Source organism: Kitasatospora sp. NPDC088160 (genome assembly GCF_044741445.1).
In the GTDB taxonomy this organism is placed as follows: Bacteria; Actinomycetota; Actinomycetes; order Streptomycetales; family Streptomycetaceae; genus Kitasatospora.
Genome location: NZ_JBIUSS010000028.1, coordinates 1 through 56850, shown reverse-complemented (window position 1 = coordinate 56850; position 56850 = coordinate 1). Strand labels below are relative to the sequence as shown.

At 72.7% G+C, this 56850-nt stretch carries 48 protein-coding genes and 5 tRNA genes; 16 read left to right on the top strand and 37 right to left on the bottom strand.

The window, feature by feature from the left end:
- Positions 1–96: 96 nt before the first annotated feature.
- The gene (locus ACIOGZ_RS34705) at positions 97–1455 is read right to left on the bottom strand and encodes a hypothetical protein (RefSeq protein ID WP_400806224.1); all 1359 of its coding nucleotides are present in this window, start codon (positions 1453–1455) and stop codon (positions 97–99) included.
- Positions 1456–1748: 293 nt separating this feature from the next.
- On the opposite strand from ACIOGZ_RS34705, the gene ACIOGZ_RS34700 reads away from it, so the two are divergent.
- Entirely contained in the window at positions 1749–2669 is a 921-nt protein-coding gene (locus tag ACIOGZ_RS34700) for a hypothetical protein (RefSeq protein ID WP_363585728.1), read from the top strand.
- Positions 2670–2700: 31 nt separating this feature from the next.
- On the opposite strand, the gene mutM is transcribed toward ACIOGZ_RS34700, so the two are convergent.
- The 10 genes from mutM to ACIOGZ_RS34650 form a co-directional block, all read right to left on the bottom strand.
- Complete coding sequence (gene mutM / locus ACIOGZ_RS34695) at positions 2701–3579, bottom strand: bifunctional DNA-formamidopyrimidine glycosylase/DNA-(apurinic or apyrimidinic site) lyase (RefSeq protein ID WP_400988871.1); 879 nt, start codon at positions 3577–3579, stop codon at positions 2701–2703.
- Positions 3580–3630: 51 nt separating this feature from the next.
- Positions 3631–4422, bottom strand: a complete 792-nt coding sequence (gene rnc / locus ACIOGZ_RS34690) for a ribonuclease III (protein WP_350882931.1) — start codon at positions 4420–4422, stop codon at positions 3631–3633.
- A gap of 20 nt (positions 4423–4442) precedes the next feature.
- Entirely contained in the window at positions 4443–4616 is a 174-nt protein-coding gene (gene rpmF / locus ACIOGZ_RS34685) for a 50S ribosomal protein L32 (protein ID WP_030056747.1), read from the bottom strand.
- 2 nt (positions 4617–4618) lie between these two features.
- Positions 4619–5263, bottom strand: a complete 645-nt coding sequence (locus ACIOGZ_RS34680; protein WP_063347695.1) for a DUF177 domain-containing protein — start codon at positions 5261–5263, stop codon at positions 4619–4621.
- A 172-nt stretch (positions 5264–5435) separates the two neighbouring features.
- Positions 5436–6644 (bottom strand): cell division initiation protein, encoded by a 1209-nt coding sequence (locus ACIOGZ_RS34675; protein WP_400988869.1) that lies wholly within the window; start codon positions 6642–6644, stop codon positions 5436–5438.
- A gap of 206 nt (positions 6645–6850) precedes the next feature.
- Positions 6851–7342, bottom strand: coding sequence for a pantetheine-phosphate adenylyltransferase (coaD, locus tag ACIOGZ_RS34670; RefSeq protein ID WP_363585725.1), 492 nt, complete (start codon positions 7340–7342; stop codon positions 6851–6853).
- 49 nt (positions 7343–7391) lie between these two features.
- A complete protein-coding gene (gene rsmD / locus ACIOGZ_RS34665) occupies positions 7392–7976 on the bottom strand; it encodes a 16S rRNA (guanine(966)-N(2))-methyltransferase RsmD (RefSeq protein WP_400988867.1) in 585 nt (194 codons plus the stop codon).
- Positions 7977–8108: 132 nt separating this feature from the next.
- On the bottom strand, positions 8109–8642 hold the full coding sequence (locus ACIOGZ_RS34660; protein ID WP_363585723.1) for a hypothetical protein: 534 nt from the start codon (positions 8640–8642) through the stop codon (positions 8109–8111).
- A gap of 105 nt (positions 8643–8747) precedes the next feature.
- On the bottom strand, positions 8748–10964 hold the full coding sequence (gene recG / locus ACIOGZ_RS34655; RefSeq protein ID WP_363585722.1) for an ATP-dependent DNA helicase RecG: 2217 nt from the start codon (positions 10962–10964) through the stop codon (positions 8748–8750).
- A 51-nt stretch (positions 10965–11015) separates the two neighbouring features.
- On the bottom strand, positions 11016–12647 hold the full coding sequence (locus tag ACIOGZ_RS34650) for a DAK2 domain-containing protein (RefSeq protein WP_363624916.1): 1632 nt from the start codon (positions 12645–12647) through the stop codon (positions 11016–11018).
- Positions 12648–12946: 299 nt separating this feature from the next.
- Here ACIOGZ_RS34650 and rpmB point away from each other — a divergent pair, with 299 nt between their 5' ends.
- Positions 12947–13132 carry a 50S ribosomal protein L28 gene (gene rpmB / locus ACIOGZ_RS34645; RefSeq protein ID WP_014138233.1) on the top strand — a complete coding sequence of 62 codons (186 nt, stop codon included), beginning with the start codon at positions 12947–12949 and terminating at the stop codon, positions 13130–13132.
- 177 nt (positions 13133–13309) lie between these two features.
- Here rpmB and thiD read toward each other — a convergent pair whose 3' ends face one another.
- The 3 genes from thiD to ACIOGZ_RS34630 form a co-directional block, all read right to left on the bottom strand.
- On the bottom strand, positions 13310–14155 hold the full coding sequence (gene thiD / locus ACIOGZ_RS34640; protein ID WP_400988865.1) for a bifunctional hydroxymethylpyrimidine kinase/phosphomethylpyrimidine kinase: 846 nt from the start codon (positions 14153–14155) through the stop codon (positions 13310–13312).
- 65 nt (positions 14156–14220) lie between these two features.
- On the bottom strand, positions 14221–15246 hold the full coding sequence (locus tag ACIOGZ_RS34635) for an ATP-dependent 6-phosphofructokinase (RefSeq protein WP_363585719.1): 1026 nt from the start codon (positions 15244–15246) through the stop codon (positions 14221–14223).
- 196 nt (positions 15247–15442) lie between these two features.
- Positions 15443–16408, bottom strand: a complete 966-nt coding sequence (locus tag ACIOGZ_RS34630) for a thiamine-phosphate kinase (RefSeq protein ID WP_400988864.1) — start codon at positions 16406–16408, stop codon at positions 15443–15445.
- Positions 16409–16613: 205 nt separating this feature from the next.
- Between ACIOGZ_RS34630 and ACIOGZ_RS34625 the strand changes: the two genes are divergently transcribed.
- Together ACIOGZ_RS34625 and ACIOGZ_RS34620 are read left to right on the top strand one after the other, a co-directional pair.
- Positions 16614–16847: an Lrp/AsnC ligand binding domain-containing protein gene (locus tag ACIOGZ_RS34625; RefSeq protein ID WP_363375953.1), complete on the top strand. Its 234-nt coding sequence runs from the start codon at positions 16614–16616 to the stop codon at positions 16845–16847.
- A gap of 20 nt (positions 16848–16867) precedes the next feature.
- Positions 16868–17386: a DUF3515 domain-containing protein gene (locus ACIOGZ_RS34620; RefSeq protein ID WP_400988862.1), complete on the top strand. Its 519-nt coding sequence runs from the start codon at positions 16868–16870 to the stop codon at positions 17384–17386.
- A gap of 67 nt (positions 17387–17453) precedes the next feature.
- Here the strand turns inward: ACIOGZ_RS34620 and ACIOGZ_RS34615 are convergent, their stop codons facing one another.
- The 3 genes from ACIOGZ_RS34615 to ACIOGZ_RS34605 all read right to left on the bottom strand — a co-directional run bounded on the left by ACIOGZ_RS34615 (position 17454) and on the right by ACIOGZ_RS34605 (position 20552).
- Positions 17454–18599 (bottom strand): D-alanine--D-alanine ligase family protein, encoded by a 1146-nt coding sequence (locus tag ACIOGZ_RS34615; RefSeq protein WP_400988860.1) that lies wholly within the window; start codon positions 18597–18599, stop codon positions 17454–17456.
- A gap of 130 nt (positions 18600–18729) precedes the next feature.
- Positions 18730–19713, bottom strand: coding sequence for an NAD(P)H-dependent glycerol-3-phosphate dehydrogenase (locus ACIOGZ_RS34610; RefSeq protein WP_079135606.1), 984 nt, complete (start codon positions 19711–19713; stop codon positions 18730–18732).
- A gap of 14 nt (positions 19714–19727) precedes the next feature.
- The gene (locus ACIOGZ_RS34605) at positions 19728–20552 is read right to left on the bottom strand and encodes a lysophospholipid acyltransferase family protein (protein ID WP_350882958.1); all 825 of its coding nucleotides are present in this window, start codon (positions 20550–20552) and stop codon (positions 19728–19730) included.
- A gap of 232 nt (positions 20553–20784) precedes the next feature.
- Here ACIOGZ_RS34605 and cofC point away from each other — a divergent pair, with 232 nt between their 5' ends.
- A complete protein-coding gene (cofC, locus tag ACIOGZ_RS34600; RefSeq protein ID WP_363585717.1) occupies positions 20785–21468 on the top strand; it encodes a 2-phospho-L-lactate guanylyltransferase in 684 nt (227 codons plus the stop codon).
- Positions 21469–21524: 56 nt separating this feature from the next.
- Positions 21525–21746, top strand: coding sequence for a hypothetical protein (locus tag ACIOGZ_RS34595; protein ID WP_063347710.1), 222 nt, complete (start codon positions 21525–21527; stop codon positions 21744–21746).
- Between the two features lie 207 nt (positions 21747–21953).
- Here ACIOGZ_RS34595 and ACIOGZ_RS34590 read toward each other — a convergent pair whose 3' ends face one another.
- From ACIOGZ_RS34590 to leuC, 4 genes are all read right to left on the bottom strand, one after another.
- A complete protein-coding gene (locus ACIOGZ_RS34590; protein ID WP_350882962.1) occupies positions 21954–22667 on the bottom strand; it encodes an HU family DNA-binding protein in 714 nt (237 codons plus the stop codon).
- Between the two features lie 133 nt (positions 22668–22800).
- Positions 22801–23148, bottom strand: coding sequence for a hypothetical protein (locus tag ACIOGZ_RS34585; protein WP_371517045.1), 348 nt, complete (start codon positions 23146–23148; stop codon positions 22801–22803).
- Positions 23149–23329: 181 nt separating this feature from the next.
- Positions 23330–23926: a 3-isopropylmalate dehydratase small subunit gene (gene leuD, locus ACIOGZ_RS34580; protein ID WP_363585716.1), complete on the bottom strand. Its 597-nt coding sequence runs from the start codon at positions 23924–23926 to the stop codon at positions 23330–23332.
- A 5-nt stretch (positions 23927–23931) separates the two neighbouring features.
- Complete coding sequence (gene leuC, locus ACIOGZ_RS34575; protein ID WP_363585715.1) at positions 23932–25368, bottom strand: 3-isopropylmalate dehydratase large subunit; 1437 nt, start codon at positions 25366–25368, stop codon at positions 23932–23934.
- A gap of 232 nt (positions 25369–25600) precedes the next feature.
- On the opposite strand from leuC, the gene ACIOGZ_RS34570 reads away from it, so the two are divergent.
- Entirely contained in the window at positions 25601–26314 is a 714-nt protein-coding gene (locus tag ACIOGZ_RS34570) for an IclR family transcriptional regulator (protein WP_063347714.1), read from the top strand.
- A gap of 104 nt (positions 26315–26418) precedes the next feature.
- Here the strand turns inward: ACIOGZ_RS34570 and ACIOGZ_RS34565 are convergent.
- The 8 genes from ACIOGZ_RS34565 to ACIOGZ_RS34530 form a co-directional block, all read right to left on the bottom strand.
- Positions 26419–26493: transfer RNA gene (locus ACIOGZ_RS34565), tRNA-Gln, on the bottom strand.
- 49 nt (positions 26494–26542) lie between these two features.
- Positions 26543–26615 (bottom strand) — tRNA-Glu (locus ACIOGZ_RS34560).
- Between the two features lie 26 nt (positions 26616–26641).
- A tRNA-Glu gene (locus ACIOGZ_RS34555) sits at positions 26642–26714 on the bottom strand.
- A 27-nt stretch (positions 26715–26741) separates the two neighbouring features.
- Positions 26742–26814, bottom strand: a tRNA-Glu gene (locus tag ACIOGZ_RS34550).
- 37 nt (positions 26815–26851) lie between these two features.
- Positions 26852–26923 (bottom strand) — tRNA-Gln (locus tag ACIOGZ_RS34545).
- A 252-nt stretch (positions 26924–27175) separates the two neighbouring features.
- Positions 27176–28699 (bottom strand): glutamate--tRNA ligase, encoded by a 1524-nt coding sequence (gene gltX / locus ACIOGZ_RS34540; protein WP_363633727.1) that lies wholly within the window; start codon positions 28697–28699, stop codon positions 27176–27178.
- The gene (locus tag ACIOGZ_RS34535) at positions 28692–29492 is read right to left on the bottom strand and encodes a fumarylacetoacetate hydrolase family protein (protein ID WP_063347716.1); all 801 of its coding nucleotides are present in this window, start codon (positions 29490–29492) and stop codon (positions 28692–28694) included. Before ACIOGZ_RS34535 ends, gltX begins: the two co-directional genes overlap by 8 nt.
- A 245-nt stretch (positions 29493–29737) precedes the next feature.
- A complete protein-coding gene (locus ACIOGZ_RS34530; protein ID WP_363585713.1) occupies positions 29738–30007 on the bottom strand; it encodes a hypothetical protein in 270 nt (89 codons plus the stop codon).
- Positions 30008–30597: 590 nt separating this feature from the next.
- Between ACIOGZ_RS34530 and ACIOGZ_RS34525 the strand changes: the two genes are divergently transcribed.
- The 8 genes from ACIOGZ_RS34525 (at position 30598) to ACIOGZ_RS34490 (ending at position 41622) form a co-directional block, all read left to right on the top strand.
- Positions 30598–34458 carry a nitrate- and nitrite sensing domain-containing protein gene (locus ACIOGZ_RS34525; RefSeq protein ID WP_400988857.1) on the top strand — a complete coding sequence of 1287 codons (3861 nt, stop codon included), beginning with the start codon at positions 30598–30600 and terminating at the stop codon, positions 34456–34458.
- A 10-nt stretch (positions 34459–34468) separates the two neighbouring features.
- Positions 34469–34882: a roadblock/LC7 domain-containing protein gene (locus tag ACIOGZ_RS34520; RefSeq protein ID WP_030057391.1), complete on the top strand. Its 414-nt coding sequence runs from the start codon at positions 34469–34471 to the stop codon at positions 34880–34882.
- 165 nt (positions 34883–35047) lie between these two features.
- The gene (locus ACIOGZ_RS34515; RefSeq protein WP_063347718.1) at positions 35048–35473 is read left to right on the top strand and encodes a DUF742 domain-containing protein; all 426 of its coding nucleotides are present in this window, start codon (positions 35048–35050) and stop codon (positions 35471–35473) included.
- Entirely contained in the window at positions 35454–36038 is a 585-nt protein-coding gene (locus tag ACIOGZ_RS34510) for an ATP/GTP-binding protein (protein WP_371517050.1), read from the top strand. The genes ACIOGZ_RS34515 and ACIOGZ_RS34510 overlap by 20 nt, the downstream gene beginning before the upstream one ends.
- Positions 36039–36431: 393 nt before the next feature.
- Positions 36432–39788, top strand: coding sequence for a nitrate- and nitrite sensing domain-containing protein (locus ACIOGZ_RS34505; protein ID WP_363589695.1), 3357 nt, complete (start codon positions 36432–36434; stop codon positions 39786–39788).
- 10 nt (positions 39789–39798) lie between these two features.
- Positions 39799–40212 carry a roadblock/LC7 domain-containing protein gene (locus tag ACIOGZ_RS34500; protein WP_030057391.1) on the top strand — a complete coding sequence of 138 codons (414 nt, stop codon included), beginning with the start codon at positions 39799–39801 and terminating at the stop codon, positions 40210–40212.
- 161 nt (positions 40213–40373) lie between these two features.
- Entirely contained in the window at positions 40374–41057 is a 684-nt protein-coding gene (locus tag ACIOGZ_RS34495) for a DUF742 domain-containing protein (protein ID WP_363589768.1), read from the top strand.
- Positions 41038–41622, top strand: a complete 585-nt coding sequence (locus tag ACIOGZ_RS34490; RefSeq protein ID WP_371517053.1) for an ATP/GTP-binding protein — start codon at positions 41038–41040, stop codon at positions 41620–41622. Before ACIOGZ_RS34495 ends, ACIOGZ_RS34490 begins: the two co-directional genes overlap by 20 nt.
- A gap of 85 nt (positions 41623–41707) precedes the next feature.
- Here the strand turns inward: ACIOGZ_RS34490 and cimA are convergent, their stop codons facing one another.
- The 3 genes from cimA to ACIOGZ_RS34475 all read right to left on the bottom strand — a co-directional run bounded on the left by cimA (position 41708) and on the right by ACIOGZ_RS34475 (position 46114).
- Entirely contained in the window at positions 41708–43312 is a 1605-nt protein-coding gene (cimA, locus tag ACIOGZ_RS34485; protein WP_400988855.1) for a citramalate synthase, read from the bottom strand.
- Between the two features lie 378 nt (positions 43313–43690).
- The gene (locus tag ACIOGZ_RS34480) at positions 43691–44803 is read right to left on the bottom strand and encodes a branched-chain amino acid aminotransferase (RefSeq protein ID WP_363589460.1); all 1113 of its coding nucleotides are present in this window, start codon (positions 44801–44803) and stop codon (positions 43691–43693) included.
- 246 nt (positions 44804–45049) lie between these two features.
- A complete protein-coding gene (locus ACIOGZ_RS34475; protein WP_363589462.1) occupies positions 45050–46114 on the bottom strand; it encodes a 3-isopropylmalate dehydrogenase in 1065 nt (354 codons plus the stop codon).
- A gap of 359 nt (positions 46115–46473) precedes the next feature.
- Here ACIOGZ_RS34475 and ACIOGZ_RS34470 point away from each other — a divergent pair, with 359 nt between their 5' ends.
- On the top strand, positions 46474–48966 hold the full coding sequence (locus ACIOGZ_RS34470; RefSeq protein ID WP_400988853.1) for a YfhO family protein: 2493 nt from the start codon (positions 46474–46476) through the stop codon (positions 48964–48966).
- A 144-nt stretch (positions 48967–49110) separates the two neighbouring features.
- Here ACIOGZ_RS34470 and ACIOGZ_RS34465 read toward each other — a convergent pair whose 3' ends face one another.
- From ACIOGZ_RS34465 to ilvN, 5 genes are all read right to left on the bottom strand, one after another.
- Positions 49111–52446 (bottom strand): S8 family serine peptidase, encoded by a 3336-nt coding sequence (locus ACIOGZ_RS34465; protein ID WP_400988851.1) that lies wholly within the window; start codon positions 52444–52446, stop codon positions 49111–49113.
- A gap of 295 nt (positions 52447–52741) precedes the next feature.
- Positions 52742–52903: a hypothetical protein gene (locus ACIOGZ_RS34460; protein ID WP_350887612.1), complete on the bottom strand. Its 162-nt coding sequence runs from the start codon at positions 52901–52903 to the stop codon at positions 52742–52744.
- A 282-nt stretch (positions 52904–53185) separates the two neighbouring features.
- On the bottom strand, positions 53186–54775 hold the full coding sequence (gene serA / locus ACIOGZ_RS34455) for a phosphoglycerate dehydrogenase (protein WP_363378782.1): 1590 nt from the start codon (positions 54773–54775) through the stop codon (positions 53186–53188).
- A 237-nt stretch (positions 54776–55012) separates the two neighbouring features.
- Positions 55013–56011 (bottom strand): ketol-acid reductoisomerase, encoded by a 999-nt coding sequence (gene ilvC, locus ACIOGZ_RS34450; protein WP_063347727.1) that lies wholly within the window; start codon positions 56009–56011, stop codon positions 55013–55015.
- A 115-nt stretch (positions 56012–56126) separates the two neighbouring features.
- Entirely contained in the window at positions 56127–56651 is a 525-nt protein-coding gene (gene ilvN / locus ACIOGZ_RS34445; RefSeq protein ID WP_030302941.1) for an acetolactate synthase small subunit, read from the bottom strand.
- Positions 56652–56850: the final 199 nt, after the last annotated feature.

Genomic DNA, 56850 nt, shown 5'->3' with positions numbered 1-56850 from the left:
ACGGTCACAGGTCCACGGGGCCGTCGACCACGCGGAGCGGCCCCGCCGGAGGAAGTCCGGCGGGGCCGCAGGGGTGTCGCGGTGGGGCTCAGCGGGTCACCAGTCGCCGCCGCCGAAGTCCCCGCCACCACCGAAGTCCCCGCCACCGAATCCGCCGCCGTCGCCGAAGCCGCCGCTGAAGTCGGAGGAGTTGAAGTCGGCGCCGGTGAAGTCGCCGCCCTCGTGCTGGTCCTGGTAGCCCTGGTCCATCATCGGCGCCGCGGCGTAGGCCGGGCTGCTGATCATCGAGCCGAGCATGGTGCCGACCAGCAGGCCCGGCAGCAGGCCGCCGCCGAATCCGCCGAAGTAGCCGCCCGCCCAGGGGGCGTAGGCCGGGCCGGCGTTCCAGTACGGCTGCGGGCCGTGCTCGGTCTCGACGGTGCGGATGGCCGGGTCGAGGCCGGAGGCCAGCCGGTCCGCGTCGGACCGGCAGACCGGGACGGTGCGGGCGGCGCCGTCGGCCGGGGCCCAGTCGACGTCCTTGACCGACGGGCCGTGGCGCGGGTCGAAGAAGCACGGGGGACGGCGCTCGGGCACCGGGCGCTTCTCCCGCCGGGCGGCCAGGGTGGCCAGCGCGAACCGGCCGTCCTCCAGCGCCTCGGTGACCGGCTTGACGTCGTCCGGCCGCTTGGCCTCGTCCATCAGCCGCTTGGCCTTCTCGTACGAGTCCAGGGCGTGGGTGTAGTCGGTGCGCTGGGTGTCGTCGGCGCCGGTCGCGGCCGGGTTGAAGTCGAGCCGGTCCAGTTCCTCGCCGAAGGCGGTGATGTCCTCGTCGACCACCCGGCGCAGCTGCTCCAGCTCGGCCCGGGCCTGCTCCTCCTTGCGCGTCTTGGCGCGGCGGAAGAGGAGGAAGACGCCGGCACCGGCCAGCGCGAGCAGCACGACCGGGATGACCACCCAGGCGATCGAGGTGCTGTGGTTCACCCCGGTGCCCTTGGCCTGCGGGGCGGCGCTGTCGACGAACTCGTTCAGGGTGGCGTCGATGTCGCCGTTGTGGGAGCGGAAGGCGGCGCCGGCGATCCGCTCGGCACTGCCCTGCGACATCGCGCCGCGGTCTGCCTTGGCCGCGAACTGGTCACCGCGCCAGATCGCGTAGGCCCCGTCGATGCCGACCTTGGTGCGCAGGTCGTTGAAGACGGTCCGCTCGCCGTAGGGGGCGCTGGCCGGGACGACCGCGACGAAGATCGGCTTGTCGGCCTTCTTGATCTTCTCGGTCAGGGCGTCGGCCTGGCTCTGGCTGAATCGGCTGGTCATCGCCGGGTCGACGTAGACCCGACCCTGCTTCAGGGTGGAGGCCGCGTCGTCCAGCCCGCCCGCGGCCGAGGCCGTCGGTGCGAGCAGGAGCAGCAGCCCCAGCAGCGCCGCCACCAGGGCAAGCGGCCCGGCGCCCCGGGAACGTCGTGCAAGGGTTCTCATGCCCTCGACGCTACCCCGACGGGCGTCGAGGCACGGCATACCCTTCGCATACTGGTAGTGACAAGATTCCCCGCCGACCGCCGGGGCCGCACCCCTCCTCGGGGATGATGTTTCCCCCACTCACCCCTGACGCGGGTGGTGCGCGGGAACTGCGACCGGCGCCCGGACGTACGTCCCGGCGGGCCCAGGGTGTTCCGGGCGGTGCGCCGACCGTACCGCGCGGACGGGCATAGTGGTCCCGGACCACTGGTCCCATTACCTGTTCTTGACCCATCTCCCGATCGGAGCACCCGGTGATCATCGGCCTCGTCACCGCCGTGGCGGCATCCGCCTGCTACGGCACCGGCTCAGTCCTCCAGGCCGTCGGATCCCGTCGTTCCGCGCGCGAGGAGGCCGCCAAGGGCGCCGCCGGCGCCACCACCGAGCACGGCGGGCCGAGCCTGTCCTCCACCGCGAAGGCTGCCGTCACCTGGGAGTTCATCGTCGGCACGGTGCTCGACCTGATCGGCTTCGGGCTGGGCGCGCTGGCCGCGCGGCTGCTGCCGCTGTTCCTCTCGCAGACCATCATCAGTGCCAACCTGGTGATCACCGCGGTGCTGAGCATCAAGCTGCTCGGCATCCGGCTCAAGCAGCTGGAGTGGGCCTCGATCGGCGTGCTCTGCTCGGCGCTGGTGCTGCTGGCCGTCTCGGCCGGCCCGGAGGGCGGTCACCACGCGTCGATGTCCTTCCACTGGGGCCTGCTGCTGGTCACCACCGTGCTGCTGGTCGGCGGCGGCCTGCTGGTGCGGCGGATGGGCTCCAAGGGCGCGATCGTCGCCGGCCTGCTCTCCGGCCTGGGCTTCGGCGCGCTGGGCGTCGGCGTGCGCATCCTGAACGGCATCGACCCGTTCGACGTCGCCAAGCTGCTCTCCGACCCGGCGCTGTATGCGATCCTGGTCGGCGGCCTCGGCGGCATGTACGTGCACACCGTGGCGCTGCAGATCGGCTCGGTGAACGGCGCGACGGCGGCGCTGGTGGTCGGCGAGACGGTGCTGCCCGGCGCGATCGGCGTGCTCTGGCTCGGCGACTCCTCCAAGTCCGGCCTGGGCTGGCTCGGCGTGGTCGGCTTCCTGCTCGCGGTGGTGTCCGCGGTCGGGGTCGCCTACTTCGGCCAGGACACCCACGGCTCCCCCGGCGAGGCGGCCGCCGACCAGCCGGAACTCGCCAAGCACTGAGCTCCCCTGCCCCCGCTTCCAGCCCTCGCTGTCAGCCCCCGCTGCGGGCCCGCGGCACCCGCTGGCAGCGGGGGCAGAAGTAGCTGGAGCGGTTCATCCAGGCGGCCCGCCGGATCGGGGTGCCGCAGCGGCGGCAGGGCTCGTGCTCGCGGCCGTACGCGTCGAGGTCGCGGGAGAAGTAGCCGCTCTCGCCGTTCACGTTGACGTACAGGCTGTCGAAGCTGGTGCCGCCGACGGCGAGCGCCGCCGTCATCACCTCGCAGGCGTTCGCCAGCAGTTCGGCGGCCTGCGGGCGGGTGAGCGTCGCGGTCGGGCGGTCGTAGTGCAGCCGGGAGCGCCAGAGCGCCTCGTCGGCGTAGATGTTGCCGACCCCGCTGATCAGCGTCTGGTCGAGCAGCGCCCGCTTCACGGTGGTGCGCTTGGCCCGCAGCGCGGCCGCGAAGGCGGTGTCGTCGAAGCGCGGGTCGAGCGGGTCGCGGGCGATGTGCGCGATGGAGAGCGGCGTGCCCTCCGGGTCGCCGTCCTCGGCCTCCTCGACCGCGAGGCCGCCGAAGGTCCGCTGGTCGACGAAACGCAGTTCGCGCCCGCCGTCGGTGAACCGCAGCCGCACCCGCAGGTGCGTCTCGTCGGGTACGGACGGGTCCTGGACGAGGAGTTGGCCGCTCATGCCGAGGTGGCCGATCAGCGAGAAGCCCGTGCCGGACCCCGCCAGCGGCACCCACAGGTACTTGCCGCGCCGCTGCGCGGTGCCGAGGGTGGTGCCGGTCAGCCGGGCGGCGAAGTCGGCGGCGCCGGCGGGCTGGCGGCGCACCGCGCGCGGGTGCAGCACCTGGACGTCGGCGACGGTCCGCCCGGCGACCCAGTTCGCCAGACCGCGGCGGACGACCTCGACCTCGGGAAGTTCGGGCACGGGAACAGGCCTCCTGCGGAAGGGATCAGCAGGAGGAAGGCTACTGCTCCCTCACGCCCCGGCGGGCAGCCGGTCGGCGTACTTCTCCTTGATCGCCCGCCAGGCGCTCTCGGCGGCCTTCTGCTCGGCCTCCTTCTTCGAGCGGCCGACGCCGCTGCCGAAGTCCTCGCCGGCCACCCGGGCCGCCGCGGTGAAGGTCTTCTCGTGGTCCGGACCGGATTCCATGACCACGTACTCGGGCACCCCGATGCCCACCGAGGCGGTGAGCTCCTGGAGGCTGGTCTTCCAGTCCAGGCCGGCGCCCAGCTGGGAGGACTCCTCGATCAGCGGGTCGAACAGCCGGTGGACGAACTCGGTGGCCGCGTCCAGACCCTGGTCCAGGTAGACGGCCCCGATCACGGCCTCGACCGTGTCGGCGAGGATCGACGACTTGTCGCGGCCGCCGGTGCCCTCCTCGCCCTTGCCGAGCCGGATGAACGTGCCGAGTTCCAAGCCCCGGCCGACGTCCGCGAGCGCGCGGGAGTTCACCACCGCGGCGCGCAGCTTGGCGAGCGTGCCCTCCGGCACATCCGGGTGGACGCGGTAGAGGGTGTCGGTCACCACGAGGCCCAGCACCGAGTCGCCGAGGAACTCCAGGCGCTCGTTGGTGGGCAGACCCCCGTTCTCGTACGCGTACGATCGGTGGGTCAGGGCGCGCACCAGAAGGGCGCGCTCGAGCGTGTACCCGAGGCGCCCTTCCAGGACGTCGTATTCGGTCGAAGCCGGCCCACCGGCCTTGCCACCGCCCGAAGAGGAACCCTTCGGGGCGGAGGACGCCTTGCGGGTGGAGTTACCGTCCGACATCGATCCGTGCACCCCGCCGATCAGACCGAGAGGACCTGGCGACGGTTGTACGTGCCGCAGCTCGGGCACGCGATGTGACCCAGCTTCGGCTCGTGGCAGCGGTCGCACGCCACGAGGGCCGGAACAACGGCCTTCCAGTTGGACCGACGGTGGCGCGTGTTGCTGCGCGACATCTTCCGCTTCGGAACAGCCACGGCTACTTCTCCTGGTTCTCGGCGAGACCCTCACGGGTGTCGCTGTTCTTGATCCCGTCACCCTCGTCGCCGGGGGCGGCGGAGAGTCCCTGCAGAGCCGCCCACCGGGGGTCGGCGGCGTCGTGGTGGTGCGTCGGGTCGTCGCTCAGGCGCGCTCCGCACTCGGAGCACAGACCCAGGCAGTCTTCCTGGCACACCGGCTGCAGCGGCAGTGCGAGCACCACCGCGTCACGCAGCACCGGCTGGAGGTCGAAGAAGTCGCCCTCCAGGCGGTAAGTATCTTCTTCCGAGTCCTCGTCGAGGTCCTCGGCCCCGGCGGTCCGGGCGCGGTGACGCTCGTCGGACTCCGGGTAGTAGTACAGCTCCTGGAAGTCGACGTCGAGGTCGTCCTCGACGGGCTCCAGGCACCGGGCGCACTCGCCCTCGACCTGGGCCTCGGCGGTGCCGGTGACCAGCACGCCCTCGACCACGGACTCCAGGCGGAGCTCCAGCCGGAGCTCGCTCTTCTCGGGGACGCCGATCACGTCGATGATCCCCAGGCCCGCGGGGGCCTCCAGAGTGCGGGACACCTTGCGCAGCGAGCCCGGGCGACGTCCCAGCTCGTGCGTGTCGAACACGAGGGGGTCGCGGTGGTCGAGGCGGTTCAAGGTGTCCTGACTTCCATGGGGAATCTTCGATCGCGGTGCCACCGCACCAACGGTGCGCGGGCAAGCCGACAGTCCGACACGAAAAGGCCGGAGTGGTCAGCCTACCGGAGTCTCCCGCCAGGCCCAACTTCGCTCCCGTCAGGAGCTTCCGCCGGGCCCGCGCGGGGCCGGCTCAGCGACCGCCCAGCTCCCGGAGCCGGGTCATGTCGATCATGCTGGTGTCGAAGAAGCTGGTCTCGTCCAGACCCGGCTGCTGCTGTTGCGGCACCGCCGGCGGGGCGGCGGGCTGCTGCGGGTAGGTGTAGGCGTCGTACTGCTGCGCGCCGTAACCCGGCTGCTGCTGTTGCGGATAGCCGTAGTCCCCGTGCTGCTGCTGGGCCGCGTAGTCCGGGTGCTGCTGCTGTGGGTAGCCGTCCGCGGCGCCCTGCTGCTGGTGCCCCCACTGGGCACCGTACGGGTCGCCCTGGCCGGCCGGGTCGTAGCCGCCGGCGTACACCTCGGCGTACTGCCCCTGCTGCTGCCCGCCCTGCTGCTGGGCGGCCGCGTACTGGTCGACGCCGGGGGCCTGCCAGCCCGCCGCGGCCGGAGTCTGCTCCGGCCAGGTCTGCTGCTGCGGGACGTCCTCGCGGTACCAGGCGATGTCGTCGCCGTTGGCTTCGGCGTCGGTGGCGAAGCCGGCGGCCACCGCCTCGGCGCGCTCCTTGGCCTGCTGCGCCTCGTCGGCGGCGGCCAGGTAGGCGCCCAGCTCGTCGATCGGCCGCTTGCCGAGCAGCTTGTCGCGGCCCTTGCCGACGGCCTCCAGGGTGGCGCTGAGGACGTTCTCCAGCGTGGCGAGCTTCACATCGACGTACTCGTCGACCTCGGGGCTGGGGGTGATCCGCTGCGGCTGGAACTCCTCGCCGTCCGTCTCGCCGTCGAACTCGGTCTCGAAGACGCTGGAGTCACCGCGCAGCTTGGTCCGGCCGCGGCCGACGGCGCCGAGCGTCTTGGTCAGCACGACCTCGAAGTTGGCGAGCTTGCTGTCCACGTAGTCGTCGGCCTCGGCACGCTTGGCCTCGGTCTCGCCACGGGCCTCGGCGAGGATCCGGTCGGCCTCGGCCTGGGCCCGGCGGACCACCTCGGTGTCCGAGATCAGCGAGCCGCGCTCGGCGTGCGCACCCTGGATGATCCGGTCGGCCTCGGCCTGGGCCCCGGCCACCACCTGCTCGTGGTCGGCCATCATCGACTGGGCCTGGGCGAGTTCGGCGGGCAGCTCCGCCTTGAGGGCGTTGAGCAGGCCGATCAGTTCGGCCCGGTTCACCACGCAGGAGGCCGACATCGGCATCGAGCGGGCGTTCTCGACCGCCGCGACGATCTCGTCGACCTTGTTCTGCACGTCCACGGGGCTTCGTCTTTCCGTGTGCCGCCGACGGTCCGGCGGAGGCAGGCCCGACGCGGTGAACCTCACCGCAGGGGCAGGAATACAGACTGTACGGCCACCGCGCGGCGTGGTCACAACGCCCGAGCCGAACCGGTCGACCGGGCATCGGACAAGTCATGACGAACCAGCAGAAACGGACGCCCGCCCCGCGATGCCGACGCTCCCGCCTACTGCTGGGCCCTGCGCTCCGCGATCCGCTCGACCAGCCGCCGGTGCACCGTCTCCGGCAGCAGGTGGGAGACGTCCCCGCCGTACGAGGCGACCTCCTTGACCAGCGTCGAGGAGAGGAAGCTGTACGTCGGGGAGGTCGGCACGAACAGCGTCTCCACCCCGGACAGGCCGTGGTTCATCTGGGCCATCTGCAACTCGTAGTCGAAGTCGCTGACCGCGCGCAGGCCCTTGATGATCGCGGGGATCCCGCGCTCCCGGCAGAAGTCCACCAGCAGGCCGTGGTACGACTCGACCACCACGTTGCCGAAGTCCGCGGTGACCTCCTCGATCAGGCCCATCCGCTCCTCGACGCTGAACATGCCCTGCTTGTTGCGGTTGATCAGGACCGTGACGTGCACGACGTCGTACAGCTTCGAGGCCCGCCCGATGATGTCGAGATGACCGTTGGTGATCGGGTCGAACGAACCGGGACAGACGGCGCGGCGCATGGCGTGGGTGCTCCCTCGTGGGGTGACGGCTGCTGCGGGCCTCGGCCCGCTACTCGTGCTGGCTGGTCTCGGCGGCGGCGCGACCGTACCAGAGCGTGCCCTCGCCGTAGCGGCGCGAGCGCAGCACCTCGAAGCCCTCGGGCCAGCCGAACTCGCCGCCACGGGTGCTGCGCTCCACGGTGACGAGTGCGTCCTCCGCGAGCCAGCCCCCGGCCAGGAGTGTGATCAGCATCTCGCGCAGCTCGTCGTCCGTCACGGCGTACGGCGGGTCGAGGAAGACCAGGTCGTAAGGGGCCTGCGGGGGCGGGCCCGCGATCACCTGCTCGGCCCTGGCGGCCTTCACCTCCACGCCCGGCAGGCCGATCGTGCGGACGTTCTCCCGGATCACCCGGGCCGCCTGGCCGTCCGCCTCGACCAGCAGGACGTGCTCGGCGCCGCGCGACAGCGCCTCCAGGCCGACCGCGCCCGATCCACCGAACAGGTCGAGCATCCGAGTCCCGTGCAGGGTGCCGCGCAGCGCCTCCAGGGTGGAGAACATCGCCTCACGGGCCTTGTCGGAGGTCGGGCGGGTGCCCCGGCCTGGCGGTACGGCCAGCCGGCGGCCGCCGGCCAGCCCGGCGATCACGCGGGTCATGGTGGGGGAAGGTCCTTTCGTCGCTGCCCGACCACGCTATACGGGTCGAGGCCCCACCGACGGATCGGTGGGGCCCCCGGGTCACGGCTCAGCCCGCCCCGGAGCCCGCCTCAGCCGGCCCCGGGGCGCGTCTCAGCTCGCCTCGGAGCCCGCCGGCGGGGTCGGGACGGCCGCGCCGAGCAGCGCCGGCGAGGCGTAGCGGGACCAGGACAGGCAGCCGTCGGGCGGGCAGAACTCGGGGCGACGCGGGTCGTGCCCGAGCTCGCGCAGCTTGGTGCGGACGGAGTCGGGGGTGCGGCCGAAGCGGGCGGCGATCCGGGCGACGGTCTCGCCGTCGTGGAAGCGCCGGACCAGCTCCTCCTCGTGCTGCGGGACCCAGGGGGCGCCGTGGCCGGGGTACAGCTCGCGCAGCACGTCACGGTCGGGGATGGGCTCGGAGACGTCGGCGACGATCGCCAGCGCCCGCAGCGCGCGGTTGAGCGCGATCCGCAGCGAGGCGACGTCCTCGACCGGCAGGCGGAGCTTGCCCGAGGCGAGCGGCTGGGCGGCCGCCCCCTCGCGCCAGCCGGTCAGGGTGAGGGTGACCTCGCGGTCGTCGTCGCTGGCGAGTTCGATCCGGAAGACCTTGTCGCCCAGCGGGAGCTCGTTGAGATGACGGAATGCCATGGCAGGACCCCCAAATGTCGTGCCAGGTACGCACCTTGGGGGTGCGCCCTGAACACCTTCATTCTCTCGCGGGGGTCTGACAATTCCGGGGCCGGCGGCGGCCGCTCAGCCCTTCTCCATGTAGGCCGCGCGGTCCTCGTCGAGCAGGCTCTCCAGCGCGGTGCGCAGCTCCGGGTGGGCGGTCAGCTCGCGGTCCTCGGCGACCAGCCGGGTGGCCTCCGTCCTGGCGGTGAGGATGACCTCCTCGTCCTCCAGCACCGAGAGCACCTTGAGCGAGGACTTCACCCCGGACTGCGCCTGGCCCAGCACGTCGCCCTCGCGGCGCTGTTCGAGGTCGATCCGGGACAGCTCGAAGCCGTCCAGGGTGCCGGCCACCGCGTCCAGCCGGGCCCGGGCGGCGCTGCCCGCGGGCATGTCGCTGACCAGCAGGCACAGGCCCGCGGCGCTGCCGCGGCCGACCCGGCCGCGCAGCTGGTGGAGCTGGGAGACACCGAAGCGGTCGGCGTCCATGATGACCATCGCGGTGGAGTTGGGGACGTTGACGCCGACCTCGATGACGGTGGTGGCGACCAGCACGTCCACCTCGCCGGCCGTGAAGCGGCGCATCACCTCGTCCTTGGCCTCCGGGGCCAGCCGGCCGTGCAGGATCTCCACCCGCAGGCCCTGCAACGGCCCCCCGACCAGCTTCCCGGCGGTCTCCACCACCGAGAGCGGGGGCCGCCGTTCGTCGCTCCCGGCACCGGCGTCGGCGACGTCCTCCAGGTCCTCCTCGGCCGCCTTCCGCTTCTTCTTCGGCTCGGCGGCGGGCTCCTCGTCCCCGATCCGGGGGCAGACCACGTACGCCTGGTGGCCCTTGGCGACCTCCTCGCGCACGCGCTCCCAGGCCCGGGCGAGGAAGTTGGGCTTCTCCAGCGCGGGGACGACGTGGGTGGAGATCGGCGAGCGGCCGGCCGGCAGCTGGTCGAGGACGGAGGTCTCCAAGTCCCCGAAGACGGTCATCGCGACGGTGCGCGGGATCGGGGTGGCGGTCATCACCAGCAGGTGCGGCGGCTGTTCGCCCTTGGCGCGTAGGGCGTCCCGCTGTTCGACGCCGAAGCGGTGCTGCTCGTCGACCACGACCAGGCCGAGGTCCTGGAACTGGACCTTGTCCTCGATCAGCGCGTGGGTGCCGATGGCGATGCCCGCGTCTCCGCAGGCCATGTCGAGCAGCGCCTGGCGGCGGGCCGGGACGCCCATGGAGCCGGTCAGCAGCACCACCCGGGTGCCGAGGTCGGAGCCGCCGAGCATGCCGCCCTCCGCCAGGTCTCCCATCATCTCGACGATCGAGCGGTGGTGCTGCTGGGCCAGCACCTCGGTGGGCGCGAGCAGCACGGCCTGGCCGCCCGCGTCGACCACGGCGAGCATGGCGCGCAGCGCGACCAGGGTCTTGCCGGAGCCGACCTCGCCCTGGAGCAGCCGGTGCATCGGGTGCTCGCTCGCGAGATCGGCGGCGATCTCGGCGGACACCTTCTGCTGGCCCTCGGTGAGGGTGAACGGCAGCCGGGCGTCGAAGGCGTCCAGCAGGCCGCCCGCGCGGGCCCTGCGCGGGACGGCGGGCAGCGCGGACTCGGCGGCCCGGCGCTGGGCCAGGGCGACCTGGAGGACGAAGGCCTCGTCCCAGCGCAGCCGGCTCTGGGCGAGCTCGCGGTCGGCCTGGCCGCGCGGGCGGTGGATCAGCTCCAGCGCCTCGGGCAGCGGGATCAGCCCGTGCCGCTCGCGCAGTTCGGCGGGCAGTGGCTCGCCGACGTCGCCCAGGTGCTTGGTGAGGGCCGTCTCGACGCAGATCGACAGCTTCCAGCTGGGCATCTGCGCGCTGGCGCCGTAGACCGGGATCAGCCGGCCGGCGAACTGCCGGGCGGCGTCCGACCCGGCCTCCTCGTCGAGCAGCTGGTAGTCCGGCGAGACCAGCTGGCGGCTGCGGTTGAAGACGCCGACCTTGCCCGCGAACAGGCCCTGGGCGCCGGACTTGAGCTCCTTCTGCCGCCAGCCCTGGTTGAAGAAGACCAGCGAGAGCCGGCTGCGGCCGTCGGTGACGACGACCTCCAGCCGGTCGCCCTTGCGGCCGCGGAACGGGATCAGGGTGACCTTCTCGATCCGGGCCAGCACGGTGACGTGCTCGTCGATCTCCAGCTCGTCCAGGCTGGTGAGCTGGCCGCGTTCGACGTAGCGGCGCGGATAGTGGTGCAGCAGGTCCCCGACCGTGCGCAGCTTGAGGCTGTCGGCGAGCACCTTCGCGGTGCGGTCGCCGACGAGTTTGGTCAGTGGTTCATCGAGAGCGCCCATCAGGCCCCTGTTTACACCACGGGGCCGACATTCCGGGCTCCGCGGCGTGCCCTACTCCACCCCGATGAGCAGCGGCGCGGACTCCTGGCCGCCGTGGAAGACCACCGCGTCGACCTCGGGCCGCCGGTGCCGGGCGTGTGCCACCAGGCGGTCGGCGAGCGCCTCGTCGGCGCCCTCGCCGAGGACCAGGGTGACGAGTTCGCCGCCCGCGCCGAGCATCCGGTCCAGCACGCTCGCCCCGACCTCGGCCAGCCCGGTGCCGATCACCGCGACGTCGCCGTCGATCAGGCCGAGCACGTCCCCGGCCTGGCAGACCCCGGCCATCGTCCAGGACTCCCCCTCGGCCACGGCGAGTTCGGCGTACCGGGTGGCGCCGGCCGCGGAGGTCATGGCGACCACGTCCTCGTCGAAGCGGCGCCCGCCCTCGTGCACCGCGAGCGCCGCCAGGCCCTGCACCGGCGAGCGGGTCGGCAGCACGGCGATCCGCACGCCCTCCTCGCGCAGCTGGTCGGCGGCGGCCCCGGCGGCGGCGCGCAGTTCGGGGTCGTTGAGCAGCAGGACGACCTCGCGGGCGGCCGAGCGGCGCACGGCGGCGGCGAGTTCGGCACTGGCCGGCGGGCGGTCCGGGTCGGCGTGCAGGGCGACGGCGCCGGCCTGCTCGCACAACTCGGCCAGTCCCCCGCCGGACACCACGCAGAGCACCGCGCGGGCCCGGTCCCGGCGTTCGCCGCGCTCGGCGGCGCTGCCGGCCCGGGCGGCGGCCTCGGCGAAGTGCGTGATCCGGATCTGGTGCGGCCGCCCGGCCTCGACCCCGGCCTCGACGGCGGCGCCCGCGTCGTCCACGTGGACGTGCACGTTCCACAGGCCGTCGCCGCCGCCGACCACCAGGGAGTCACCGAGCGCGCCGAGCCGCTCGCGCAGCGCGGGCAGGGCCTCGTCGGGCGCGTCGAGCAGGTAGATCACCTCGAACGCGGGGTGGCCGGGGCCCGGCGGCCTCAGGTGCACCGCGCAGCTGTCGACCTCCCGGACGTCCCCGCGCAGCGCGACCGGGCCCATCGGCTGCTGCCCGGCGACGGCGTCGGCGAGCGCGCCGAGCACGGCGACCAGGCCGCGTCCGCCGGCGTCCACGACCCCGTTCTCGGCCAGCACGGCGAGCTGTTCGGGGGTGTGCCGCAGCGCGTCCCGGGCGGCCCGGTAGGCGGTGTCGGCGACCTGCGCGAGCCCGTCCCCGGCCCGGACGGCCTCCCGGGCGGCGACCCGGGCGACGGTCAGCAGGGTGCCCTCGACGGGCTCCGCGACGGCCTGGTAGGCGGAGTCGGCGGCCCGTTGCAGGGCGGCCCGCAGCTGGTCGGCGCCGCCGCCCTCGGCGAGCGTCTCGGCGGTGCCGCGCAGCCATTGGGCGAGGATCACCCCGGAGTTGCCGCGGGCGCCGACCAGCGCGCCGCGGGCCATCGCCCGTGCGGTGTCGGCCAGGCCGGGGGCCGGGTCGGCGGCGGGGTCGGCGAAGCGGCTCTCCACCTCGGCGGCGGCGGACTCGACGGTCAGGTAGAGGTTGGTGCCGGTGTCACCGTCCGGGACGGGATAGACGTTGAGCGCGTCGATCTCCTCGCGGGCCTGGCCGAGCGCACGCAGGGCGAGCTGGCACCAGGTGCGCACGGCCGGGGCGTCGAGCGTGTGCAGCACCAGGTCTCCTCCGGGTGGGACGCCGCGACGGCCTGCGGGGCAGCAGCACGGCCAAGGCCGCGGCGAGGGGTGATACCGGCAGGTTATCGGGGGCCGGGGAGGGTCGCCCGGACCGGCGACCGGAGCGATCACCCTGCCGGACATGGTAGTTTCGTTGAACCGGAACAGGCGTTGTATGCTCTTCCGGTTGCCTGGAACAATCCAGGCTCACCCCTCGGTCCGGTCAGGTTCACGCGAGTGCTCCGCTGGTCCAGCGGGGTTGTCGAACGTAAATGATCTGAAGTCTTGGAGTGACTCCTGTGGCTGCCAACTGCGACGTCTGCGGCAAGGGGCCGGGCTTCGGCAACAGCATCTCCCACTCGCACCGCCGTACCCCCCGTCGTTGGAACCCCAACATTCAGACGGTGCGCGCTGTGATTGGGCGGACGCCGAAGCGGCTCAACGTCTGCACCTCGTGCATCAAGGCCGGTAAGGTCTCGCGCTGACGCGCAGACCGGCATGCCGGTCCTCCAGTGAAGCCGGTTCATCCTCGGATGAACCGGCTTCACTGTTTTTCCGCCGCGCTTTCCGGCCGCTGATTTCCCGCCGGCTTCCCGCCGCACCCGTGTTCCCCGCCACATCCGTGGTGGTGGGCGGGCCCGGGGGCCCGCCCCCCGGCCGGGTCAGCGCCAGCGCCAGGCGTGGTCGACCGGGCCGATCCCGGCACCGAGCGCGAAGCCGCCGGCGATCGCGCCGGTGATGTAGGCCTTGGCCGAGCCGACCGCCTCCGGCAGCGACTCGCCCTTGGCCAGCCCGGCCGCGATCGCGCTGGCCAGGGTGCAACCGGTGCCGTGGGTGTGCCGGTTGTCGTAGCGCGGCGCCCGGTACCAGTGCACCTCGCCGGGCCCGCCGTAGAGCAGGTCCGCGGCCTCACCCTCCAGGTGGCCGCCCTTGACCAGCGCCCAGCGCGGCCCGAGGTCGAGCAACGCCTTGGCGGCGTCCAGCATCTGCCCCTCGCCCTCGACCGTCCGGCCGGTGAGCTGGGTCACTTCGTGCAGGTTGGGGGTGGCCAGGGTGGCGACCGGCAGCAGCCGCTCGCGGACGGTGGCGACGGCCTCGGCGGCCAGCAGGGCGTCCCCGTGCTTGGAGACGCCGACCGGGTCGACGACCACCGGGGCGTCCACCCCGGCCAGCAGTTCGGAGACGGTCTCGACCAGTTCGATCGAGGCGAGCATGCCGGTCTTCACGGCCTGCACCCCGATGTCGTCGACCACGCTGCGGAACTGCGCCCGGACGGCCTCGGCGGGCAGCTCCCAGTAGCCCTGGACGCCGAGCGAGTTCTGCGCGGTGACGGCGGTGATCACGCTCATGCCGTGGACGCCGAGAGCGAGCATCGCCTTGAGGTCGGCCTGGATGCCGGCGCCACCGCCGGAGTCGGAGCCGGCGACGGTGAGCACGCGGGGAGGGGCGGTGGCGGGGCCGCGCGCAGCGCGTCGGCCAGGGGCGGGGGTGGGAGACGGGTGGGCCATGAGGTCAACCTACCTGCGCGCGTTCGGAGCGCGGCACCCTACCTGCGCGCGACCAGAGCACGGCCTCAGAGCACGGCCTCGGACTCCACCCAGCGGTCCTCCGGCACCGTCTTCAGCCTGGTCACCGCGTCGGCGATCGGCACCAGCTCGATCCCGGTCCGGCGCAGCGCGGTGAAGTGGCCGAACGCGCCCTGGTGGACGGCCTCGACGGCGTGCCAGCCGAAGCGGGTGGCGAGCACGCGGTCCCGGGCGGTCGGGGTGCCGCCGCGCTGGGTGTGCCCGAGGATGACCGGGCGGGCCTCCTTGCCGAGCAGGTTCTCCAGTTCGTGGGCGAGCCGGTTGCCGATCCCGCCGAAGGTCCGGTGGCCGTACTGGTCGACCTCGCCGTGGTCGAAGCGCATGGTGCCGGGCAGCGGGGCGGCGCCCTCCGCGACGGCGATGATGGCGAACTTCTTGCCGCGGTCGAAGCGGTCGTCGACCATCCGGGCCACCGCCTCGATGTCGAAGGGCTTCTCCGGGATGAGGATGCCGTGCGCGCCGCCGGCCATGCCCGCGGTGAGGGTGATCCAGCCGGTGTGACGTCCCATCAACTCGACCACCATGACGCGCTGGTGGGATTCCGCGGTGGTCTTGAGCCGGTCGATCGCCTCGGTCGCGACGTGCACCGCGGTGTCGAAGCCGAAGGTGGCGTCGGTGGCGTTGATGTCGTTGTCGATGGTCTTGGGCACCCCGACGACCGGCAGTCCGGCGTCGCTGAACAGCCTGGCGGCGGTCAGCGTGCCCTCGCCGCCGATCGCGATGAGCGCGTCGATGCCGATGTCCCGGGCCAGCGTCCTCGCGTTCTCCACCGCCCAGGAGATCCGCTCGCGCTGCACCCGGGCGGAGCCCAGGACGGTGCCGCCGAGGGTGAGCAGGCCGGTGACGTCGTCGTGCGAGACCGGCCGGGTGCGGCCTTCGATCAGGCCGAGGAAGCCGTCCAGGATGCCGACGATCTCGTCGCCGTGCACGTCCGTGCCCCGGTGCACGACGGAGCGGATCACCGCGTTGAGGCCGGGGCAGTCGCCGCCGCTGGTCAGTACACCGATACGCATGACTGGGTGCGCTCCCGCTCGCAGTGGTTCAGACCACCCACACCAGACGGCGGGCGGGCTCGGTTGTCGCCAGCCTACGCAAAACGGACCCGCGAAGCCCGTGCGCCGCGAGTCCGGGGGTCACGCGCCGCCCGCCGCGCGCCGGTGTCCGGGGGTCACCCGCCGTGTGCCGTACGACAATCGGCGCGGCCGCCCGTCACTCGGCGAAGTGGTCCCAGCCGCCGACCCGGTCCCAGGGCGCGCCGTCCACCGTCACCCGGCCGCTGCGGCTGCCCCGGGGGCGGCCGGTCACCTCGCCCACCACCCGCCAGCGGGCCGGGAGTTGGACCCCGCGCGGGAAGGTCGCCACGATCGCGTGGTCCTCGCCGCCGGACAGCACCCAGACCAGCGGGTCCACCCCGACCGCCTGTCCGATGTCGGCCATCTGCGCCGGGACGTCGAAGTCGGCGGCCTTCAGGTCGATGTCCACCGCGCTGGCCCGGGCCACGTGGCCGAGGTCGGCGACCAGTCCGTCGCTCACGTCGATCATCGAGGTCGCGCCCAACTCGGCGCCGCCCGGGCCCGCGTGGTACGGCGGCTCGGGCCGGCGGTGCGCCTCGACGAAGGCGCGCGGGGAGCGGAAGCCGCGTTGCAGCACGGTGAGTCCGGCGGCCGACCAGCCGAGCCAGCCGGTCACCGCGACCACGTCGCCGACCTGCGCGCCGGCGCGCGTCACCGGCGCGCGCCCCTGGAGGTCCCCGAGCGCCGTGATGGCCAGCGTGACGGTGTCGCCGCGCACCACGTCGCCGCCGACCACCGTCGCCCCGGCCACCTGGCACTCGTCGCGCAGCCCGTCCATCAGCTCGGTGGCCCAGGTGGTGGGCAGGTCGGCGGGGGCGACCAGGCCGAGCAGTATCGCGGTGGGCACCGCTCCCATGGCGGCCACGTCGGCGAGGTTCTGGGCGGCGGCCTTGCGGCCCACGTCGTAGGCGGTGGACCAGTCCCGGCGGAAGTGCCGGTTCTCGATCAGGACGTCCGTGGTGGCCACCACCCGGCCGTCCGGGGCCTTCACCACCGCGGCGTCGTCACCGGGGCCGAGGTCCACCGCGTCGGTGAGCGACACCCGGGCGGTCAGCTCCCTGATGAGACCGAACTCGCCGAGCTCGCCCACGGTCCCCTGCATCTGCCGTCCTCTCGCATGTCCATCTGAACTCGTCCCCGTCGCGCCCCCGCGCGCAGCGTACGCCCTTCCGGGGTGTCGGGGTCTCCCCTCCCCGGCCCACCGCGCGGTAGCGTGGTGATCAGACTGCCGGTGAGCCCGTTCCCACCCCGACGACCGTCCGGGCGATCACGGCGGCGATCCCCGTAACCGGCCGCCGGAGGTCCCCGTGGTACAGGCATACATCCTGATCCAGACCGAGGTCGGCAAGGCCACCGCCGTGGCCCAGTCGATCTCCGAGATTCCCGGCGTCCTCCAGGCCGAGGACGTCACCGGCCCGTACGACGTCATCGTCCGGGCCGAGGCCGACACCGTGGACGACCTGGGCCGCCTGGTGGTGGCCAAGGTCCAGCAGGTCGAGGGCATCACCCGCACCCTCACCTGTCCGGTGGTGCACCTGTAAGACCCGGCTACCATCGGCGGGTGGCCAGAGAACTCCGAATCCCACGGGCGCTGACGGCACTGCCGGCGCCCGTCCGCTGGCTGGCCCTGCCGCTCGCCCTGACCTGCACGGTCGTCGTGCTGCTCGGCAGTTGGGGCTCCGCCGACGAATCGGTGGCGGCCCCCCGGCCGGGCGGCAAGGCGGCCGAGTACTGCCGCGCGCTGGCCGCGGCCCTGCCGCAGGAGCTGCTCGGCCACGCCCGCAAGGACCCGTCGCCCGCCTCGCCGTACGTGGCCGCGTGGGCCAGCTCGCCCCGCACGGTGCTGCGTTGCGGCATCGACCGTCCGGAGGAACTGGACGGCGAGCACGCCAAGGACTGGTCGCCGACCGTGGACGACGTCACCTGGTGGTCGCAGAAGCTCACCGACGGCGGCTACCGCTTCGTGACGACCATGCGCGCCGCCTACGTCGAGGTGACCGTCCCGGCCGGTGCCTCGGCCAACCCCTTCGACCCGGCCGCCGCCCTCACCGGCGCGGTGAAGGCCACCGTCCCGGGCTGAGCCCGCGAGCGCGCCGAGGAGGGCGGGCCGGGAGCTTCCCGGCCCGCCCTCCGTCGTTCGCGCGCGGCTACCGCAGGCCGGTCGAGCGGCGCAGCGCCGCCTGGAGCAGCCGGTCGATCAGCTCCGGGTAGGACAGCCCGGTGGCCTCCCACATCTTCGGGTAGGCCGAGATCGGGGTGAAGCCGGGCATGGTGTTGATCTCGTTGACCATCCAGGTGCCGTCCTCCAGCAGGAAGAAGTCCACCCGGGCCAGGCCCTCGCAGCCGAGCGCGTCGAACGCGGCCACCGCCTGGCGGCGGATCTCGGCGGTCTGCTCGTCGTCGAGCTTCGCCGGGATCTGCACCTCGGACGAGTCGATGTACTTGGCCTCGAAGTCGTAGAAGTCGAAGCCGTCGCCGACCAGCACCTCGGCCGGGAGGCTGGCCTTCGGGCCGTCCTCGGTCTCCAGCACGCCGCACTCGATCTCGCGGCCGCTCACGCCGGCCTCGATGATCAGCTTGGGGTCGTGCCGGCGGGCCTCCTCGATCGCGGCGTCGAGGTCGGCGAGGTCCTTGACCTTGGTGATGCCCATGCTGGAGCCGGCCCGGCAGGGCTTCACGAACAGCGGCAGGCCGAGCTCGGCGGCCAGCTCGCGCACCGCGGCGCGGCCGGCCTCGCTCTCCCAGTCGCGCGGCCGCACGATGGTGTACCGGCCGACGCCCAGGCCGTGCGAGGCCAGGATCCGCTTGGTGAACTCCTTGTCCATGCCGACCGCGCTGGACAGTACGCCGTTGCCGACGTAGGGCACGCCGGACAGCTCCAGCAGGCCTTGCAGGGTGCCGTCCTCTCCCCAGGGGCCGTGCAGCAGCGGGAACACCACGTCGACCTCGCCGAGGGCCTTGGGGGTGCTCCCCGGCTCGCTCAGGACGACCTCCCGGTCGCCCGGGGCGATCGGCAGCGCGACCTGCCCGTCCACGGACTCGGCGACGCCCGGGACGTCCGGCATCCGGCCGTCGGTGATCGCCATCCGGGCGGGCTCGTCGCTGACCAGCGCCCAGCGGCCCTCGGGGGTGATCCCGATCGGGAGCACCTCGTACTTCTCGCGGTCGATCGCCTTGAGCACGCTGCCGGCGGTGACCACCGAGACGCCGTGCTCGGAGCTGCGTCCGCCGAAGACCAGCGCGACGCGCGGCTTCGCAGCGGACGGGTTCGGGGAGGACTGTTCGATGCTCATATCGGGTTTGAGACTACCGTGCGAAGGGTTTCCGGGGCGTCAGCCGCCCCCGACCACCGCCCCGGACCACCGCCTCGCCGTCAGCGCCGCTCGGCACCGCTCGGCACCGCTCGGCACCGCTCGGCACCGCTCAGCGCCGCTCGGCCTTCGCCGAACGGGACATCAGGGCCTGGAGCGCCTCCTGGGTGGGCCGCCCGTTGTGCACGACATCCACCACCGCCTCGACGATCGGCATGTCGACGCCGTTGCGCCGGGCCAGGTCGAGCACCGACTCGCAGGACTTGACGCCCTCCGCGGTCTGCCGGGTCGCCGCGATGGTCTCCGCGAGCGACATGCCCCGGCCCAGGTTCATGCCGAAGGTGTTGTTGCGCGACAGCGGCGAGGAGCAGGTGGCGACCAGGTCGCCCATCCCGGCGAGCCCGGCGAAGGTGTGCGGGTCGGCGCCGAGCACCTCGCCGAGCCGGGTGGTCTCGGCCAGCCCGCGGGTGATCAGCGTCGCCTTGGTGTTGTCGCCGAGCCCCATGCCGGCCGCCATGCCGACCGCCAGGCCGATCACGTTCTTGACCGCCCCGCCGAGCTCGCAGCCCAGCACGTCGGTGTTGGTGTACGGGCGGAAGTACGGCGTGTGGCAGGCCGCCTGGAGCCGCTTGGCGACCGCCTCGTCCGCGCAGGCGACGACGCTGGCGGCGGGCTGCCGGTTGGCGATCTCCCGGGCCAGGTTGGGCCCGCTGACCACCGCGACGCGCTCCGGGCCGACCTTGGTGACCTCGTCGATCACCTCGCTCATCCGCTTGGCCGTGCCGAGTTCGATGCCCTTCATCAGGCTCACCAGCACGGTCTGCGGCTCGATCAGCGGCGTCCAGGCGGCCAGGTTGTCGCGCAGCGTCTGCGAGGGCACCACCAGGACGGCGAAGTCGGCGCCGGCCAGCGCCTCGGCGGCGTCGGTGGTGGCCCGGACGGAGCCCGGCAGCGGCACGCCCGGCAGGTAGTCCGGGTTCTCGTGCGTGGTGTTGATGGCGTCGACGAGTTCCTGGCGGCGGGCCCACAGGACGACGTCGCTGCCCGCGTCGGCCAGCACCATCGCGAAGGCGGTGCCCCAGGAGCCCGTCCCCATCACTGCGCAGCGGGTCACCGGCCGCCCTCCTCGTCGTCGTTGCCGCCCTTGGCGCGCCGGCGTTCGGCGGCGGCCGCGGCGGCGCGGTTCCGGGCGGCCTTGCGCATGTCGTAGCGCTCGGCCGGCGGCTCCTCGCCGCGGACGTCGGCCAGCACGGCGGTGATCGCCGTCATGATGTCCTCGGTGGCGTCGTTGAGCACCTGGGCGGTGAGCTCCTGGCCCCGGTACTTGCTCAGGTCCACCGCGGGCCCCGCCGCCACGGTGACCCGGTGGCGCGGGAAGAGGTTGAACTTGCCCTTCCCGAAGCCCGGACGGCCGTACGGCGGGATGATCTCGTGCGCTCCCCAGTGTGCGACCGGGATGACCGGCGCGCCGGTCATCAGCGCGACCCGGGCGACGCCGCTCTTGCCGGTCATCGGCCACAGGTCCGGGTCCCGGGTGAGCGTGCCCTCCGGGTAGAACTGCACGCACTGGCCGCCGTTGACGGCGTCGATAGCGGCCCGGAAAGCCTGCGCGGCATCGGTGGACTCGCGGAACACCGGAATCTGGCCGGTCTTGCGCAGCATGAATCCGATGAAGGGAATCGAGAACAGCGAGGACTTGCCGAGAATGCGCGGCGGACGGCCGCTGTTGTACTGCCAGTGCGCGTAGATCACCGGGTCGATGATCGAATTGTGGTTCACCGCGGCGATGAAGCCGCCTTCCTTCGGAAGGTGCTCCCAGCCCCGCCAGTCGGGCTTCACCAGCGCGGTCGTCACCGGCTTCACCAGCACGGCCGCGAAGCGGTACCAGATGCCGTAGTCGGCGTTGCCGAACTTGGCGTACGAGCGGCGGGCCACCCCAGGTCCTCCTCATCCGAAGCGGCACGTGGGGTGCCGCGGTCATAACCTCCCGGTGCCGCGCACCGGTACGGGACCGGTGCCCGGGTGACGGGCGCGGAACAGTCTCGCCCGGCTGCTCACCGGCTGTCGAGCGACCGCACCAACCCGCCCGGCAGGCGTGATCAAACGCACGTCCGCACAGATCGGACGGCCTGGCGAGGGCTCCGGGACCGGCGTCACAATGACGCCGATGACCCAGGACACCGTACGCCCCAACGGGCCCGTCGCGCCCCCCGCACCCGCCACCGACTGGTCGCTGGTGCTGCCGCTCAAGCCGCTCGCCCTCGCGAAGAGCCGACTGGCCCCGTACGCCGGGCCGCACCGGGCGGACCTCGCGCTGTCCTTCGCGCTCGACACCGCCACCGCCGCACTGGCCACCCCGGGCGTCGCCCGGGTCCTGGTGGTCACCCGGGACGCGGCGGCCGGCGCCCGGCTGGCGGCACTGGGCGCGGTGGTGGTCGCCGACGAACCCGGCGAGGGCCTCAACGAGGCGCTGGTGCACGGCACGGCGGCCGCCCTGGCGCTCGCCCCGCGCTCGCCGCTGGCCGCCCTCTCGGCGGACCTGCCGGCCCTGCGCCCGGTCGAACTGGCCCGGGTGCTGGGCGCGGTGCCGCCGGACGGCCGGGCCTTCCTGCCGGACTCCCCAGGCCTCGGCACCACGCTGCTCGCCTGTACCCCCGGCCGCCCGCTCTCGCCCGCCTTCGGGGACGGCTCGCGGGCCCGGCACGCGGCCGGCGGAGCACTCGAACTTCGCCTGGCGGACGTGGAGTCGGTGCGCCGGGACGTCGACACCGGCGCGGACCTCGGCGAGGCCGCGGCGCTCGGCCTCGGCCCGTACACCAGCGTCCTGTTCGCCCGGCTGGCGCGGGCCTGACCGGCGCCCCGCGGGACGCCGCCCGGTCGGCCGGGGCCGCTCGCTATGCTGCTGCCATGCAGGCCACCGCGTTCACCTTCGACCCCGCCACCCGGGCCGGCTCCGTGCTGCTCGACGACGGGACCCCGGTGCCGTTCGACGCGGCCGCCTTCGACGCCGGCGGTCTGCGGCTGCTGCGACCGGGCCAGCGGGTGCGGATCCGCACCGAGGGCGCCGGCGAGGCCCGCCGGGTGGTCTTCGTGACGCTGCAGACCTTCCCCGACCCGGCCGCGGGCTGACCGTCCTCCGCTGACCGTCCCCCCGCTGGTCCTCCCCCGCCGTCCGGCACGCCCGCCGCCGCGTTCCGTGCCTGGTCACCGTCGGTCGCAGAATCCTGACTAAGCGCCCGGAAATCGAAAGAGCCGCGGCGACCCGGTCTCCGCAATTCACGGAGGGGGGGTGCCGCGGCTCTCTGCCGAAGGCCGTCCGAGGACCGCTGCGCGGGACTACTTGGCAGAGGTCTTGCGCGCGGTGGTCTTGCGGGTGGCGGTCTTCTTCGCCGGAGCCGTCTTCTTGGCCGTCGCGGTCGCCTTCTTGGCGGTCGCGGTGGTCTTCTTGGCGGCGGCGGTGGTGGTCGCCTTCTTGGCGGCGGCGGCCGTCTTCTTGGTCGCGGTCGCGGTGGTCTTCTTCGCGGCGGCGGTGGTGGTCGCCTTCTTGGTGGCGGTCGCCTTCTTCGCGGCGGCGGTGGTGGTCGCCTTCTTGGCCGCGGCCGTGGTCGCCGTCTTCTTGGCGGCGGCCTTCTTGGCCGGAGCGGCGGCGGCGGCCGTGGCGGCACGCTTGGTGGCGGCGCGCTTGGCGGCCGGGGTGGCGGCGACGCCGCTCTTGCCCGGGGTGAGGGAGCCCTTGGGGGCCTTCTTCACCGAGGGGCCTTCCTTCGGCAGCTTCTTGCTGCCGCTGACCAGGTCCTTGAAGCCCTGGCCGGGACGGAAGCGGGGCACCGAGGTCTTCTTGACCTTGACCTTCTCGCCGGTCTGCGGGTTGCGGGCGAAGCGCGCGGAGCGCTCCACCTTCTCGAAGGTGCCGAAACCAGTGACCGAAACCCGGTCACCGGCCACAACGGCACGGACCATGGTGTCGAGCACTGCGTCGACGGCCTCTGCGGCAGCCTTGCGACCGCCCAGCTGCTCGGCCACCGCTTCGACAAGCTGAGCCTTGTTCACGTCTTCCCCTTCGGAAACGGGCGCCGGATGATTCCATCCGTTCTTTTCGCACGTTAGGTATGTATCTGCGGACTTTCAATTACCAAACGCGCGAATCACCCTAGTGTCGCAATGGATTTGCGCGTCGGCGACCTCAGGCGACGGGCGGGCGCCCCTCGTCGAGGTCATGTACAAAGCGACTCAACCGCCTTGCCGCCTCCGGAAGATCGCGCTTGGCGGTCTCGGTGACGATGAGGAGTTGACGGGAGAGAGCGGTCTTTGCATCGGCAGACACGTTCAGCGCATGCACGCGGGCGTGAGCTTGCTTCAACCGCTCGGCCACAAGCGCGTAGAGCGCTGCGACTTCCTGGTCGTCCGGCCCCTCAGCTGGTGCGGAGGCGACGTCCGGCCGATCGTCAATTCGGCGTTCGGATCCCCGGCCCACGGACTCCGGAGCCGCGGGTTCGCCGCCCGCGTACGGAGGTTCATGGTGCCGGTGCATGTACTGATTGTGCCATCTACCCGCAGTTGTACTTGCGCGGGGCCCTCTCCGGCAAAGCCAAATGGGCAATCCGGGGTGGGCCGCGGCGCTAACTCGTGCTCCGGAACGGCGGATGGCCCGCCCCCCCGAAGGGGAGGCGGGCCATCCGGTGGATCGCCAGAATGCTTGTTCTGAGGGGATCTCAGGCAACCGGCAGAGTACGGGGCTTGAAGGTCGGACGGGTCGCTTCGAAGGCCGCGATGTCGGCCTCGTTCCGCAGGGTGATGCTGATGTCGTCCAGCCCGTTGAGCAGCCGCCACCGGACGTTGTCGTCCAGTTCGAAAGACGCGGTGACGCCCTCGGCCCGGACTTCGCGGGCTTCCAGATCAACGGTGATCTCGGCCGAAGGGTTACTCTCGGTGAGCGCCCAGAGCTGTTCCACGGTCTCTTGCGGCAGGACGACCGTCAGCAGTCCGTTCTTCAGGGAATTCCCACGGAAGATGTCCGCGAAGCGCGACGAGATGACCGCGTGGAAGCCGTAGTTCTGCAGCGCCCAGACGGCGTGCTCGCGGGAGGAGCCGGTGCCGAACTCCGGGCCGGCCACCAGGACCGTGGCGCCCTGCCGCTCGGGCTGGTTGAGGATGAACGACTCGTCCTTGCGCCAGGCCTCGAAAAGGCCGCCCTCGAAACCGGAACGGGTGACCTTCTTGAGCCAGTGGGCCGGGATGATCTGGTCGGTGTCCACGTTCGAGCGCCGCAGCGGAACGGCCCGGCCGGTGTGGGTGGTGAACTTCTCCATGGTTCTCAGGCCTCCACAGCCACGTTGGTGTCCGCCAGGTCGGAGGGCAGATCGGACGGTGCGGCCAGACGGCCCAGGACGGCGGTCGCGGCGGCGACCTGCGGGGACACCAGGTGGGTCCGGCCACCCTTGCCCTGCCGACCCTCGAAGTTGCGGTTCGAGGTGGAGGCGCAGCGCTCCCCGGGGGCGAGCTGGTCGGGGTTCATGCCCAGGCACATCGAGCAGCCCGCGTGGCGCCACTCGGCGCCGGCCGCGGTGAACACCTTGTCCAGGCCCTCCTCCACGGCTTGCAGGGCGACCCGGACGGAGCCGGGGACGACGAGCATCCGTACGCCGTCGGCGATCCGGCGGCCCTCCACGACGGCGGCGGCGGCGCGCAGGTCCTCGATCCGGCCGTTGGTGCAGGAGCCGACGAAGACGGCGTCGACGGTGACCTCGCGCAGCGGGGTGCCGGCCTCCAGGCCCATGTAGGCGAGGGCGTTCTCGGCGGCCGCGCGCTCCTGCGGGTCGGCGAAGGAGGCCGGGTCCGGCACGTCGGAGCCCAGCGGGGCGCCCTGGCCGGGGTTGGTGCCCCAGGTGACGAACGGGGTCAGCGCGGCCGCGTCGACGAAGATCTCGTGGTCGAAGACCGCGTCCTCGTCGGTGCCCAGGGTCGACCAGTACGCGACGGCGGCGTCCCAGTCCTCGCCCTGCGGGGCGTGCGGACGGCCCTTGAGGTAGCCGAAGGTGGTCTCGTCCGGGGCGATCATGCCCGCCCGGGCGCCGGCCTCGATGGACATGTTGCAGATGGTCATCCGGGCCTCCATGGACAGGCCCCGAATCGCCGAACCGCGGTACTCCAGGACGTATCCCTGGCCGCCGCCGGTGCCGATCTTGGCGATCACGGCCAGGATCAGGTCCTTGGCGGTGACGCCCTCGGGCAGCTCGCCCTCGACCGTGACGGCCATGGTCCGGAACGGCGCCAGCGGCAGCGTCTGGGTGGCCAGCACGTGCTCGACCTGGCTGGTGCCGATGCCGAACGCCAGTGCGCCGAAGGCGCCGTGGGTCGAGGTGTGGGAGTCGCCGCAGACCACGGTCATGCCGGGCTGGGTCAGGCCCAGCTGCGGGCCGACCACGTGCACGACGCCCTGCTCGATGTCGCCGAGCGAGTGGATCCGGACACCGAACTCGGCGGCGTTGCGGCGCAGCGTCTCCAGCTGCACCTTGGACACCGGGTCGGCGATCGGCTTGTCGATGTCCACGGTGGGGGTGTTGTGATCCTCGGTGGCGATCGTCAGATCGGTGCGGCGGACCGTCCGGCCGGCCAGCCGCAGCCCGTCGAAGGCCTGCGGGCTGGTCACCTCGTGGAGCAGGTGGAGGTCGATGAAGAGCAGGTCGGGCTCTCCCTCCGCGCGCCGCACGACGTGGTCGTCCCAGACCTTCTCTGCGAGTGTCCGTCCCATCGGATTCCCTCCAGCCGGCCGCGTTGCCGGCCTTCTCGTGTCGTCGAGGTCGGAGCTCCCGCCGCCCTGTGGCGGGCGCGTTCTCGCGACCTGCACGCCGGATCGCTGTCCACGATGCGGACACTCTGGTGAGGTCGCATCCTGGATGCCTCCCGGGCTGCTGCATCCAGAGTGGCGCTTTTCCCGGAAGATTGAACTTGCGTCTCGCGGAATGAGACTGCAGTCTTAGCGCATGGACAACTCTAGCGGCGTCGGCGTTCTCGACAAGGCCGCTCTGGTGCTGAGCGCACTGGAGTCGGGCCCCGCCACGTTGGCGGGGCTGGTCGCCGCCACCGGTCTGGCGCGCCCCACGGCCCACCGGCTCGCCGTCGCACTCGAACACCACCGTCTGGTCACCAGGGACATGCAGGGGCGATTCATCCTCGGCCCCCGTCTGTCCGAACTCTCCGCCGCGGCGGGCGAGGACCGGCTGCTCGCCACCGCGGGCCCGGTTCTGACCCACCTGCGCGACGTCACCGGCGAGAGCGCACAGCTCTACCGCCGCCAGGGCGAGATGCGGATCTGCGTAGCCGCCGCCGAGCGGCTCTCCGGTCTGCGGGACACCGTCCCGGTCGGCAGCACCCTGCCGATGAAGGCCGGCTCGGCCGCCCAGGTCCTGCTGGCCTGGGAGGAGCCCGAGCGGCTGCACCGCGGCCTCCAGGGCGCCCGCTTCACCGCCACCGCGCTCAGCGGCGTCCGCCGCCGCGGCTGGGCCCAGTCGATCGGCGAGCGCGAGCCGGGCGTCGCGTCCGTCTCCGCTCCCGTGCGCGGCCCCTCCAACCGCGTGGTGGCCTCCGTCTCCGTCTCCGGCCCGATCGAGCGGCTGACCCGCCACCCGGGCCGCCTGCACGCCCAGGCCATCATCGAGGCCGCGAACCGGCTCACCGAGGCCCTCCGCCGCGGCTGACCGCCGCACCCGGAAAGGGCCCCGCGCAGCACCACCGCGCGGGGCCCTTCGGAATGCTCCGGGAAATGCAAAAAAGACCCCGGAAACCGGGGCCTTCCAATTTCTGGCTGGGGTACCAGGACTCGAACCTAGACTAAATGAACCAGAATCACTCGTGCTGCCAATTACACCATACCCCAACACAAAGCAAGCGCCGATGGGATAACCCACCGGCTTCATGCTCTGGAGTACCCCCGACCGGATTCGAACCGGCGCTACTGCCGTGAGAGGGCAGCGTGCTAGGCCGCTACACAACGGGGGCTTCCTGGCGATCCCTTGCGGGATCAGTACCCCCGACCGGATTCGAACCGGCGCTACTGCCGTGAGAGGGCAGCGTGCTAGGCCGCTACACAACGGGGGCTTTCCAGGTGATCCCTTGCGGGATCGGTACCCCCGACCGGATTCGAACCGGCGCTACTGCCGTGAGAGGGCAGCGTGCTAGGCCGCTACACAACGGGGGCTTGTTCTTCACTTGTACTGCTGGACTTGCGTACTGCGCTGGGGTACCAGGACTCGAACCTAGACTAAATGAACCAGAATCACTCGTGCTGCCAATTACACCATACCCCACCAGAGTTGAACCCCTGTCGGGGCCTTCTCAGGCGTTGCGCCTCTCGTTCGGGGCCGGGTGGAGGGTTTCGCTCCCTCGTCCGTTCCCTCCCGGGCGGCGCAGAAAGAACATTACCCGACGCCGGCCCCGGCTCCAAAATCGATAACCCCAGGCAGCGGCCGGGCGTCCTGGCAGTGACGTCCGGGCGGTGACGTCCGAGCAGGCCGCGGGCCCGGCACGAGGCCGGGCCCGCGGCCTGCTCAGCGGCCCGCTCAGGCGGCCGGCAGGGCCTCCAGGGCGGAGCTCAGCCGGCGCAGCGTCTCGGGGCGACCGAGCAGCTCCATCGACTCGAACAGCGGCGGCGAGACCCGGCGGCCGGTGACGGCGACCCGCAGCGGCGTGAACGCGAACTTGGGCTTGATGCCCAGCCCGTCCACCAGCGCCTCGCGCAGCGCGGCCTGGATCGGCTCCGGGCTGAAGTCCGCGAGCGCCTCCAGCGCCTTGACGCTGGCCTCCAGCACCGGGCGGGCGTCGGCGGTCAGCGCCTTGGCGGCGTCGTCCGGGTCGACGGCGAAGTCGGCCGGGTCGACGAACAGGAAGCCGGCCATGTTCACGATCTCGCTCAGCACGACCATCCGCTCCTGGGTGAGCGGCGCGATCCTGGCGAGCAGGTCCAGCTGCTCGGCGGTCGGCTCGGCCGGCAGCAGCCCGGGTGCCTGGAGGTACGGCACCAGGCGGCGGACGAAGTCCTCCGGGGCCAGCTTGCGGACGTGCTCGGCGTTGATCGCCTCGCACTTCTTCAGGTCGAAGCGGGCCGGGTTGGCGTTCACCTTGGCGATGTCGAAGGCGGCGACCATCTCGTCGATGCCGAACAGGTCGCGGTCGTCGGCCAGCGACCAGCCCAGCAGGGAGAGGTAGTTGAGCAGGCCCTCGGGGATGAAGCCGCGCTCGCGGTACAGGTTGAGCGAGGCCTGCGGGTCGCGCTTGGAGAGCTTCTTGTTGCCCTCGCCCATCACGTACGGCAGGTGGCCGAAGCGCGGGGTGGTGCCGTCGCCGACGCCGATCTCGGCGAGCGCGGCGTACAGCGCGATCTGCCGCGGGGTGGAGGAGAGCAGGTCCTCGCCGCGCAGCACGTGGGTGATGCCCATCAGGGCGTCGTCCACCGGGTTGACCAAGGTGTACAGCGGGGCGCCGTTGGCCCGGACGATGCCGTAGTCCGGCACGTTCTCCGGCTCGAAGGTGAGCGTGCCGCGCACCAGGTCGTCGAAGCTGAGGGTGCGGTCGGGCATCCGGAAACGCAGGATCGGCTCGCGCTTCTCCAGCTTGTAGACGGCGACCTGCTCGTCCGTCAGCTCGCGGCAGTGGCCGTCGTAGCCGGAGGGCTTGCCGGCGGCGCGGGCGGCCTCGCGGCGGGCGTCCAGCTCCTCGGTGCTGCAGTAGCAGTGGTAGGCGTGGCCGGCCTCGTGCAGGCGGCGGGCGACGTCGGCGTAGATGTCCATCCGCTGGGACTGGCGGTACGGCTCGTGCGGGCCGCCGACCTCCGGGCCCTCGTCCCAGTCGAAGCCGAGCCAGCGCATCGCGTCGAGCAGCTGGTCGTACGACTCCTCGGAGTCGCGGGCCGAGTCGGTGTCCTCGATCCGGAAGACCAGCGTGCCGCCGTTGTGGCGGGCGTAGGCCCAGTTGAAGAGGGCCGTGCGGACCAGGCCCACGTGCGGGTTCCCGGTCGGGGACGGACAGAAACGAACCCGGACGGCCGGGTTGCCCGCGGCGGAGCCGCTGAGCTTTTCACTAGCCACGCTTGATCACCTTGTTGGTGAGAGTGCCGATGCCTTCGATGGAGACGGCGACCTCGTCGCCGACGTTGAGCGGGCCCACCCCTGCGGGCGTGCCGGTGAGGATGACGTCGCCGGGCAGCAGCGTCATGGCCTCGGAGATGTGGACGATCAGCTCGGCGACCGAGCGGACCATCTGGGAGGTGCGGCCGGCCTGCCGGAGCTCGCCGTTGACCGTGCAGGTGACGGCGAGGTCGGCCGGGTCCAGATCGGTCTCGATCCACGGGCCCAGCGGGCAGGAGGTGTCGAAGCCCTTGGCCCGGGCCCACTGGCCCTCGCGCTTCTGCACGTCCCGGGCGGTGACGTCGTTGGCGCAGGTGTAGCCGAGGATCACCTCGGGCACCCGGTCCAGCGGCACCTCGCGGCACATCCGGCCGATCACCACGGCGAGTTCGGCCTCGTGCTGGACGTCCGAGGAGAACGGCGGGTAGGCGATGTTCTCGGTCGGGCCGATCACCGAGGTGGACGGCTTGAAGAAGGTGAGCGGCACGTCCGGGACGTCGTTGCCCAGCTCGGCGGCGTGCGCCGCGAAGTTGCGGCCGACCGCCACGATCTTGTTGGGGAGCATCGGGCTGAGCAGCCGGACGTCCTGGAAGCGGTAACTCTCGCCGGTCGGCTGGGGCTGGCCGAACGGGTGGCCGGCCAGCGCGTGGACGACCAGCGAGTCGGGCTGGGAAGGGTCGCCCTCCACCACGCCGAAGGAGACGCTGCCGGCGGCAGGGCTCCCCTCCCGGACGGAAAACCTGGCAATGCGCACGGCTGGGATACCCCTCGCTTCGTCGACCGCCCGGGGCGCGCCCGGGCGCTGGTGGGCGCCTCGCCCACGGTGGGCGCGGCCCCGTCAATCGTCGTCCAGGCTATCGCGTGGGGCCCCGGCTGACCGCTTTGCCCCTGTTCAGCGCGGTTGGGCCGCGAGCCCCGGCAACCGCCCGGGAACGCCGCAGGGCGCCGCGACCGCCCTCGGTGGCACGGCCGCGACGCCCGGTCGGAGCGGGGGTCGGGTCAGTCCTGCACGACGACGGGCGCCGGGGCGACCATCAGCTGGGTGCGGCGCGGGTTGGCGGTGCTGGCCGGCAGCTCGGTGCCGTAGGTGACGGCGTCCTCGGGCTTGCGGGCACCCGGGATCGTGCTGAAGTCCGCGACCGAGGCCAGCGTCGTCCGGCGCGGGTTCGCCGTGGAGCGGCAGGGCAGCGTGGACTTGGTGGCCTTCTTCGCCTGGGACATCGAGAGCACCTCGTGGTCGCGGCCGGGCGGATCGCGGCGGATCGTCACCGGCCTGAGTGATTCCGAATGATTCGGAGGGGTTCTGGGCAGGCTGATCGGGGCCGTGCTCCGGAGACAGCCAGGTTACGAGATCTCATTCCACAGGGGCCGTGACCAAAGCTACACATTAGACTGTGATTTTGCTCACAAATTCATGAGCGAATTGCAGATATCCGACATATCGCCGCAACGGGATTTTCCGGCATATCTCCGATAACGGTCATTCCGGAAGGTCCGCGACTCTTTTCGATCTCGGGCCGGGTTGGCATGTATCCGGCGAGTGTCCGAAAAATGCGGTATTCCGGTCCTGTTACGGCACAGTCAGTGAAGTCACGCACGCGTTCGGTAGCGCCGCGCGGCGTGTCCTGGCGGCCCTTGTTGGGATTCCCCGGCTGTGCTGGAATGCCACGGACCGTGGGTAGGGAGAAGTCCACCCCGGCGACGCGCTCACCCGGACCAGCCGGGGAGCGGAAGGAAACTCGACACCGTCCGGTCCGCGGCGACGCGGCGGGACGCCCGGTCCAGAGGTTGCGACGCCAGTGCAGGGACGTTTCAAAAGGGGTAGCGGCGGCGCGGGTAACCCGGAGTCGCACGAGCCCGTGGCAGCCCCCCAGCAGGCGGCGGCCCCCGGCGGCCCGCCCGAGCCGGTGATCCCCGAGGCCCCCGGCCACCCGGAGGACGACGGCCAGGAACGGAAGTCCGCCCGGGACAAGCTCCGGACCACCCTGACCAGGCGGCGGGCCACCGGTCTGAGCCGGCTCGCGATGCGCAACTGGCGCATCCGGACCCGACTGATCGCCCTGCTCGCCCTGCCCGTCCTGGTCTCCCTGGTCCTCGGTGGCCTGCGGATCCAGGCCTCGATGCAGAACTCGCAGCAGCTCTCCCAGATGGCCAACCTGTCCGACCTGGCCAAGAAGGCGACCAACCTCGCGGACGCCCTGCAGACCGAGCGCGACATCAGCGCCGGCTACATCACCGCGCGCCCCAACGACCCGCTCGACGACGACATCGCCACCGCCCGCAGGGCCACCGACGACCTGAGCCGCACCTTCACCGCGTCCTCGGACAAGTTCGAGAACCTCGAGCTCTCGGGCGGGAAGGCGCTGCTGTTCCAGATCCGCAGGGACCTGAACTCGATCTCGGACGCGCGCAACACGCCGTACCAGAACAACCAGAACATCCAGTCGACGATCACCGCCTACGACGTGATCATCCGCGACCTGCTGGCCATCACCCAGGACATCGCGCTCGCGTCGAACAACAAGGACCTGCTCGTCGCGACCCGCTCGCTGCAGCAGTTCTCGCTGGCCAAGAACGCCACCTCGCAGCAGCGCGCCCTGATCGGCGCCGCACTCGCCAACCCCAAGGGCCCCGACCTCAGCCCCAGCGACGAGTCCTTCGGCATCCGCCTGCGCACCTCGTACGACAACTCGCTCACCAGCTTCAACAACATCTACACCGCGCACGACCTGGACAACCTGCGCGGCCAGCTCAGCTACAACTCGGTGATCGCCGACGCCGACCGGTACGCGCGCTCGATCCTCCAGCCGAGCGGCATCCACCAGACCGACCCGGTGACCTACAAGGACTGGTACGAGAAGGCCAGCGCCAAGATCACCGCCGAGCGCCGGATCGAGTCCAAGCTCATCGAGGACCTCGACGGCAAGGCCCAGGACCTCCAGTCCCAGGCCGACACCGAGGCCATCATCATCGGTGCCGCCATCGCCCTGGTGCTGCTCGTCGCCCTCGGTGGCGCCGGTCTGATCGCCCGCTCGATGGTGCGCTCGCTGACCCGTCTGCAGGCCGCGGCCGAGGACGTCGCCGAGCGCCGCCTGCCCGAGCTGGTCAAGACCCTCTCCGAGAGCGACCCGCACGACGTCGACACGACGGTCGAACCGGTGGCCGTCGACTCCACCGACGAGATCGGCCACGTGGCGCACGCCTTCGACATGGTGCACAGCGAGGCCGTCCGCCTCGCCGCCGAGCAGGCCCTCCTGCGCGGCAACATCAACGCGATGTTCACCAACCTCTCGCGCCGCAGCCAGGGCCTCATCCAGCGCCAGCTGTCGCTCATCTCCGAACTGGAGAGCCGCGAGGCCGACCCGGACCAGCTGGCCAACCTCTTCAAGCTGGACCACCTCGCGACCCGCATGCGCCGCAACGGCGAGAACCTCCTCGTCCTCGCCGGTGAGGACCCGGGCCGCCGCTGGACCAGGCCCGTCCCGCTGGTCGACGTGCTCCGCGCCGCCGCCTCCGAGGTGGAGCAGTACGAGCGCATCGAACTCGCCGCCGTGCCGTCGGCCGAGGTCGCCGGCCGCGTCGTCAACGACCTCGTCCACCTGCTCGCCGAGCTGCTGGAGAACGCCACCTCGTTCTCCAGCCCGCAGACCCGCGTTCGGGTCACCGGCCACGCGCTGCCCGACGGCCGCGTCCTGGTCGAGATCCACGACACCGGCATCGGCCTGAGCCCCGACGACCTCGCCGACATCAACGAGCGCCTCGCCAACCCGCCGACGGTGGACGTCTCGGTCTCCCGCCGCATGGGCCTCTTCGTGGTCGGCCGCCTGTCCCTGCGACACGGCATCCGCATCCAGCTGCGCCCCAGCGACTCCGGCGGCACCACCGCGCTGGTCATGCTCCCGGTGGACGTCACCAACTCCGCCGACCGCCGCGGCGCCGGCCGGCCCGGCCCGGCCCAGGCCAAGCAGCAGCGCGGAGTCGCCCCGACGCCGCGCCAGCAGCGCCAGGTGCCGCCCGGCCAGGGCGGCCCGGCCGCGCTCGGCCAGGGCCCGGCCGGCGGTGCCCCGCAGGGCGGCCGACCGCAGCTCGGCCAGGGCGGCCCGACCGCTCCGACCGGCCCCGGTGCTCCGACCGGACCGAACGCTCCGGGTGCTCCGGGTGCTCCGGGTGCTCCGGGTGCTCCGACCGGACCGGGTGCACCTGCCGCGTCCGGCGGCCGGGCCGGAGGCCTGCCGACCCGCCAGGTCGGCCAGTCGCTGCGCGAGAACCCCGGCCAGCCGGGCCAGCCAGGCCCGGGCCAGCAGCCCCAGGGACCCCAGGGACCGGGCCGGCAAGCCCCGCAGCCCCAGGGCCAGAAGCCGGCCCAGCAGGCCCCGCAGGCCCCGCAGTCCCAGCAGGCCCAGCAGTCCCCGCAGGGCGGCCTGCCGCAGCGCGGCCCGAACCGGCCGGGCCCGGCGCAGGGCGGCCTCGGCGGCCTGCCCCGCCGCGGCCAGCAGCAGCCCACCCAGGGCCGCCCCGGTCAGCAGCAGCACGCTCAGGGCCGCCCCGGCCAGGAACGGCCGCGCCCGGGTGGCGAGTTCGACGGCGGTCCGGGCCCCCGGACCGGCGAGCAGCCGCAGCACGGTCGGCCGGGCCGGCCGGGCGGCGCTCCGCAGCAGCAGGGCGGCGCCCGCCCGGGCAATCGCCCGCAGGAGGGCCTGCCGCAGCGCCGGCCGGCCCCGCAGGGCCAGGGCGGCCCCGGTCAGGGCGGCCCGCAGGGCCAGCCCGGTCCGCAGGGCCAGCGCCGTCCGCAGCGCCCCGGCCCGGACGCGCCGCAGCGCGACCGCCAGCCGCAACTGCCGCCGCAGCAGCAGACCCAGCCGCTGCCGTCGGCCGAGCCGGCACCGGTGGAGAGCACCCAGCAGTTCGCCCGGCCGCGCTTCGAGGCCAGTCAGATCGACCCGCGTGACCCGCTGGGCCTCGGTCTGGTGGAGCCGGTGCTGCCGAGCGTGCCGAACCCGGCGCGTCCGGAGCCGGTCCGTCAGGAGCAGGCCCGGCCCGAGCCGGTGCGCCAGGAGCAGGCCCGGCCGGAGCCGATGGCGCTGCCGACCGGCCCGTCCGGGGGTGCGGCCGAGCAGCCGTGGTACCCGCAGGAGGGCGGGCAGGAGGCGCGGCCGCGGACGTACCAGCCGCGCCGGCCCGGCACCTCGGCGCCGGAGTTCCAGCCGTCCGACCCGCAGGGCCGACAGGGCCGGCCGGCCCAGGCCCCGCAGCCCCAGGCTCCGCAGCAGGCCGCGCAGGCTCAGGCCCCCCAGGCCCCGCAGTCCCAGGCCCCGCAGCAGGGTCAGCAGCAGCCGCAGCAGGGCCAGCAGCCGCAGCCCGGCCCCGGGGACGCCCCGTGGCGCCCGTCCGCGAACGACGAGCGCTGGCGCCGCGCCGAGCAGGTCCGCGAGCCCTCGACCAGCGGCGTCACGATGTCCGGTCTCCCCCGGCGGACCCCGCAGGCCAACCTGGTCTCCGGCACCGCCGAGGCCTCGCCGCTGACCGGTCCGCAGGTCTCCCGGGCCCCCGAAGAGGTCCGCGGCCGGCTGACCAACCTGCGCCGCGGCATCCAGCAGGGCCGCCGGGCCGGAGCCGAACAGGCCAACCAGCCGGGCTCCCAGCATGGTGCCCAGCAGCCCGGATTCGATAGTTTCGGTGGCCGGACCGACGGCAACGGCGCAGATCACCAGGAGCGTTGAGTTGAATCAGATGAGCCAGGCCGCACAGAACCTGAACTGGCTGATCACCAATTTCGTGGACAACACCCCCGGGGTGTCCCACACCGTGGTGGTCTCCGCCGACGGCCTCCTGCTGTGCATGTCCGAGGGCTTCCCCCGCGACCGCGCCGACCAGCTCGCAGCCGTCGCCTCCGGCCTCACCTCCCTCACCTCCGGCGCCAGCCGGATCTTCGAAGGAGGCGAGGTCAACCAGACCGTCGTCGAGATGGAACGAGGCTTCCTCTTCCTCATGGCCGTCAGCGACGGCTCCGCCCTCGCCGTACTCGCCTCCCCCGACTCCGACATCGGCCTCGTCGGCTACGAGATGGCCCTCCTCGTCGACCGCGCCGGCGCCGTCCTCACCCCCGCACTCCGCGCGGAACTCCAGGGCAGTCTCCTGCACTGACCGGAGTCCGAGCGGGATACGTCCACCGTCCCACCTCCCCCGCCGGGTCCGACCCGACCGGCCCCGGCGTCTCACCCTCAGCTACCCTCAGGCAGCTGATCCCGCCTCAGCTGGCACCGCCCCAGCTGGAACCGGCTGCCCAAGGCTGCAGCACAAGGAGGACCCATGACCCCGCCCTCGACACCCGCCGGCTCATACGGCAACGGGTACGGCAGCGGCTACGGCGGGCAGCAGTCCGACGGCTACGAGCAGCAGCCGCTGGTCCGCCCGTACGCGATGACCGGTGGCCGCACCCGGCCCCGGTACCAGCTCGCCATCGAGGCCCTGATCTCGACCACCGGCAACGCCGAACGGACCGGCGGCCTGCTGCCCGAGCACGCCCGGATCGTGAACCTCTGCCGTGAGGTCAAGTCCATCGCGGAGATCTCCGCACTGGCCGGCGTCCCGCTCGGTGTGGCCCGCATCCTCGTGGCCGACCTGGCCGAGGCCGGCCTCGTCGCCATCCACCAGCCCGCCGCCGCGGGCGAGTCGGGCGGAACGCCCGATGTCACGCTGCTCGAAAGGGTCCTCAGTGGACTTCGCAAGCTCTAACGCGGCCGCTCCCTCCCGCGCCACCACCTCCGCGAAGATCGTCGTCGCGGGCGGCTTCGGCGTCGGCAAGACCACGCTCGTCGGCGCCGTCTCCGAGATCAACCCCCTGCGCACCGAAGCCGTCATGACCTCGGCCTCCGCCGGCATCGACGACCTCAGCCACGTCTCCGGCAAGACCACCACCACCGTCGCCATGGACTTCGGCCGCATCACCCTCGACGAAGACCTCATCCTCTACCTCTTCGGCACCCCCGGACAGGACCGCTTCTGGTTCATGTGGGACGACCTCGTCCGCGGCGCCATCGGCGCCGTCGTCCTCGTCGACACCCGCCGCCTCGCCGACTGCTTCCCCGCCCTCGACTACTTCGAGAACAGCGGACTCCCCTTCGTCGTCGCCCTCAACGGCTTCGACGGACACCAGCCCCACACCGCCGACGAGGTCCGCGAAGCGCTCCAGCTCAGCGCCGAGACCCCGGTCGTCACGCTCGACGCCCGCCGCCGCGACAGTGCCAAGAGCGCCCTCATCACCCTCGTCGAGCACGCCCTCCTCGCCCGACTCCGATGACGGGCCGGACATCCGGACCCCGGGGGCCGTCGGCGTGACGGGCCCCGGGGCGGAGCCGCTACCGGCCGATGTCCTCCAGGGGCATCGCGCAAGACCCGCTGTATAAGCAGCGGATAACAGTTCGGTAGGCATTTTGTGATCAACAGTGACTCTGCGTGGTGAACTAGCGTCACTCAGCGCCAGAAGACCACGGTTTTGCTCCGTCATGTCGGTGAATGTCCCTATTGCGCCGACGCGGGGGCCATCCTGCGGCTGTTTGTCCCCCATCCCTGCACGTGCTGAAATTCCAGCTACCCCTGAAACCCTCGCGCCGGCCCACCGGTGACGGGCCAGGGCCCGGGGGTAGCGCTGGATTGATCCATGGCCGACAGTCGGCCGAGAGGTAGTTGTCGAGTGAGGCGTAAGCAGCAACCCGCCCCGCAGCGGCGCTCCGAGCCCCGCCGGAGCGAGCCGAACGGTACCGCAGCGGACCCGGCCGGATTCTCCGCTTTCACCCCCACCGAGGAGCGCTCCCAGGCCTCCCCGGCCCCGCAGCCCCCGGCCGCGTCCACGGAACCCCGCAGCGGCGGTCCGGACGGCGACGCCTCCAAGCGGTACGACTTCCTCCGCCCGCGCAACTGGCGCGTGCCGACCCGTCTGATCGCGATCCTGCTGATCCCCGTGATCATCAGCCTCGTCTTCGGCGGCCTCCGCGTGAACACCTCGGTCGACGGCTACATCAAGGCCTCCCGCGCCGAGAAGACCGCCGAACTCGCCAAGGCGGCCACCGAGCTCGCCGAAGCGCTGGAGATCGAGCGCGACACCACGCTGATACCCCTGCTCACCAAGCAGGACCCGGACGGCAAGGTCGCCAAGATCCGCGCCAACACGGACGCCGCGCTGAAGGCGTACGAGGCGGCCTACGCGGCCTCCGACAAGTCCGGCGAACTGCCGCGCCGCCACGAGGGCTTCCAGGCCCTGGTGGTCGACCTGCCGCACCTGCGGGCCACCGCGTACGGATCCGAGCTGTTCGCCGGCGCCACCGTCAACGCCTACTCGGTGATGTTCGCCCCGCTGCTGTCCTACGACAACTCGGTCGGCCTCGGCTCCAGCAACGCCGCCAGCAAGGGCCGCGCGATCTACGCGATGTCCCTCGCCAAGGCCTCCGCCTCGACCCAGCGCGCGCTCATGCTGCACCTGCTGGTCGGCATCTCCCAGAACGCCACCACCCGGTTCGAGAACGCCGACGTGATCCAGCAGATCCTGGTGGCGGAGCGGCTGGAGCAGGTCTCGCTGACCGAGTTCAACACCGGCAGCGCCCCCGAGGACGCCCGCAAGTACGCCAACGCGCAGGTCACCCAGGCCGCCGCGCAGGAGCGCTCGGCCTACAAGATGCCGAACGGCACCGCGCCCTCCATGCAGACCCTGCTCTCCCTCGGCGCCGCCTACAGCCAGGCCGCCGCCGAGGGCCAGAGCAAGGGCAAGGCCGCCGCCGACCAGGCCTACAAGGAGGCCAAGGACTCCGGTCTCACCCCGGAGAACTGGAACCAGGCCGCCAACACCCACATCCAGGCCCTGCGCGACACCGAGGTCCAGCTGCTGGACGACGTCCTCACGGACTCCCGCGGCCTCAAGGACAACGCGCTCTACGACGCCATCCTCAACACGATCATCGTCGTCGCGGCGCTCATCCTGGCCGGTCTGCTCACCGGCTACGTCGCCCGCTCGATGATCCTCGGCATGCGCACCCTGCGCAGCGCCGCCCTGGAGATCGCCGACCACCGCCTGCCGGACCTGGTCGAGAAGCTCTCCAAGACCGACCCCGACCGGGTCGACACCTCCGTCACCCCGATCCCGCTGCACGGCAAGGACGAGATCGGCGAGGTCGCCCGGGCGTTCGACCAGGTCCACCAGCAGGCCGTGGCGCTCGCCGCCGAGCAGGCCCTGCTGCGAGGGAACGTCAACGCGATCTTCACCAACCTGTCGCGCCGCAGCCAGGGCCTGATCCAGCGCCAGCTGGCGCTGATCACCGACCTGGAGAACAACGAGGCCGACCCGGACCAGCTGGAGAACCTCTTCAAGCTGGACCACCTCGCCACCCGTATGCGCCGCAACGGTGAGAACCTGCTCGTCCTCGCGGGCGAGGAGGCCGGCCGCCGCTGGAACACCCCGGTCCCGCTGGTCGACGTGCTCCGCGCCGCCTCCTCCGAGGTGGAGCAGTACGAGCGCGTCGAGCTGTCCGGCATCCCGGAGGTCGAGGTCGTCGGCGCCGCCGTGACCGACCTCGTCCACCTGCTCGCCGAACTGCTGGAGAACGCCACCTCGTTCTCCAGCCCGCAGACCCGGGTCCTGGTCAACGCGACCCGCCTGCCGGACGGCCGGGTGCTGGTCGAGATCCACGACAAGGGCATCGGCCTCACCGCCGACGACTTCGCCGAGATCAACGAGAAGCTGGCCGAGCCGCCCACCGTCGACGCCACCATCTCCCGCCGCATGGGCCTGTTCGTGGTCGGCCGGCTGTCCCAGCGGCACGACGTCCGCGTCCAGCTCCGCCCCTCCGGCGAGTCCGCCGGCACCACCTCGCTGGTCATGATCCCGCCGTTCATCACCCGGTCGGGCGCCGCGCCGGAGCCCGAGGAGCAGTTCACCGTCTCCCGGATCTTCGCCGAGCAGGAGCCGACCTCCCAGTGGGCGCCCAACGGCCAGCCGCGCAGCGCCGCCGAGCTGGGCTTCGACGACCACCTCACCGGCGCCGGCAACGCCGGATCCAGCGGCTTCAGCCCGGCCCTGGAGTCCGTCCAGCGCTCGCAGCGCCTCGACCAGGTCCGCCGCGCGGCCCTGGAGAGCGGCCCGCACGACGGCGAGCCGCCGGTGCTGGACGCCGAGGTCGAGGAGGACTACCAGCAGGGCTACGACCAGTACGCCCCCCAGGGCTACGAGCAGCAGTCCGGCTACGCCGACGACCAGTACGGCTACCAGCAGGACGGCTACCAGCAGGACGAGTACGGCCAGGACCAGTACGGCCAGTACCCGCAGCAGGGCTACGAGCAGCAGTCCGGCTACGCCGACGACCAGTACGGCCGCCAGGACTACCAGGGCGACGGTTACCAGGGCTACCAGGACGGCTACGCCGACCAGTACGGCCAGCAGGCCGAGGAGGCCCCGGCCGGCCACCCGTACGCCCCGGAGCCGCCCGCGCTGCCCGCCGCCGAACCCACCGCCACCCTGCCGTCCGGGCTGCCGCAGCGCCGCCCCGGCCAGCAGCTGGCGGGTGGCGGCTTCGGCGCCCCGACCGCTCCGGCGGACGGCGGCTCCGGCGGCGAGGCCCCGAACTGGTTCGCCGGCGCCAAGGACACCTCGGCGGTCGACGAGCCGCGCGGCCACGACGTGTCGGCGCTGGGCGGCTACGGCCCGACCGGCCCGACCAACTCGCCCTGGCAGTCGCCCAACGACGGCGCCTGGCAGCAGGCCGAGCAGACCCGTGAGCCCGCCTCCGGCGGCACCACCGGGGCAGGCCTGCCGCGGCGCGTGCCCAAGCAGAACCTGGTGGCCGGGAACGCCAAGCCCACTCCGCAGGAAGGGCCGCAGGTCTCCCGCAGCCCCGAGGAGGTCCGCGGCCGGCTCACCAACCTGCGCCGCGGCGTGGAGCAGGGCCGCAGTGCCGGTAACACCGGAAGCTTCCGGATCGACCCCGATCAGGTAGACCCGTCCGGCAACGGACAGAACCGAAGCACCGATCTCTTCGGCGGCTCGAACCACCAGGAGCGTTGAGTTGACTCAGATGAGCCAGGCCGCACAGAACCTGAACTGGCTGATCACCAATTTCGTGGACAACACCCCCGGGGTGTCCCACACCGTGGTGGTCTCCGCCGACGGCCTCCTGCTGTGCATGTCCGAGGGCTTCCCCCGCGACCGCGCCGACCAGCTCGCAGCCGTCGCCTCCGGCCTCACCTCCCTCACCTCCGGCGCCAGCCGGATCTTCGAAGGAGGCGAGGTCAACCAGACCGTCGTCGAGATGGAACGAGGCTTCCTCTTCCTCATGGCCGTCAGCGACGGCTCCGCCCTCGCCGTACTCGCCTCCCCCGACTCCGACATCGGCCTCGTCGGCTACGAGATGGCCCTCCTCGTCGACCGCGCCGGCGCCGTCCTCACCCCCGCACTCCGCGCGGAACTCCAGGGCAGTCTCCTGCACTGACGGTCCGTCGGATACCGTCCAGGTATTCGAAGTACCTCCGCGTCCTTCCCGGGCCCGCTTCGGCGGGCTCGGGTTCGGACGTTGTACGGCCTTCGCACCACCGGCTCCGGACCTGCGCCGAAGCTCGCACCGCACCGCCGCACCTTGTGAGGAGAGGAACCGTGACACCGCCCGACGACCGCAGCGGCCAGTACGGCGTTCCGTACCCTGGCACAGGCCATGACGCCTTCGGAGCACCCGGCGTCGGCCACGGTCAGCAGTACGGCCAGCCTCAGCACGGCCAGCAGCACGGACAGCAGTACGGCCAGCACCAGTACGGGCAGCCCCAGCACCCGTACGGGCAGCCGCAGCAGGAGCAGTACGACCAGCAGGGCCGGTCCGGCCGGTACCGACAGCCGCAGCCCGCCTTCGACACGCCGCCGCCCGGCTACCCGGCGCCCGCCCCCGACTACCGGCCGGCCCACGAGCCCGGGCACGTCGAGGAGTTCGAGGACGAGCCCGACTCCGGCCCGCTGATCCGGCCGTTCGCGATGACCGGTGGACGCACCCGGCCGCGCTACGAGCTCGCGCTGGAGGCCCTCGTCTCCGCCGACGTCGACCCGCAGCGCCTGGCCACCCTGCTCCCCGAGCACCAGCGGATCTGCACCCTGTGCAGGGAGGTCAAATCCGTCGCGGAGGTGTCGGCGCTGCTCTCCCTTCCCCTGGGAGTGGCCCGCATCCTCGTGGCCGACCTGGCCGAGGCCGGCCTCGTCGCCATCCACCAGCCCGCTTCCGGCGGCGAATCCGGAAACCAGCCCGACGTCACGCTGCTCGAAAGGGTCCTCAGTGGACTTCGCAAGCTCTAACGCGGCCGCCCCCACCCGCGCCACCACCTCCGCGAAGATCGTCGTCGCGGGCGGCTTCGGCGTCGGCAAGACCACGCTCGTCGGCGCCGTCTCCGAGATCAACCCCCTGCGCACCGAAGCCGTCATGACCTCGGCCTCCGCCGGCATCGACGACCTCAGCCACGTCTCCGGCAAGACCACCACCACCGTCGCCATGGACTTCGGCCGCATCACCCTCGACGAAGACCTCATCCTCTACCTCTTCGGCACCCCCGGACAGGACCGCTTCTGGTTCATGTGGGACGACCTCGTCCGCGGCGCCATCGGCGCCGTCGTCCTCGTCGACACCCGCCGCCTCGCCGACTGCTTCCCCGCCCTCGACTACTTCGAGAACAGCGGACTCCCCTTCGTCGTCGCCCTCAACGGCTTCGACGGACACCAGCCCCACACCGCCGACGAGGTCCGCGAAGCACTCCAGCTCAGCGCCGAGACCCCCGTCATCACGCTCGACGCCCGCCGCCGCGACAGCGCCAAGAGCGCCCTCATCACCCTCGTCGAGCACGCCCTCCTCGCCCGACTCCGATGACGGACACGGCCGCGGCCCACGGACCTTCGTTCGGAGGTCCGTGGGCCGCGGCCACGGCGAGTCGCCCGGCGGGCTGCCCGGTGAGCTACTCGGTGGGCTCCAGGCCGGCCCGGATCAGCCCGTAGGTGTAGGCGTCCTCCAGCGCCAGCCAGGAGGCGGCCACCACGTTGTCGGCCACCCCGACGGTCGACCAGGTGGACGTGCCGTCGGTGGACTCGATCAGCACCCGGGTCTTGGAGCCGGTGCCGTGCTGGCCCTCCAGGATGCGGACCTTGTAGTCCACCAGCTCGAACCGGGCCAGCGGCGGGTAGATCCCCTCCAGCGCGGTGCGCAGCGCCTGGTCCAGCGCGTTCACCGGGCCGTTGCCCTCGCCGGTGGCGATCCGGCGCTCCCCCTTCGCCCACAGCTTCACCGTCGCCTCGTTGCCGGTGAACCCGTTCGGGCCCTGCTCGCTGATGGTCCGCCAGGACTCCAGGGTGTAGAAGCGGTCCCGGCCGCCGCGCACCTCGTCGCGCAGCAGCAGCTCGAAGGAGGCGTCGGCGGACTCGTAGGTGTAGCCGAGGTTCTCCTGCTCCTTCACCTTGGCCACCACCCGGCCGGCCAGGTCCCGGTCGGTGGACAGGTCGTAGCCGAGCTCCTTGCCCTTGAGCTCGACCGAGGCGCGGCCCGCCATGTCGGAGACCAGCATCCGCATGGTGTTGCCGACCCGCTCCGGGTCGATGTGCTGGTACAGGTCCGGGTCGACCTTGATCGCGGAGGCGTGCAGGCCCGCCTTGTGCGCGAAGGCCGAGTAGCCGACGTACGGCTGGTGGGTGGAGGGGGTCAGGTTGACCACCTCGGCGATCGCGTGCGACAGCCTGGTCATCTCGGCGAGCCGGCCCTCGGGGAGCACCCGCCGGTCGTACTTGATCTCCAGCGCGCCGACCACCGGGAACAGGTTGGCGTTGCCGACCCGCTCGCCGTAGCCGTTGGCGGTGCACTGGACGTGGGTGGCGCCGGCGTCCACCGCGGCCAGCGTGTTGGCCACCGCGCAGCCGGTGTCGTCCTGGGCGTGGATGCCCAACCGGGCGCCGGTGACGGCGAGGACGTCGGCGACGGTCTCCCACACGCCGGCCGGCAGCATCCCGCCGTTGGTGTCGCACAGCACCACCACGTCCGCCCCTGCCTGGTGCGCGGTGCGGACCACGGCCAGCGCGTACTCGCGGTTCGCCCGGTAGCCGTCGAAGAAGTGCTCGCAGTCGATGAACACCCGCCGCCCCTGCGCGCGCAGGAACTCGACGCTGTCCCGGACCATCTCCAGGTTCTCGTCCAGGGTGGTGCGCAGCGCCAGCTCCACGTGCCGGTCGTGCGCCTTGGCGACGAGGGTGACGACCGGGGCGCCCGAGGCGACCAGCGCGGCCAGCTGCGGGTCCTCCGCGGCCTTGCCGCCGGCCCGGCGGGTGGCGCCGAAGGCGACCAGCCGGGCGTGCCGGAGGTCCAGTTCGGCGGCGGCCCGGGCGAAGAACTCGGTGTCGCGCGGGTTGGCCCCCGGCCAGCCGCCCTCGATGAAGCCCACTCCGAACTCGTCCAGGTACCGCGCGATGGCCAGCTTGTCCGCCACCGTCAGGTTGATGCCCTCCCGCTGCGCGCCGTCGCGCAGGGTGGTGTCGAACACGTGGAAACTGTCGTCGGTACGGCTGACCTCGGTCATGACCCCTGGTTCTCCGTTCGGGGAGGTTCGTACTGCTCTGCCGGATTGCGAGTCCCGGCTCCACTGTCCAGCATCCCGCGCGCGGCTCCGGTGTCCCCGAGCCCCTTGTGGGGGCTCCCGGCCGGTCCGGAGGCTGTGTTGATCGGGGCGATGCCCGAAAAACGAAAAAACCCCTCGCGGGTGCGAGAGGTCTGCGCGCGGGTCTGGACGCTGGTGGTCGCTCCGCATCGGGTCCTGCGGGAGCGGTCACTGCGGACCGGCGCGCCTGCTGTTAATAATCAGCGACAGCGAGGACACGTTCGCAGTCTGGCACACGTCCCGGCATCCGGCCCGCCCGTCTCGCGATGCGAAACGGGCCAGGCCGGAGCGGGCGCCGCCTCAGACGATCTTGTGCAGCCAGCCGTGGGTGTCGGGGGTCTGGCCGCCCTGGATGGCCAGCAGGGCCCGGCGCAGCTCCATCGTGGTCGGGCCGGGCTCGCCGGTGCCGACCGTCCAGTCGGCGGCGGCCGACTTGACCGAGCCGACCGGGGTGATGACGGCGGCGGTGCCGCAGGCGAACACCTCGGTGAGGGTGCCGTCCGCGTTGGCCTGCTGCCACTCGTCGGTGGAGATCCTCCGCTCCTCGACGGCGTAGCCGAGGTCGGTGGCGAGCTGGAGCAGCGAGTCGCGGGTGATGCCGGGCAGCAGGGCGCCGGACAGCTCGGGGGTGACGATCTTCGCGTCCTTGCCCTCGCCGAAGACGAAGTACAGGTTCATGCCGCCCATCTCCTCGATCCACCGGTGCTCGGCGGCGTCGAGCCAGACGACCTGGTCGCAGCCCTTCTCGGCGGCCTGGGCCTGGGCGATCAGCGAAGCGGCGTAGTTGCCGGCGCACTTGGCGGCGCCGGTGCCGCCGGGAGCGGCCCGGACGTACTCCTTGGACAGCCACACCGAGACCGGCTTGACGCCGCCCGGGAAGTAGGCGCCGGCCGGCGAGGCGATGATCATGAACAGGTAGGAGTTCGCCGGGCGGACACCCAGACCGACCTCGGTGGCGAACATGAACGGACGCAGGTACAGGCTCTGCTCGGGCTCGTTCGGCACCCACGCCTGGTCCTGCTGGACCAGCAGCTCGACGGCCTCGACGAAGGTCTCCACCGGCAGCTCCGGCATCGCCAGCCGGCGGGCCGAGGCCTGGAAGCGGGCCGCGTTGGCCTCCGGGCGGAAGCTCGCGATGGAGCCGTCGGCCTGGCGGTAGGCCTTGAGGCCCTCGAAGATCGACTGGCCGTAGTGCAGGGTCATGTTCGCCGGGTCGACCTCCAGCGGCGCGTACGGCGCCAGCTGGGCGTCGTGCCAGCCCACGCCCTCGGTCCAGCGGATGGTGACCATGTGGTCGGTGAAGACCCGGCCGAAGCCGGGGTTGGTCAGCCGGGCCTCGCGCTCCGCGGTGGGCAGCGGGTGGGCGGAAGGCTTGAGGTCGAACGTGATGGGCGCCTGGGTGGGCGTGCTCATGGCTGTTTCCTTCACCGTGGGGTAGGTCCGGGCCGCCACCGCCGGGTGCCCGCCGCGGCCAACCAGCACCGGAACGAACGCACAACGGCACGACCCACTGTCGATACTCGCATCCAGAGGGCCGTGCCGAACAGCTGCCCGCTCCTTGGGGAGCTGCAAGCTGCGGTTATGTGGTGCGGCCCGCCGGGCCGCGACCGTTGTCGGCCCCGGCCCGTGGGCCGGAGTCCGTCAAGCGGATCCGGCCCGTCAGCCGGCTACTCGGGTGACCAGCGCGTCGCCGACCTCGGAGGTGCTGCGGGTGCCGGTGCGCTCGGCCAGGTCCGCCGCGACGGCGGCCTCCACCCGGGCGGCCTCGGCGGCGAAGCCCAGGTGCTCCAGCAGCATGGCGACCGACAGCACGGTGGCCGTCGGGTCGGCCTTGCCCTGGCCCGCGATGTCCGGCGCCGAACCGTGCACCGGCTCGAACATCGACGGGAACTCGCCGCCCGGGTTGATGTTGCCGCTCGCGGCCAGGCCGATCCCGCCGGTGACGGCGGCGGCCAGGTCGGTCAGGATGTCGCCGAACAGGTTGTCGGTGACGATGACGTCGAAACGCTCCGGCTGGGTGACGAAGAAGATCGTCGCCGCGTCGACGTGCAGGTAGTCGGTGGTGACCTCCGGGAACTCCCGGCCGACCTCCGCGAAGATCCGCGACCACAGGTGCCCGGCGTGCACCAGCACGTTGTTCTTGTGCACCAGCGTCAGCTTCTTGCGCGGACGCGCCTGGGCCCGGCGGTAGGCGTCGCGCACCACGCGCTCGATGCCGAACGCGGTGTTCAGGCTGACCTCGGTGGCCACCTCCTGCGGCGTCCCGGTGCGCAGCGAGCCGCCGTTGCCGACGTACGGGCCCTCGGTGCCCTCGCGGACCACCACGAAGTCGATGGCTCGTCGTGTCGGAGACGCGCCGTCGGACTCAGTGCCGGCCAGCGGGGACTTCACCCCGGGGAACAGGCGGCCCGGACGCAGGTTGATGTGGTGGTCGAAGGCGAACCGCAGCTTCAGCAGCAGCCCCCGCTCCAGCACGCCCGACGGCACGCTCGGGTCGCCGATGGCGCCCAGCAGGATCGCGTCGTGCGACTTCAGCTCGGCCAGCACGCTGTCCGGCAGGGTCTCCCCGGTCCGGTGGTAGCGCCGGGCGCCGAGGTCGTACTCGGTGGTCTCCAGCTTCACCTCGGCGGGAAGCACGGCACCCAGGACCTTGAGACCTTCGGCCACCACTTCCTGGCCGATGCCGTCACCCGGGACAACTGCGAGACGAATCGTGCGAGACATGCTCGGACCCTACTCCGGTGTCCCAGGGGCTGACACCCGGCGTCCACCATTCGGACGTCCGGGCATGGAACGTTGTCTGACGGGTGGAGAAGACCAGGCCACCGAAGAGCAGCTCGGTGTGGGGCGGGAGATCCCGTAGCCGATCCAGGTCGTCCGCGGTGTAGCCGGTAGCCGGAGGGCGCAGCCACCCCGGCATCGCAAGGTCGGGTTCCCTTACCACGGGGCACCATCGCAGGCCGATCCGCCGGGCTGCCACCTCATCACCCCTACGAGGGAGCGCGGGGGGCCGGGTCCGCGCGGGGAGCGCGCTTAGGGTGACGGGGTCCGGCAATCCCTCGCGGAAACGGGGTCGAGCAGCAATGGGCGTGCGGCGGCGGGAGGTGCTGGTCTGCGGGAGCGCGGCCGGGCTGGCGGCGGGCGGGTACGCGCTCGCGGTAGGGCTGCGCGGGGCGTGGCCGACGGGGGCGGGCGAGGCCGCCCTGCCGTACCACGCCCACCTGTGGGACCTGATGCACGGGCGGGCCGCCGGGGACCTCCTGTTCAACTGGAACAGCGGCTACGGCGTCCCGTTCCTCGCCGACTTCTTCGCCTACCTGATGAACCCGTTCTCCTGGGCGACCGCCCTCCTCCCCCGCGACCAGGGCCGGTTCGCGCTCCTCCTGGTCACCCTCGCCACCATCGGCCTCGGCACCGCCCTGATGGCCCACCTGCTCGGCCGGCTGCACGCCGGCCCGCACTGGCTGCGGGCGCTCGCCGCCGTCGGGTACGGGCTCTGCGCCTGGGTGCTCGACGTCGGCGGGGCGGCGCCGATGTGGCTCTGGGGCCTGGTCTCGCTGCCGCTGCTCGGCCTGGCCGCCGACTGGTGCCTGCGCGAGCGGCGCTGGGTGGCCGGCTCGCTGTGCGTCACCCTCGCCTGGGCCGGCAACCTGTACACCGCCGCGCTGGCCACCCTGATGGCCGGGCTGCTGCTGGCCGTCCGCCTGTTCGCCACCCCGCGGCCGTTGCGCCACCGGGTCCGGGTCGCCGGGCGGGCCTTCACCATGGCCACCACCGGCGTCCTGCTCGCCTCGCCCGTGCTGTTCGTCGCCGTCCGGGCCGCGCACGGCGCCCAGCCGGAGTCCCCGGTGCAGCCGCTCGGCCCGTCCGGGCTCGGCGGGCACCTCGCGCAGTTGCTGCCCGCCACCCACGGCGGGCGGCCGCTGCCGGACGTCGCGATCGGCCTGCTGGGGCTGCTGCTGGTGTGCGGGCTGCCGTTCAACCGGCGGGTGCGGGTGCGGGAGCGGGCGGTCTGGTGCGGGGCGCTGGTGCTGGTGGTGCTCAGCTTCGTCTGGACCCCGACCGTGGTGGTCTGGCACGGTCTGGCGATCCCGGCCGGCGGGCCGTACCGGGTCGCGTTCGCGCTCAGCGGCCTGCTGGTGCTGGCCGGTTGGGTGTCGCTGGCGCACCGGCCGGACCGGCTCACCCTGCTGGGCGGCGCCGCCGTGGTCGCGGTGATCGCCGCGCTGGCGGCGGGCCGGCACTCGGTCCGCGCCTCCACCTGGACACTGCTGGCCGTCGGCGGGGTCGTCCTGCTCGCCGCGCTCTGGACCCTCGACCGCCGGCACACCGACCGCCGGGCCACCGCCCTGGCGACCTGGGTGCTGGCCGGCGCGGTGCTCGGCAACTCCGTCTGGTCCGGGTACGCGGCGCTCGCCGCCGCCCCGGCCGACACCGCCTCCGCCAGCGCCGTCCGGGCCGGGTACGCGGCGGTGCGCGACGGCGCCGCGTGGCCCCGGGGCCGCAGCGACCCCGGCCCGCACGCCTTCACCACCAACGATCCGCTGCTGCTCGACGGCCAGGGCGGCGGCTACTTCAGCGGCTACCTGCCGACCGTCGCCGCCCTGCTGCTGCACGACCTCGGCGCGGGCTGGACGGCGGGCGGGCGGCAGACCGCCAGCGTCACCGATCCGGTCGGGCAGGCCCTGTTCGCCGTCCGCTCCCACCTCGACGACGGGCCGCCCCCGGCCGGCTTCACCCCCGGGCGGGCCGCCGCACCGCCGCTGGTCACCGTGCTGCCGCCCGGCGCCCGGCCGGACACCTCCTCGGTCTGGTCCCGGCAGGAGTCACTGCTCGGCAGCCGGGTGTACGAGGCCCCGCTGCCCGTCCCGGCCGGCGGCCCGGCGCCCACCCTGCACGGCACCAGCGGCTGGTCGCTGCCCGGCGGCGCCGAGGGCACCGTCCTCACCGCGGCCTGCACCCCCGGCGGCACGGCCTACTTCCACGGCGTCTGGTACCGGGGCACGGTCAGCGGTCTCGGCACCACCTACCGCAGCGACGGCGAACAGCCCACCACCGCCGTCGCGATCCACCGGCTGGGGCCGGTCCCCGCCGACGGGACGGTCCGGGTGACCCTGCGCTCCGACACGGTCGGCCAGATCCCGGCCCGCCCGATCGGCTGCCTGCGGCCCGGCGCCCTGGACGACGCCGTCGCCCGTCTCACCGCCACCGGCGCGACCGGCGTGGCGGCCGGCGGGCACACCCTCGCCGCGACCCTCCCGTCCGGCTCCACCGGCACCGCGCTGCTGTCCGTCCCGGCCGCCGAGGGCTGGACCTGCGCGGCGGGCGGCGGCCGGTACGTCCCGCCGACGCCCGTCCTGGGCATGATCGGCGTCCCGCTCGGCGCCGGCGCCGACCGCATCGCCTGCTCCTTCCGCCCGCCCGGTCTCACCGAGGGCCTCACCGTCAGCTCCGCCACCGCCGCCGCCCTCGCCCTGGTCGCCGTCTTCACCCGTTTCTCCCGCCGCCCGGCCCGCGCACCCCGCCGCACCCGTCGGCTCGCCGCCCGGGCCGCCCAGGCCACTGACCAGGGCTGAGGCGACCAGGCCTGAAGCAACCGGGACGAACCCTGCCGGGCACGGCAGACGGCCGTCGGCACCACGGAGCCCCGTCACCGAGGCGCGGCACAACGCACGGGGGCGGCCCGCCAGGTCGGCGGGCCGCCCCTCGGGCAGGTGCGGTCAGGGGAGGGTGATCACCTGGCTCCGGTGGGCGGCGGGGTTGAGGTGGTGGAGCAGGAGCAGGCGGGAGGTGTCGCCGGGGGTGCGGTGGATGTCGAGGACGGTGCCGGGCCGGACCGGGGTGGCGAGGGCCGCGGGGCCGCCGAGGCCGGCACGGATGTCGACGGCGGGGTGCAGGACGTCGAGGGCCAGGACGGGGCGGGTGCCGCGCAGGCCGATGGCGGAGTAGGACTCGGCCGGGTCGGGTGTGCCGGGGGCGACGGTGCTGGTCCAGACGCCGTAGTGGACGGTGCTGTGGCCTTCCCGGACGCCCGGGAGCGCGCTCAGCCGGACGGGGAGGACGAGGGCGTCACCGTCCAGCAGGGCGGTGTCGGTATCGCCCCAGTGGCCGTTCAGCGGCTGGACGTCGAGTTCGGCGCCGGTTCGGGCGTCGAGGGCGCGGGAGACCAGGACGTCGCTGCCGCGCAGCCGGTCGGCTTCGAGGATGACGTCGGTGGCGCCGTCGCCGTCGGTGTCCAGGGAGACCCGGACGCCGTAGAGCCCGACCGGGGTGGCGGCCGGGGCCCAGAGCTGGGCGCCCACGTAGAGCAGGTCGGAGCTGGTGGCGGCACCGACGACCCGCAGGTTGGCGGCCCGGTCGCCGGGCTGCTGGACGCAGACGTCCTGCGGGGGGTCGGCCGGCTCGGCTCCGTCGTCGGGCCGGATGCCGGCCCCGGGCCCGACGGCGGCTTCGCTGTCGGGCGGGCAGTCGGCCCAGCGGATGCCTTCGCCGCCGAGGGTGAGGGCGGTGACGAGTCCGGGCCGGTTGCCGGGGGCGGCGCTGCCGCCGAGCATCAGGACGGTGCCGTCCCGGGTGGTGCGGGCGGCGGCGGTGGCGGTGAGGTCGGTGGCCGGGCGCGGGGCGGCGAGGACGGGGACGCGCAGTTGGGGCAGGGCCGGGTCGGTGACGGGGGTGAGCAGGACGCGGCCGGAGAGTTCGGCGCGGTAGCTGCGGGCCTTGCCGTCCTGCACGGTGTCGATGGTGGGGTCGGGGGCCCGGCCCAGTTCCCCGGGGACGGCGAGGGTGACGTGCACCCGCGCGGTGCCGCCGGCCGGGACGTCGACCTGGTCCGGCGTCACCTCGAAGGTGGCGCCGGGCAGTTCGGTGGCCGCCGCGTAGCCGGTGCGGTAGCTCAGCGGCCGGTCCGCGTGGTTGCGCACCTCGATGTCGCGGCCGAGGGCGGTCGGCCCGGCGATCTCGACCGGCCCGTAGGAGACGCCGACGCTGCCTTCGGCCGCTCCGTCGCCGGCCGCGTAGGCGACGACGGGGGTGTGGACGGCCCGGTCGACCTGGGCGCGGCCGGCGCCGGTGCGCTCGGGGCCGTAGACCGGTCCGCCGTGGTCGTCGCCGAGCCAGGTGTCGACGGCGGTGTTCATGAGCGCGGCCTTGAGCTGTTCGACCGGCCAGTCGCGGTGGGCGGCGCGGACGAGGGCGGCGAGGCCGGTGATGTGCGGGGTGGCCATCGAGGTGCCGTCCTCGCGCTGGCCGCCGCTGCCGCTGCCGACGAGGGCGGACCAGATGGTCTCGCCGGGGGCGGCGAGGTCGGGTTTGACGATGCCGGGGACGCCGATGCCGCGGGAGGAGAAGTCGGTGAGGGTGTCGGTGCGGGCGGGCTGGTTCTGGGAGACGGAACCGTGCAGCGGGTTGCCGGGGGCGGCGAGGCGGACCTCGACCGGCCCGGCCGCGGCGGCCTGCCGGAGCCGTTCGCCGTCGGCGTGGGCGAGCAGGGCGGCCGGGATGCGGTCGTTGCCGGAGATCTCGGCGAGGTGGTCGGTGTCGGCGGCGTAGAGGGCGCCGATCGCACCGGCGTCGGCGGCGTGGTCGGCGCGGGGGCCGGAGTTGCAGGCCCGTTCGGAGTCGCGGGTGCGCCAGGTGAGGACGGCGATCTTCCCGGCGAGCCGCTGCCGGTCGGCTTCGCTGTAGGCGACGCAGCCGTCGGACTGGTCGGCGGGCAGGGCGAGTTGGCCGCTGACGTCGGCGCTGGACCAGCCCTGGTAGCGCTCGCTCCAGTGGGCCGGGACGACACCGGCCAGGTCGGCGGGGGCGAGCACGGTGAGGCCGTCGGTGTCGCTGTGCTGGTCGACGGAGGCGGCGACGGTGACGGCCCGGGCGGCGGTGCCGGGGCTGCCGCCGATGCCGTAGACGTCGCCGTCGTTGCCGGCGGCGGCGACCACGACGGTGCCGAGGGCGGCGAGCCGGTCGACGGCGAGGGCGTCGGTGTCGTCGGGGCTGCCGAAGCGGCTGCCGAGGGAGAGGTTGACGACGTCGAGGCGGTCCCCGAGGTCGCCGTCGCCGTTGGGGTCGGCGGCGAGGTCGAGGGCCTGGGCGAGCCGGTCGGTGGAGCCGTCGCAGCCGAAGACCCGGATCGCGTACAGCTGGGCGCCGGGGGCGGCGCCGGGGCCGACCTTGAACCCGGCGGGGTCGAGTCCGGGCCGGTAGGGGCCGGTGTACGGGTGGCCGTCGGCGGTGACGCCGTAGCCGGCGGCGGTGCCGGCGACGTGGGTGCCGTGCCCGTTGCGGTCGCAGTCGATCGGATTGTCGCTGGGGTGCGGGACGGGCTGGTGGTGCGGGGAGGACGGGTCGGGGTCGTAGTCGTCGCCGACCAGGTCCTTGCCGCCGATCACCTTGGCGTTGGGGAACAGGTCGGGCGGGGCGGGCTTGCCGCGTTCGACGGAGCGGAAGGCGGCCTCGGTGCCGGGGCCGCCGAAGTCGGCGTGGGTGTAGTCGATGCCGCTGTCGATGATCCCGATCCGCACCCCCTGGCCGGTGTTGCCGTCGCCGGTGGCACCGGCCCAGACCTGCGGGGCGCCGATCAGCGGGACGGAGTAGGCGTTGTCCCGCTGCTTGCGGACGATCGGGTGGACGGCCCGGACGCCGGGCAGCGCGCGCAGGGCGGGCAGCCGGTCGGCGGGCGCGTTGACGGCGAGGCCGGTGATCAGGGTGCGGGTGCGGTAGAGCTCGCCGGCGGTGGGCACCGCCCGGTGGACGGCCGCGGCAAGCCGGTCGAGGGCTTCGCCGGCCCTGGCCCGCTGGGCGGCGCCGGCGTCCGAGGCCTCCCGGCGGGCGGCCTCCGGGGAACGCTGGGCCCGCCGGGCCCCGTCGGCGGCGCGCCGCCAGGCGGGCCCGGCCGGCTCGGTGCCGAGTTCGAGCAGGACGGAGGCCGTTCGGCCGGCCCTCGACGGCTCCGTCGGGGGCCCGCCGGAGGCCGGGGTGGCGGCGAGCGCCGCGCTCCCGGCCAGCAGGGCCAGGGTGAGTCCGATCCGGGTGATGGGTCGGCGGACGGATGGCAGACGCACTGGGCCCTCTTCCCCCGGCAGGGGGACTGATCCGCACACCGTGTCGCTGACGCCCGCCCGCGCGAACGTCGATCACCCTTCCGGGGGCCCCAAATTAGGATGATCGCGCCGACGAGCGCGAGCAACTTCCCTCGGACGGACGCCGGTTGCACTCGACCGGGTGACCTGACGGCAGCCCGAGCGGCCTATTCGGCGGATGAACGGCCGGGCCGGCGGCGGGCCGGCGAAGCCGCGGGGGCGCCGCCCGACAACACCTGACGGACAGACCGCCGACGACGCCCGCCGGCGGTTCCCGTCAGAGGTGCCCGGTCGAGCCGCCGTTGTCGCGGCGGTCCAGCGCCCGCTGCAGGGCGGCGGCGGCGAAGGGGTTCCGTTCGGCGGCCCGGCGACGGCGCGGGGCGCGGACGGGGGTGGCGGCGGGGGTGGGGGTGGCGTGGCGGTCGGCAGTGAGGGGCATACCGGGCTCCTTGGAAGCGGCGCCCCGAAGAGGGCGCGGGAGGGGGAGGGGTACGCGCGGGGGCAGGGATCGCCTGCCCGTGAAGGCGCACGCGGACACGGGCCGAACGCCCTGTCTACAGGGTCGGCACGCCGTATCGCCCTTCCACGGTACGACCGGGCCCGGGCCGTGTCTGCACGAATACTTGGATTTCCTAGTATCTGAGACGGGAGCCACCCGGGGGAACGCAGCGGGGCCCGGATTGCCGGCGAACGGCGGTCCGGGCCCCGGGGGGCGTCGGGCTCAGGCGCCCAGGTCGACCGAGCGGGCGAAGCGGGCGCCGATCTCGGCGGCGATCGCCGACAGCACGTCCTGCGGGATCTGGCTGTCCACGGTGATGGAGGCGAGCGCGCCGCCGCCGTCGCGGGCGACCTGCATGCCGGCGATGTTGATGCCGGCGTCGCCGAGGTGGCGGCCGAGCACGCCGACCACGCCGGGGCGGTCCTCGTACTTGAAGAAGGCCATGTGGTCGGTGAGCGCGACGTCCACGTCGAAGGCGTCCACGCCGACGATCTTCTGGGTCTGCTTCGGGCCGGCCAGGGTGCCGGAGATGGCGATCTCCTCGCCGTTCGCGAGCGTGCCGCGGACGGTGATCACGTTGCGGTGCTCGGCGCTCTCGCTGGAGGTGGTCAGGCGGACCTCGACGCCGCGCTCCTGGGCGAACAGCGGGGCGTTGACGTAGGACACCGTCTCCGCCACCACGTCCTCGAACACGCCCTTCAGCGCGGACAGTTCGAGCACCTTCACGTCGTGCTGGGTGATCTCGCCGCGGACCTCGACGTCGAGCCGGACGGCGACCTCGCCGGCCAGCGCGGTGAAGATCCGGCCGAGCTTCTCGGCCAGCGGCAGGCCCGGGCGCACGTCCTCGGCGATCACGCCGCCCTGGACGTTGACGGCGTCCGGCACCAGTTCGCCGGCCAGCGCCAGGCGCACCGACTTGGCGACGGCGATGCCGGCCTTCTCCTGCGCCTCGTCGGTGGAGGCGCCCAGGTGCGGGGTGGCGACCACGTTGTCGAAGCCGAACAGCGGGGAGTCGGTGCACGGCTCCTTGGCGTACACGTCCAGGCCGGCGCCGGCCACCCGGCCGTCGCGCAGGGCGTTGGCGAGCGCCTCCTCGTCCACGATGCCGCCGCGGGCGGCGTTGACGATGCGCACGGTCGGCTTGACCTTGTGCAGCGCCTCGTCGCCGATCAGGCCGATGGTCTCGGGGGTCTTGGGGAGGTGGACGGTGATGAAGTCCGAGACCTCCAGCAGCTCCTCCAGGGTGACCAGCTTGACGCCCATCTGGGCGGCGCGGGCGGCCTGGATGTAGGGGTCGTACGCGACGATCTTCATGCCGAACGCGGACATCCGCTGGGCGACCAGGACGCCGATCCGGCCGAGGCCGACGACGCCGAGGGTCTTCTCGCTCAGCTCGACGCCGGTGTACTTGTTGCGCTTCCACTCGCCCTGCTTGAGCGCGGCGTTGGCTGGCGCGATGTTGCGGGCGACGGAGATCAGCAGGCCGCAGGCGAGTTCGGCGGCGGTGACGATGTTGGAGGTCGGCGCGTTCACGACCATCACGCCGGCCTTGGTGGCGGCGGCGACGTCCACGTTGTCCAGGCCGACCCCGGCCCGGGCGACCACCTTGAGCTTGCGGGCGACGGCCAGCGCCTCCGCGTCGACCTTGGTGGCGGAGCGGATCAGGATCGCGTCGACGTCGGCGATCGCGCCGAGCAGCTCGGTGCGGTCGGCGCCGTTGCAGTGGCGGATCTCGAAGTCGGGGCCGAGGGCGTCGACGGTGGCGGGCGACAGCTCTTCGGCGATCAGGACGACGGCGGTTTTGGATGTCACAGTGCTCACGACAGTGTGTCCTTAACTCTGCGGTTCTCCCCGGCACGTGGGTGGCGTGGACGGCGGGGGGAAGGTGGCATGCCGCGTAGGTAGACGCACGACGCTGTGGGCCTGACGCGCACTCGGAGTGTATCGACGGGCTGGGTACCAGGCTGCTCCCGTCCGGCGAAATCACCCGGACGAGAGCAGCCTACTTGTACAAGGAAGTTACAAAATCGGGCAGAGCCCGAGGCCGGTTCAGGCCTTGTCGTCGACCCAGCTCATCAGCGAGCGCAGCTTCTTGCCGGTGGTCTCCAGCAGGTGGTCCTCGTCGGCCTTCTTGTACTCGTTGTACTTGGGCAGACCGGCCTTGTACTCGGCGATCCAGGTGTTGGCGAAGGTGCCGTCCTGGATCTCGGCGAGGACCTTCCGCATCTCGGCCTTGGTGGCGTCGGTGATGATCCGCGGGCCGGTGACGTAGTCGCCCCACTCGGCGGTCTCGGAGACCGACCAGCGCATCTTCTCCAGGCCGCCCTCGTACATCAGGTCGACGATGAGCTTCAGCTCGTGCAGGCACTCGAAGTAGGCGATCTCCGGCTGGTAACCGGCCTCGACCAGGGTCTCGAAACCGGCCTTCACCAGGGCGGCGGTGCCACCGCAGAGGACGGCCTGCTCACCGAACAGGTCGGTCTCGGTCTCCTCGGTGAAGGTGGTCTTGATGACGCCGGCCTTGGTGGCGCCCAGGCCCTTGGCGTAGGACAGCGCCAGGTCGAAGGCCTTGCCGGAGGCGTCCTGCTCGACGGCGACGATCGCGGGGACGCCGCGGCCCTCCTCGTACTGGCGGCGGACCAGGTGGCCCGGGCCCTTCGGGGCGACCATGCAGACGTCGACGTCCGCCGGGGGCTTGATGAAGCCGAAGCGGATGTTCAGGCCGTGGCCGAAGAACAGGGCGTCGCCGGCCTTCAGGTGCGGGGCGATGTCGGCCTCGTAGACGTCGGCCTGGATCGGGTCCGGCACCAGGATCATGATGACGTCGGCCTCGGCCGCGGCCTCGGCCGGGGTGACGACGCGCAGGCCGGCCTCCTCCGCCTTGGCACGGGACTTGGACTCCGGCTTCAGGCCGACCCGGACGTCGGCGCCGGAGTCGCGCAGGGACAGCGCGTGGGCGTGGCCCTGGCTGCCGTAGCCGATGACCGCGACCTTGCGGCCCTGGATGATGGACAGGTCGGCGTCGTCTTCGTAGAACAGCTCGGCCACGGGGGCACATCTCCTTGCGTGATGGTTGCCGGGTACGCGCTCTCTACGGTAGGCGTACCGGCGGGGGTGTGGGGCGGTGCTTCAGGGTGTGAGACGGTCGGCGTCTCGGGGGTGCTCAGGCGCTGCGGTCGAGGGCGCGCAACGAGCGGTCCGTGATCGAACGGGCGCCGCGCCCGATGGCGACCAGGCCGGACTGGACCAACTCCTTGATGCCGTAAGGCTCCAGCATCCGGAGCATGGCCTCCAGCTTGTCCGAGCTTCCGGTGGCCTCGATGGTCACCGCGTCCGGGGACACGTCGACGGTCTTGGCACGGAACAGCTGGACGATCTCGACGATCTGCGACCGGGTCTCGTTGTCGGCGCGGACCTTCACCAGGACCAGTTCCCGCTGGATCGCAGCGGATTGGTCGAGTTCGACGATCTTTATCACGTTCACGAGCTTGTTGAGCTGCTTGGTGACCTGTTCCAGCGGGAGGTCCTCGACGTTGACCACGATGGTCATCCGGGACACGTCCGGATGCTCGGTCGGGCCGACGGCGAGGGAGTCGATGTTGAAGCCCCGACGGGAGAACAGGGCGGCGATGCGGGCGAGCACGCCGGGCTTGTTCTCGACCAGGACGGAGAGGGTGTGCTTGGACATGGGGTTCCTCAGGCGCTCTGGAGTTGAAGGGGGGGCGTTAGTCGAGGTCGTCGCCGAAGTCGGGGCGGATGCCCTTGGCGAACTGGATCTCGTCGTTGCTGGTGCCGGCCGCGACCATCGGCCAGACCATGGCGTCCTGGTGGACGATGAAGTCGATGACGACCGGGCGGTCGTTGATCTCCATGGCCTGCTTGATGAC

Bases quoted from the DNA above. Each gene is read 5' to 3' on its own strand.
- ACIOGZ_RS34705 (WP_400806224.1), bottom strand. From the start codon at position 1,455: ATGAGAACCCTTGCACGACGTTCCCGGGGCGCCGGGCCGCTTGCCCTG.
- rnc (WP_350882931.1), bottom strand. From the start codon at position 4,422: ATGTCGGACGGTAACTCCACCCGCAAGGCGTCCTCCGCCCCGAAGGGT.
- coaD (WP_363585725.1), bottom strand. From the start codon at position 7,342: ATGCGCCGCGCCGTCTGTCCCGGTTCGTTCGACCCGATCACCAACGGT.
- rsmD (WP_400988867.1), bottom strand. From the start codon at position 7,976: ATGACCCGCGTGATCGCCGGGCTGGCCGGCGGCCGCCGGCTGGCCGTA.
- ACIOGZ_RS34660 (WP_363585723.1), bottom strand. From the start codon at position 8,642: ATGGCATTCCGTCATCTCAACGAGCTCCCGCTGGGCGACAAGGTCTTC.
- recG (WP_363585722.1), bottom strand. From the start codon at position 10,964: ATGGGCGCTCTCGATGAACCACTGACCAAACTCGTCGGCGACCGCACC.
- thiD (WP_400988865.1), bottom strand. From the start codon at position 14,155: ATGGCCCACCCGTCTCCCACCCCCGCCCCTGGCCGACGCGCTGCGCGC.
- ACIOGZ_RS34635 (WP_363585719.1), bottom strand. From the start codon at position 15,246: ATGCGTATCGGTGTACTGACCAGCGGCGGCGACTGCCCCGGCCTCAAC.
- ACIOGZ_RS34630 (WP_400988864.1), bottom strand. From the start codon at position 16,408: ATGCAGGGGACCGTGGGCGAGCTCGGCGAGTTCGGTCTCATCAGGGAG.
- ACIOGZ_RS34615 (WP_400988860.1), bottom strand. From the start codon at position 18,599: ATGAGCATCGAACAGTCCTCCCCGAACCCGTCCGCTGCGAAGCCGCGC.
- ACIOGZ_RS34610 (WP_079135606.1), bottom strand. From the start codon at position 19,713: ATGGGGACGGGCTCCTGGGGCACCGCCTTCGCGATGGTGCTGGCCGAC.
- cofC (WP_363585717.1), top strand. From the start codon at position 20,785: ATGACCCAGGACACCGTACGCCCCAACGGGCCCGTCGCGCCCCCCGCA.
- ACIOGZ_RS34595 (WP_063347710.1), top strand. From the start codon at position 21,525: ATGCAGGCCACCGCGTTCACCTTCGACCCCGCCACCCGGGCCGGCTCC.
- ACIOGZ_RS34585 (WP_371517045.1), bottom strand. From the start codon at position 23,148: ATGCACCGGCACCATGAACCTCCGTACGCGGGCGGCGAACCCGCGGCT.
- leuD (WP_363585716.1), bottom strand. From the start codon at position 23,926: ATGGAGAAGTTCACCACCCACACCGGCCGGGCCGTTCCGCTGCGGCGC.
- leuC (WP_363585715.1), bottom strand. From the start codon at position 25,368: ATGGGACGGACACTCGCAGAGAAGGTCTGGGACGACCACGTCGTGCGG.
- ACIOGZ_RS34570 (WP_063347714.1), top strand. From the start codon at position 25,601: ATGGACAACTCTAGCGGCGTCGGCGTTCTCGACAAGGCCGCTCTGGTG.
- ACIOGZ_RS34520 (WP_030057391.1), top strand. From the start codon at position 34,469: ATGAGCCAGGCCGCACAGAACCTGAACTGGCTGATCACCAATTTCGTG.
- ACIOGZ_RS34515 (WP_063347718.1), top strand. From the start codon at position 35,048: ATGACCCCGCCCTCGACACCCGCCGGCTCATACGGCAACGGGTACGGC.
- ACIOGZ_RS34500 (WP_030057391.1), top strand. From the start codon at position 39,799: ATGAGCCAGGCCGCACAGAACCTGAACTGGCTGATCACCAATTTCGTG.
- cimA (WP_400988855.1), bottom strand. From the start codon at position 43,312: ATGACCGAGGTCAGCCGTACCGACGACAGTTTCCACGTGTTCGACACC.
- ACIOGZ_RS34480 (WP_363589460.1), bottom strand. From the start codon at position 44,803: ATGAGCACGCCCACCCAGGCGCCCATCACGTTCGACCTCAAGCCTTCC.
- ACIOGZ_RS34475 (WP_363589462.1), bottom strand. From the start codon at position 46,114: ATGTCTCGCACGATTCGTCTCGCAGTTGTCCCGGGTGACGGCATCGGC.
- ACIOGZ_RS34470 (WP_400988853.1), top strand. From the start codon at position 46,474: ATGGGCGTGCGGCGGCGGGAGGTGCTGGTCTGCGGGAGCGCGGCCGGG.
- ACIOGZ_RS34460 (WP_350887612.1), bottom strand. From the start codon at position 52,903: ATGCCCCTCACTGCCGACCGCCACGCCACCCCCACCCCCGCCGCCACC.
- ilvN (WP_030302941.1), bottom strand. From the start codon at position 56,651: ATGTCCAAGCACACCCTCTCCGTCCTGGTCGAGAACAAGCCCGGCGTG.